This window comes from Pseudomonas sp. NY15374 (genome assembly GCF_048068255.1).
In the GTDB taxonomy this organism is placed as follows: domain Bacteria; phylum Pseudomonadota; class Gammaproteobacteria; order Pseudomonadales; family Pseudomonadaceae; genus Aquipseudomonas; species Aquipseudomonas machongensis.
The window spans coordinates 1-53,880 of record NZ_JBLUPZ010000014.1 but is presented as its reverse complement, the minus strand read 5'-3'; the positions used below and the strand labels follow the sequence as shown (position 1 = coordinate 53,880).

The following is a 53,880-nucleotide window of genomic DNA, read 5'->3' as shown; positions in this document are numbered from 1 at the left end:
CATCGGCAAGCAGCCGGTGATCGTGGTGCGCGACCGCAAAAAGGGCATCAACGTACTGCTCAACCGCTGTCGCCACCGCGGTGCCACGGTGTGCGAGCACAAGAAAGGCAAGACCAACAGTTTCGTCTGCCCGTACCACGGCTGGGGCTACGCCCTCGACGGCTCGCTGCGTGGCATCCCGCACCCGGAAAGCTACGGCGACTGCATCGACAAGGCCGAGCTGCCGCTGGTCAGCTTGCGCACCGAAAGCTATGCGGGCATGGTCTTCGCCACCTTCAAGGACGATATCGAGCCGCTGGAAGACTTTCTTGGCGCAGCCAAGAAGTGGATTGACCTGTTCATGAAGCAAGGCGCCGGCTACGGCATCAAAGTACCCGGTGAGCACCGCTTCCGCTTCCCCGGCAACTGGAAGATCCAGCTGGAAAATACCACCGACGCCTACCACTTCCCGCTGGTACACAAGAGCTTCCTGTCCTCGGTGGATGAGCAGACCCTGGAGCTGTTCGACTTCGTCAAGGGGCCCGGCTATGTCGAGGACCTGGGCAACGGCCACAGTGTGATGGTGATGATTCCGGACCTGGTCGATCTTGAAGCCGATCTCGACAAGCCGATCCCCGAGCGCTTCGAAAGCCTCGCCGCCGAGTTGCGCGACGAAGGTATCGAGGAACAGCAGGTACGTCGTATCGTCCGCGCCGTCGGCGGCTCCGGCTTCAACCTCAACCTGTTCCCCAATATTGCCTGCTCGATGGCGTTCTTCCGCGTGCTGCAGCCGATCTCGGTCACGGAAACGGAAATCCATCATTCGGTGATCACCATGGACGGTGGCCCGGCTGCGGCCAACCGCTACCGCCTGCGTCTGCACGAGCATTTCCAGGGCCCGATGGGCTTTGGCACGCCAGACGATTCCGAGGCCTGGGAGCGCGTGCAGAAAGGCGCCAGTGCCGGCGAGAACCTGTGGATCATGCTCAACCGCGGCCTGCCGGGCGAGAAACCCAGCGAAGATGGCCTGGTGTCCGACGTGAGTGCCGAAACCGGCATGCGTGCAGCGTACCAGCAGTGGAAGAAGATGATGGCGGCGGAGACCAAATGATGAACCTGAATCTGCTCAACGAAGTCACGGCTTTCATCTGGCAGGAAGGTGACATGCTCGACCACGGTGAATATGACACCTGGCTGAAATTGTGGACCGAGAAAGGCACCTACATCATTCCGATCAACTCGCAAGAGACGGACTACGAAAACACCCTCAATTACGCCTACGACGACCACCACATGCGCGGCCTGCGCGTGCAGCGGCTGACCGGTGGTGAGTCGATCTCGACCAGCCCGCAACCGCGCACCGTACGCACGATCTCTCGCTTGCGCGTCCTCGCTGATGACGGTGTCAACGTCACCGTGCGCGCCGCGCAGAACATCCGCGAGTTCCGCAAGGAAAGCCTCAAGCACTACAGCGCCGACCTGACCTACACCCTGGTACGTGCCGAGGGCGGCTTCAGGATCCACCGCAAGGTGATCAAGCTGATCAACAGTGACGACACCCTTGCCGGTATCGGCTACATCCTGTGAGGACACACTGATGAGCGATCAGATGCTGGACGTGGTCGTGCGCAAGCGGGAAGTACAAGGCGGCGATGTGGTGGTGCTCGAGCTGGCCTCCGCTGACGGTCAGGCCTTGCCCGCTTTCACCGCAGGCGCGCACATCGACGTGCATATGCCGGCGGGCCTGGTCAGGCAGTATTCGCTGTGTGGAGACCCTGCCGATGGCGGCATGTATCGCCTGGGTGTGCTCAGGGACGCGAACTCGCGCGGCGGTTCCATCGCGGTGCACGCGCTGCAGCCGGGGGCTGGCATTTGCATCAGCGCGCCACGCAACCTATTTGCCCTGGTGCCTGGGGCGAGCCATTACATTCTGCTGGGCGGTGGCATCGGCATCACCCCGATGATCGCCATGGCGCATGAACTGCATGCCACGGGCTGTTCCTTCGAGCTGCACTACAAAGGACGATCGCAGTCACGCTGTGCATTTGTCGATGAACTCACCTCGGGGCCTTTTTCAAGCCAGGTGTTCACGCACTTCAGTGACCAAGGGCAGCAACTGGACCTGGCGGCAGTGTTCGACTCTGCCCCGCCTGGCAGCCAGGTGTATACCTGTGGCCCGGTCGGCTTCATGGACTGGGTCATCGAGAACGCTCGCGCCCATGGATTTGAAGAGCAGCAGATCCACCGTGAGTACTTCCAGGCAGAAGCGGACACTACCGGCGCCGGTTTCGAAGTGCTTGCCGCGCGCAGCGGCAAGGTGGTGGCGGTTGCCCAAGGCCAGACGATTGTCGATGCGCTCGGCGCCGCGGGTATCAAGGTAGAGGTGTCGTGCGAGCAGGGCGTGTGCGGTACCTGCCTGTGCGACGTGCTCGAAGGTGAACCGGACCACCGTGACGTTTACCTGACCGAGGAAGAAAAACAAACCAATGAACAAATAGTCTTGTGCTGTTCCCGGGCGCGTACATCGCGCCTGGTGCTGGATATCTGAAAAAAACAAAAACAATACGTGACTGCAATTCGAACACCATCCGGTGTTCGCATCTGCGCCTCATTCGACTGCCGATGACCTGCAGCATCACACTTTCAGGAAACCACAATGGAAATTAACTGGCCGTTGCGTGCAACAACGCTTTGCATATTGTTGGGTTCGGTAATCCCGGGAGAGGGCAATGCCGACGTCATGGATGACAGCCACCTTTCCATTAACTTCAGAAACTTGTACCTGAACCGGAATTTTACCAACCATGACGCCCCTGCCGACCAAATAGGTAACTGGTCACAGGGCTTCGACTTACAGTTTGAGTCTGGGTATACGGATACACCGCTGGCTGTCGGGCTGGATGTCAACGGTCAATTCGCCGTGCGTTTGGACGCGGCGGGCAACGATGGCTCGCTGCCCTATAGCCATCAGGATGAAAAAGCGGCTCGGGATTATGGCCGTGCGGGCGCCACGTTGAAACTGAAGTATGCCAATACTTCGGTGAAAGTAGGCGACATCAAACCGAACTATCCGGTCGCCTCCAATGACCCCAGTCGTTTGTTGGACACCGTGTATCAAGGCGCGGTGATCGAGTCACGGGATATTGACCGCCTGACATTGGTAGGCGGCCGGTTCTGGTCCATCGTCACCCGCGAGTCCTCCAACCATGAGCGGCTGTATCGCTATGGCACCGCGGATAGCCTGGATAGCGACGGCCTGGATTTTGCCGGGGCAACGTACTCGCTGACCCCGACGCTGCAGGCCAGCTACTTCCACGGCGTCCTGAACGATATCTACAAGCAGGACTACGGAGGCGTCAAACACCAGTGGGACGCCGGGAACGGTTATGTGCTCAAGACCGACATCGGCTACTTCAACAATCGCGAAGACGGTAGCGCCCGCAGTGGCGCCGTTGATAACCGCGCCTACAGCGCCCTGGTGACACTGGAGAAAAGCGGCCATCTGTTCGGTGCCAGTTATCAACGGATGACGGGCGATACCGTATTTCCGACCCTCAACGGCTATGTACCACAGTTGTATTTACCCAACTGGGCAGGCATGCCGTTCATTCGTCCTGATGAGCGCAGTTGGTCAGTGCGCTATGGCTATAACTTTGCCGCGATCGGGATACCTGGGCTGCGCTTGTTTACCCGATATATCAAAGGGACCGATATCGACCGCGGCGAAGGCTTGAGTCGTGATCAGGAAAGTGAGCGGGATATTGTGGTCAGTTATGCAATTCAAAACGGACCGCTAAAAGGCCTGGGTTTTGAATTGAAGAACTATCGCACCCAGCAGCAATACGGCAACGACTATGACGAATATCGTCTGGTGACTTCCTATACCTGGAATATTTGGTAAGCGCAGCGGAGAAGTACAACAATGACTAATTTCGAAAACCGCATCCCGGCCAACCGCGATGCGCGAACCATGCGCCGCATTGTCATGGCTTCGGTACTGGGCAATGCACTTGAGTGGTATGACTTCTTTCTCTATGGAACGGCAGCGGCGTTGATCTTCGCCCCGTTGTTTTTCCCGGCGGGGACCGATCCCGTCCTCGGCACCATGGCATCGTTCGCCGGTTTCGCCGTCGGCTTCCTGGCTCGCCCGCTGGGCGGGGTGATCTTCGGCCACATTGGTGACAAGTCGGGGCGCAAGAAAGCGTTGATCCTGACCCTTGGCATCATGGGCGCGGCCACGTTCGCGATCGGGCTGCTGCCGACATTCGAGCAGGCGGGTTATCTCGCGCCGGTCTGCCTGGTGCTGCTGAGGATCTTGCAAGGCGTCGCTTCGGGTGGCGAATGGGGTGGCGGGGTACTGCTTATCAGTGAAAACGCGCCGAAAGGCAGGCTGGGCTTTTTCGCTGCCTGGAGCCAGTTGGGCGTGGTGGGTGGCTTCGTGTTGTCGGCCGCAGCGTTTTACCTGATCCAGCTGTTGCCCGCCGAGCAAATGATGAGCTGGGGATGGCGCCTGCCATTCCTGGCCAGCATCGTGATCTTTGGCGTAGGCGTCTACATCCGCCGTCACCTGCCGGAAAGCAACGAATTCGAAGCGCAAGGCCGCAAGAATGAAAACGAGCATGTGCCGGTTCTGGAGTTGTTCCGCAACCACCGCAAAGCGCTGTTGCAAGCGATGGGGTTGCGTATCGCCGAGAATGGCAGCGCCTATCTGTTTCTTGCTTTTACCGTTGCCTACGCCAAGTTCACCGGCCTGGACACTCAACTGGTACTGGCCAGCGTGATGGTGGCAATGATCGTCGAAGCGTTCAGCCTGGTCTTCTGGGGATGGCTGTCGGACCGAATTGGCCGGCGCCTGGTGTACGCATTCGGTTCGGTCAGCCTGATGCTGTTCGCGTTTCCCTTCTTCTGGCTGCTGGACACGCATCAACCGGCGCTGGTTTACCTGGCGACGCTGGTAGGCCTTGCTGTCTGTCACGGCGCAATGATCGGCACGCAGCCGGCCCTGATGGGCGAGCTGTTTCCTGCCAAGGTGCGTTATTCCGGGCTGGCCATGGGGCATGAAATAGCCTCGATCGTTTCCGGCGGCCTGGCGCCGCTCGCAGCCACGGCGTTGTTCAGCCTGTACAAGGATGCCTGGCCAGTGTCGGTGATGCTGGTCGTCATGGGGGCAATCACCACCGTTGCAGTGATTTCGATCCGTCAGCCCAAGGGTGCAGGCCAGGCCCTGGAATAGATCCGTTTCGCCTGGGCTTTCCGTGCGGGAAGGTCCGGGCTTTTTATCCAGTCGCAGCCGTCCTCAGGACGGCGGAGGGCTTATCGGGATGACAGCATTTTCCTATGTAGACGGGCGTGGGCTGGACCCTGCCACTGCGCACAAGCTGATCGTGGGGTGTGTGGTGCCTCGGCCCATAGCCTGGGTGACGACTGTTGACCGAGAGGGCAAGGTCAACGCGGCGCCGTTCAGCGCCTACAGCTACGTGTCGACCAGTCCGACTCTCATTGCGATCAACATCGAGCACCGTGATGGCCAGCCCAAGGATACGGCGAGGAACATTCTTGAGTCGGGCGAGTTCGTGGTCAACGTGGTGACCGAGGCCAACATGGAACTGATGCATCGCTGCGCATGGGCCTATGGGCCAGATGAAAGCGAGGTCGATCTGCTCGGCATCGAGCTGTTGCCCAGCCGCTGCGTCGGTGCACCGCGCATCGCTTGCACCCCTGTGCAGATGGAGTGCCGCCTCGACCAGGCACTCGTCCTGGGCAATGGCAGCAGCACGCTGTTCGTCGCTGAGGTAATGGCCTACCACCTGTCGGAGGAGATCTTCGATGGCAAGCGTATCGATAGCGCCAGGATGCGCCCGCTGGCTCGCCTGGGGGGACCTTTCTACGCCGGCATGGGCGAGATCTTTCACCGGCCCATCCAGCAGTGATGGCTGACGGTGTGTGTTCAGACATTCATGAAAAGGAGTCACTGCAGTGACCATCATCGTTAGTGAGCTGGATTTGGGTACACCCGGTGGACTGCGTGTCGCGGTCAAGGACACCATCGACGTCGAAGGCGTAGCCACCCGCGCTTCTTCGCCAGCGCTGGAAGACTCCGCGGTGCCACAAAGGCATGCCGATGTCGTTGCGAACCTGCTGACGGCGGGCGCGCATTTGACGGCCAAGGTCAGCCTGCACGAACTGGCGTTCGGCACCACCGGCATCAACCGTCACGTGGGTACCGCAGCCAACCCGCGTTTTCCCGGGCGTATTCCGGGGGGATCTTCAAGTGGCTCGGCGGCAGTGGTCGCAGCTGGCCTGGCAGATTTCAGCCTGGGCACCGATACCGGCGGGTCGGTACGTATTCCTGCCTGTTGCTGCGGGGTTTTCGGACTGAAGCCCAGCTTTGGCCGGGTCAGCAGGGCAGGGGTCATGCCCGAGCATACGACCCTGGATTGCGTCGGCCCGTTTGCAAATTCACTGCCCATGCTGGAAATCGCCATGGGCATGATCGACCCCAGCTACCGGCCTTCACCCATTCCTGATCGGCCCACCATAGGAGTGCTGCAGGTGTCGGCCCGGGCAGAAGTCGCAGCGACTGTCGCCCAGGCATTGTTGCGCAGCGGGCTGCCCGTGCAGGACCTGGCGTTCGAGCATTTCACCGCCGCCTACGAGGCAGGCATGGTGATCATCAACCGCGAGACCTATCAGGCCTGTGGTCATCTGCTGCAGTCGCAGAAAGTAGGAGCGGACGTTGCCGCCAGGTTGAGCGCAGCGGCCATGACCGACGAGGCCGCAGTGGCCCGGGCAGAGCATACCCGGCGCCTGTTCAGCGCCGAGGTGGATCAGGCGTTGACCCGCTTCGATGTGATCGCGCTGCCGACCATGCCCGACTTTCCCCTGCGCCTGGAAGAAGCAGGCGACACCAGCGCGGTACTGGGCATGACTGCCCTGGTGCGCCCCTTCAACCTCTCAGGTCACCCTGCATTGAGCCTGCCGCTGGCCAGTGAGTGCGGTTTGCCGGTGGGCCTGCAACTGGTCGGCGCAAAGGGCAAGGATGCGCAACTGCTCGCGGCTGCCCAGCGGGTATTGATGAATATCTACGGCGCCCGGTCCTGAAGTTCGCTGTGGTCCTGGTTGCCCTTGTCGAGGTCGTTACATGTTGGATATCCAAGCAATCGCAGCGCGCCTTGCCGTGCTCGAACATCAACAGGCAATACGTGTTTGTATCAATCGCTACATGGCGCTTTGTGACAGGCTGGACGCCGACACACCTTTGGATGAATTGGCCGGGCTGTTCACCGAAGAGGCGGTGTGGGAGGGCAAAGGAGCCCGGTATGCCGGGCGCTTCGGCGGCTACCGTGGCCGTGAAGCCATCCGTGGCATGTTCTCGACTTATATGCGAACGCCTGCACACTTCGCACTGAACGTGCACTTCCTTACCAGTGAAGTCATCGACGTGCAGGAAAGTATCGCCATGGGTTGCTGGACGATGCTGCAGACCAGCACCTTCAGCGACGGTGCTTCGCACCTCAATGCCGCGCGCCTGAGCGTTCGTTTCGAACTTGATGAGGGTGTATGGCGGATGGCGCACTTCCAGACCGAGAACCTTTTCAGCCGCCCGGTGAGCGGCTGGGACAGTGATGCCTTGTTGCCGGTACCCACCTCGGCTTCCTAACCTTCTACGGTTCTGCATAGCGACCAAACCATGCCGCAAAGTACCAAGAGTATTGTCCTGCTACTGGCGTCACTTACCTCGCTGGTGCCGCTTTCCATCGACATGCTGCTGCCAGCACTCCCGGCGATTGCCGGGGGGCTGGGGGCCAGCCATGCTGCAGCCCAGTCGACAGTCGGCATCTTTCTTCTGGGGCTGTGTATCGGCATGCTGTGCCAAGGCCCGCTGTCGGATCATCTTGGGCGTCGTCGCCTGCTCCTGGGCGGTCTGCTGCTCTATGTAAGTTCGACCGCTTTCTGCATCCTGGCCGCAAACATCGATCAACTCATCGTGGCGCGCTTTTTTCAGGCACTGGGCGGCTCTGCCGCAGCCGTACTGGCGCGCGCGGTCGTGGGTGATGAGTTCGAGCTCAACGAAGCAGCCCGGATGTTGACCTTGATGCACCTGGTCACCATGGTGGCGACTTTGGTTGCGCCGATCCTTGGCAGCGCAGTGCTTGCCCTGGCGGGCTGGCGCGGCATCTTTGGCGCGCTGTTGGGGTTTGCTTTACTGGTTTGGGGTATGACCCATTTCAAACTGGCCGAAAGCCTCCCTCGCGAGCGGCGCAGTCACTCGGTTGCTGCCGCATTCCTGAGCTATCTGGATGTGCTGCGCAACCCGCTTGCATGGGCGTACATGGGCTGCATGGGGCTTTCCCTCGGTGGCATGTTCGCCTTCATAACAGGCTCGCCGTTTATTTACATCGAGCATTTCGGGCTGTCTCCGGAGCGTTACGCAATGCTGATGGCGATCAACATTCTGGGGATTATTGCAGCCACCCTGGTCAATGCTCGTCTGGTCAGCCGATTGGGACCCGGCAAAATGGTAGGGGTGGGCGTGTGGCTGACCTTGATGGCTTGCGCGGGATTGCTACACGTGGCATTGGCGCCCTCGGTGAAGATGCCTGAGTTCGTCTTGCTCGTGGCGCTCTATATCGGCGCAACCGGATTGTTTGGGGCTAACAGCATCGCTTGCCTGATGGCGTTGTTCCCTGGCGGATCCGGCGTGGCGGCAGGGCTGGCCATTTCCATGCAGTTCGCCATCGCCGCGCTATGCAGCACAGTCACCGCGCAGGTGGTAGGGCAAGATCCGGGCACGCTGGGCTTGGTAATGTTCATCACCGGCGTCGTCAGCGCATGCTGCTACGGTTTCGTCGTGATCTGGCAATGCGGTGCGCCTCAAGCCTCCTGAACAACACAGTGCCTTACCTGCGCAAGGTTTCGAAGAAAGATGCCCCGAACACCTGGTTGGCAGCATCAGTGTCCTAGGCGCCCTTGCCACTCGAGGGTGCGCGCGAAGCCCGGCATCCGCTTGAAAACCAGCGCGATGAGTACTTGCTGCGATGACCGTCAGCTTTTCTCGATTTCGCTGAGCAATCGCAAGCAGTGCTGCACGATCGGTCGGTTGTCTCCGTAGCGGCGACTCAGGATGATCGGGCTTACGGCGCCGGGGTCGAGCAGAGTGGCGTACTCGATGTCGGCACGGTGCTGCTGGCGTACCGACTCGGGCACCAGGGTCACGCCAAGTCCGACGGCGACCAGGCCGATGGCGGTCTGCAACTCGTTGGCCCACTGGCTGACCTTCACGCTCATGCCGTGGTGGGCAAACAGTGCCAATACATGGTCGGCGTAGCTCGGGCGTGGGTTGGCTGGATACAGCACGAACGCCTCGCCAGCCAGCTGCGCCAGGCTCAGCGGGCCGGCTGCCAGCGGGTGGCCCTTGGGCAGCACGGCCACCAGGGGGTCTTCGCACAGCACCTGCTGCTCAATCGCCGGGTCGTCGATGCGGATGCGGCCAAACGCGATGTCGATGCGTCCGCTTTTCAGCGCGTCCACCTGCTGCAGGGTGGTCATCTCGCTGAGGCCCAATTCCAGCTCGCTATCCTTGCGCAATTCACGGATCAGTTCCGGCAATAGCGTATACAACGTGGAGGGTGCGAAGCCGATGCCCAGCCACTGGCGCTGCCCCAGGCCGATGCGTCGAGTGTTGTCGCGAATGTTTTCCAGCTGCTGCAGCAAGGTGCAGGTCTGCTCATGGAAGAAGCGCCCGGCCTCGGTCAGGCGTAGCGGCCGCTCGCGCACCACCAGCAAGGTGCCAAGCTCGTCTTCGAGCTGGCTGATTTGTCGGCTCAAGGGGGGCTGGGCCATATGCAACAGCTCGGCGGCGCGGGTGAAGTTCAGGGTTTCGGCCAGCACCTTGAAGTAGCGCAGGTGACGCAGGTCCATCATACCTCCAGGGTATCGTGGGAGATTGAACTGATATTGGACGCTTTCCAAGCGCTGGCGCAATCTCTCCCTAATCGTTGACATGCTCTACCCAGGCGTGCCTATGGCCGCCCGATCTGATAGGAACCGGCAATAATGACAATTGCGCTGATTGAACGTATCGAGGCGGTGATCGTCGACCTGCCGACTATCCGCCCGCACAAGCTGGCGATGCACACGCTGCAGCAGCAGACCCTGGTGGTGCTGCGCCTGCGCTGCAGCGACGGCGTCGAAGGCATCGGCGAGGCCACCACGATCGGCGGCCTGGCCTACGGCTACGAAAGCCCGGAGGGCATCAAGGCCAACATCGACGCGTACCTGGCGCCCGCGCTGATCGGCCTGCCAGCCGACAACATCAACGCCGCCATGCTCAAGCTCGACAAGCTGGCCAAGGGCAACACCTTCGCCAAGTCCGGTATCGAAAGCGCCTTGCTCGACGCCCAGGGCAAGCGCCTCGGCCTGCCGGTCAGCGAACTACTCGGCGGCCGGGTGCGCGACAGCCTGGAAGTGGCCTGGACCCTGGCCAGCGGCGACACCGCCCGCGACATCGCCGAGGCCGAACACATGCTGGAAATCCGCCGCCACCGGGTGTTCAAGCTGAAGATCGGCGCCAACCCGCTGGAGCAGGACTTGCAGCACGTGGTTGCGATCAAGCGCGAGCTGGGCGAGCGCGCCAGCGTGCGGGTCGACGTCAACCAGTACTGGGACGAATCGCAAGCCATCCGCGCCTGCCAGGTGCTCGGCGACAACGGCATCGACCTGATCGAGCAGCCGATCTCGCGCATCAACCGCGGCGGCCAGGTGCGCCTCAACCAGCGCAGCCCGGCGCCGATCATGGCTGACGAATCCATCGAAAGCGTCGAGGATGCCTTCAGCCTGGCCGCCGACGGCGCGGCCAGCATCTTTGCCCTGAAGATCGCCAAGAACGGCGGCCCGCGCGCCGTGCTGCGCACCGCGCAGATCGCCGAAGCGGCCGGTATCGCCCTGTACGGCGGGACCATGCTCGAAGGCTCGATCGGCACCCTGGCCTCGGCCCATGCCTTTCTCACCCTGCGCCAGCTGACCTGGGGCACTGAGCTGTTCGGGCCGCTGCTGCTGACCGAAGAGATCGTCAACGAGCCGCCGCAGTACCACGACTTCCAGCTGCACGTGCCACGTACCCCTGGCCTGGCCCTGACCCTCGACGAACAACGCCTGGCGCGCTTTGCCCGCCGCTGAATCAACAGGAGAATTGAACATGCTGTTCCACGTGAAGATGACCGTGAAACTGCCGGTCGACATGGACCCGGCCAAGGCCGCGCAACTGAAGACCGACGAGAAGGCACTGGCCCAGCGCCTGCAGCGCGAGGGCACTTGGCGCCACCTGTGGCGCATCGCCGGGCACTACGCCAACTACAGCGTGTTCGACGTGCCCAGCGTCGAGGCATTGCACGACACGCTGATGCAGCTGCCGCTGTTTCCTTACATGGACATCGAGGTCGACGGCGTGTGCCGCCACCCGTCGTCGATCCACAGCGACGACCGCTGATTCAGCCTTGAACCACGACTACCTGACAAGAACAATTCGAGGTAAGCAGAAATGACCGTGAAGATCTCCCACACCGCCGATATCCAGGCCTTCTTCGAACAGGTGGCCGGCCTTGGCCAGGCCGAAGGCAACCCGCGCTTCAAGCAGATCATCATGCGTGTATTGCAGGACACCGCACGCCTAATCGAAGACCTGGAGGTCAGCGAGGACGAGTTCTGGCATGCCGTCGCCTACCTCAACCGCCTCGGCGGGCGCAACGAGGCAGGCCTGTTGGCGGCGGGCCTGGGCATCGAGCACTTCCTCGACCTGCTGCAGGACGCCAAGGACGCCGAAGCCGGTTTGACCGGCGGCACCCCGCGCACCATCGAAGGCCCGTTGTACGTGGCCGGTGCACCGTTGTCCGAGGGTGAAGCGCGCATGGACGACGGTACCGACCCTGGCGTGGTGATGTTCCTCCGGGGCCAGGTGTTCGCTGCCGACGGCAAGCCCTTGGCCGGGGCCACTGTCGACCTGTGGCACGCCAACACCCAAGGCACCTACTCGTATTTCGATACCACCCAGTCCGACTACAACCTGCGCCGGCGCATCGTCACCGACGTCGAAGGCCGCTACCGCGCGCGCTCCATCGTGCCGTCCGGTTATGGCTGCGACCCGCAGGGCCCGACCCAGGAATGCCTGAACCTGCTTGGCCGCCACGGCCAGCGCCCGGCGCATGTGCACTTCTTCATCTCGGCTCCCGGCCACCGCCACCTGACCACGCAGATCAACTTCGCCGGTGACAAGTACCTATGGGATGACTTCGCCTACGCCACCCGCGACGGCCTGATTGGTGACCTGCAGTTTGTCGACGATGCAGCAGCGGCCCACGCTCGCGGTGTCCAGGGCGCGCGCTTTGCCGAGCTGGTATTCGACTTCCAGATGCAGACCGCCAGCGACCCGGAAGCCGAAGAGCGCAGTCGCCGACCACGGGCGCTGCAAGATTGTGGAGCGTCAAGGGACTGAAGACGTCAGTCGCCTCTCATCAGTATCTTTTTATTTAAGGGTAGGTTGGAGGCCAGGCTGTGTGAAAACGCTCTAAACACATCCCAAACTCGATCCGCCAGGACCGTTATCACCTTAGCCGATTTCTTCACGTATGACTGCTCAACCTGAGTAGCCGTGCGCACCAAGATCTATCGGGGTAAGAAAATATCTTTGATGGTTCGCGCGGCCTACTGCGGTGATGGCTTAGGGGGATAGCATCAGGTCGATGATGACTGCTTTCGACCCATAGCGGGCAGTTGACGACGGTTTGCCAAAGTCAAACAAGCAGCGACGAGTTTCAGGCATGCTGTCGGCTTGCTGGTAGGGCCTTTTGGGGCTCAGAAATGGTTCCAACGGCGGCCCAAACTTTAACGCCTACCAGTACTAGCCAAAAAGCCCAGTACAAGCTGGGCTTTTGAAAACGCTAGGTCTATACGCATCGGAGCTGCAAAATCATCGATCATTCTTTGAAGAAGATCTGACGGCGTTGGATAGACCTCTTGAATTGTGATCACCTGGAGTAGTTCGTGAGATGGCAGTGGATTTGGCCAAACCGCGAGTGTCTTTGGAGTGAGCGATACCCGAGGTAGTGGTTCCGTGACCATTATCAGTGTTGCGGGAGCTCCCGTAATGGTTGCCGCTTACACCATGATCGCGTGTGGCCTTGCCAGCGTGATCGCTTCCAGCGCTCTTGCCATTTCCGCTGTTCCCTCCCATACCGCCTGAATGCCCACCGCCATGTCCGCCACCGTTGCCAGCTCCACCGCCATGACCACCACCACCTTTGGCATAGGCGGAACCAATAGGTGAGATATCTGCGGGTACGAATGGAATCATCCCGAGTGCCAATGCACACGCAAAGACAGCAAGCACGGGTTTTCTCATTTTTATTCGCCTCCAAAGGCGTGTGGTAGAGCTAAGGGTGCCATTCAGACCGACATTAGATGCTTAAGTTCTTGAATCCCGACGGAATGCTCGCGCCCTGACTGGCATTGCCTCTACCAACAGATTAGCTACTCTGTGGTTGGATAATGTCCCCAGGAATGCTCACTATGAATAGGAAATTGAGTATCGCCGCAGTTTTCTCCCTGGCTCTGGTTGTAAGCCCGATCTTGCTGGCAGATCCCGGGAAAGGGAAAAGCCACGACAAGGGAGGACAACACGGAAGCCAAGGTCATCAGGGCAACAGCAATGACTGGCACGAAGGGCCTTCCGTCGATTCGGGAGGGGTGCGAGTCATCCTCAATGACAACCGCAATTACTGGAATCCAGGCTCTCCCTTACCGCCAGGTATCCAGAAGAATCTGGCGCGCGGCAAGCCTCTCCCGCCCGGGATTGCGAAGAAGCTGGATAGCCGACTGATCGGGCGACTTCCTCATTACAATGGTTATGAGTGGCAGCAAGCTGGAACTGACCTGCTGCTTGTGGCTATTACTTCAGGTGTCATCTATGAGGTACTACACAATGTGCTCGACTAAGTCCCGTAGACCCATGAATTGGATCTCGTGACCAGGAAACGCTTGAGCCACCTGGTCCCGAGGAAATGTAAGGTGTATCAGGTGGCTCTGTGGGGCGCGGCTGAGACAGGCCCCGTGAACGTCAGCTATGGGTCGGATACGGTCGTTCGCTAATGAACAGCCTTGGGGGCCCAACTCGGCCCCAGGTAACGCACCATTTTCGAAAATACCAGCAATCCTGTGAGGCCAGTCCCTACCATCCCTCACTCAAACTTCACCAACACCACCGTAGCGTTATCCCGCCCCCCATACTCCGCCGCCAGCTGAATCAACCGCTGACTACTCCCCGCCAGACTCTCCCGCCCGGCACCTTCCAGCACCCGCGCCATCTCTTGATGCGGCACACACCCATGAACCCCATCACTGCACAGCATCAGCAAGTCCTCCGGCTGCACCGCCTGCACCCACACCTGCGGCTCCACCCGCGGCGCTGGCCCGATCGCCTGCAATAGCACGTTGCGCGCCGGCAGCCGATCGAAATGCCCGGCGTCCAGCGCCTGCTGGTACCAGGTCTGGTCGCGGCTCAACTGCTCCAGCTCACCGTGGCGATAGCGATACAGGCGGCTATCTCCAACATGAAACGCCAACAACGGCCCACCGGCCTGGGGGCGCCAGATGCCGGTGAGGGTGGTGCCCATGCCGCGACCTTCGCTGAGCTGACGGGTGTGGTTGTGCGCGTACAAACGGGTGTTGACCGCTTCGAGCGCCTCGTGCAGCGCGCTCAGGGCCTGCATCGAGGGCACTTGGCAGGTGGCGTCGGGGTCGCTGGAGGTGTGGGTGACCTGCGCCAAGTTGTGCGTCAGGCAGTCGCGCAGCGACTCCAGGGCCAGGGCGCTGGCCAGGGCACCGGCCTGGTGGCCGCCCATGCCGTCGGCGACGGCCAGCAGCTCCAGGCGTGGGTCGATCAGGAAGTGGTCTTCGTTGTGCTGGCGCACTGGGCCGGTGTCGCTGTGACCGAAGGCGATGCCGCCGCGCAGCAGGCAGGGCGCGGTGGCCATGTGGTTTTGTGGCGCGCTCATGGCTGCTCCTCGAGAAAGGCGCTGCGTTGGGCGGGGTCGGGAATGTGTTCGGCCAGGGTCTGCAACAGCGCCTGGCGGGTGCTGGCGCGGGGCAGGGCACGGCGCATGACGATGCGGGCGATCGGGCCGATCAGGTAGGTCAGGCGCGCTTCGCTGGCCTCCAGGAATGCGGGGTCCAACGCTTCTGGCGTGCCGGGTTGGCTGACCAGGGTGTCTTGGGCTGGCAGTGTTTCGGTCGAGGGCAGCAGCGCTTCGGTGGCGGCGACGAATTGCTCGCGGCCACGCTCGGAGGGGATGTGCGGCAGCAGGGCGCTGCGCAGGCTGGCGAAGTCGTCGGCGCTGGCCAGGCTGCGCTTGATCAGCAAGCGCGCCAGTGGGCCGATCTGTTGCGACAGCAGCGATTCGAGCTGCGGGCGGACCTGGCGTTTCCACGGGGTCAGGGTGTCCGCCGCTTCACTGCTGCTGGTTGGCGAACTGCCCAGGCTGGCGTGGCTGAACGAGGCGGGCATCAGCAGCCGGGTGCGGTCGTCGTCCAGTTCCACGCTTTCCAGTGTCTGTGGGCCGGACAGTGCGTCCAGGGCGTCGAGGAAGTCCTGCGCCGAGGCGAAGCGCTCGTCCGGGCGCTTGGCCAGGGCCTGGCGAATCAGCTGGTCGAACTGCGGGTCGAGGGTCGGGTTCAGACTCGAGGGCGGCACCGGGGTCTGGTTGAGGATCTGCTGCATCACCATGGTCGCGGAACCCGAGAACGGGCGCTCGCCGGTGAGCAACTGGTACAGCACGATGCCTGCCGAGAACACGTCGGAGCGACCATCCACCAGCTCGCCGCAGAACTGCTCGGGCGACATGTAGCTGGGCGTGCCGATCATCGAGCCGGTCTGGGTCAGCACCGAGGTGTCGATGCGGGCGATGCCGAAGTCGGTGACCTTGACCTGGTTGTCGGCGGTGATCAGCAGGTTGGCGGGCTTCACGTCGCGGTGCACCACGCCCTTGGCGTGGGCGTAGTGCAGGGCGCCGAGCAGTTGGCGCATCCAGCCCAGCACCTGGGCCAGCTGGCGCGGCTCCTGGTTCTGCAGGCGGGTGTTGAGGGCGATGCCGTCGACGAACTCCATGGCGATGTAGGCTGCGCCGTCGTCTTCGCCGTAGTCGTACACTGCGACGATATTCGGGTGGCTCAGGCGCCCGGCGGCCTGGGCCTCGTTCTGGAAGCGGCTGAGCAACTGGTGCTGCTGGGCGTCGCCGAGCAGCTCGCGGCGGATGGTCTTGAGCGCCACCACCCGGGCGATGTGCGGGTCGAAGGCTTTGTACACGGTGCCCATGGCACCTTTGCCGAGCACGCTGTCGATGCGGTACTTGCCCAGTTGTTCGAGCATGGTGGGCTCCCGGTTACTCTTCGAGCATCTTCATGGCGCTGACCAGGCTGGTGCGCATGCGCACGAACGATTGGCCCATGCGTGCCAGTTCGTCGTGGCCGCTGACGTCCATCTCCGGCACGTCGTCTTCGCCGAGGCTGACCCGGTCGGCCAGTGCCGACATCGCCCGCAGACGGCGGATGACGAACAGGTGGACCATCACGTTCAGCGCGCAGAACAGGAACACGAACACCCCCAGCAGCGACAGCATGAAGGTGTGCAGCAACTCGCTGGCCCGCTGCAGCGGCACGGCCAGCGGCACCGAGACCAGGCGTGCGCCGATGATCTCGTTGAGCTTCCAGCCGAAGCCGTTGTGCGTGCCGTAGCGGTCGACCACGGTTTTCGGTGCGGTTTCCGGGGAGGTATGGCAGGCCAGACAGGCGGGGTCGGTGATCTGGATCGGCTGGGCGACGAACAGCGCCGGGCCCTTGCCATCGCTGCGCTCGCCGATCAATTCCTGGGTGTCGGGCTTGCCGCGCAACTGTTCGACCACCTCGGTTTCCCAGCCGGTGGCCTTGTTGCGCGGGTTGGTCGGGTTGAGGGTGGCTTCCTTGTAGAGGAAGTCGGGGTAGGTCTTGAGCAGTTGCTGGAGCTGTTCGGTGGCGGCGAACGAGGGGATCGACTGTGGCAGGAATTCGAACTTCAGGCGGTTCTCCAGCAGCGGCACGATCTGTTCGGCGGTGTAGGTGCTGCTGGCGCTGGCGGCGCTCATGAGCATGCGTGCCTTGTCCAATGATTCTTCACGTGCGCTTTTTTGCAGCAGGTAGTTGGCAAATAGGCTGCTGGCGATGAAGCCAACGATGAAGACGGCCAGGAACACCAGGTTGAAGCGTACGGCCAGGGTCAGTTTCATGGGGGCTCCGGGGTGTCAGCGTGTGGCGTTCTTCCGTTCGAATCGGTACAGCGCGGTTTCCCAGTCCAGCGTGCCGCCGAAGCGCTGCACGATGGCCTGGCGGAAGGCCGGATCGGCCAGGCGCGGTGTGAACCGCGTGGCCAGGGATGCGCCGTTGAGCTTGAGGGGGCCGAGCAGCAGCGGGCTGGCGTCGGCGAAGCTGGCTTCACGCAGCTTGTTCAGCGGGTCGGCTGTGAGCTTGCGGGCGGCGACGCTGGGCAGCGGGTCGAAGAAGGCGGGCGGCATCGCGCCGATGAACTCGCCACTGGGGCGACCCGGCGCGCTCACGGGGCCCTGGCCCTTGGCCTGGGCAAATTCTTCGCGGCGCAGCACCTGCCTGGCAGGGTCGCGCGGCTTCTGCCCCGGATCACGGACGCTGACCATGCCGTCTTCGACGAACACTTCGGTGCCGCTGGCGTCGGCATGGATGACGCTGGCGGCCTTGCTCGCATCGAGCGCCAGGTTGGCGGTGCTGACCCGTAGATTGCCTTGGGGTACGCCGCTCAACGGTTGCAGCTTGAGCCAGCCCTGCAGCAGGTTGAGATGGGTGGTGTTGCCAGTGTGTTCCAGATACAGGCGGGTGTGCGGGCCAAGGGCAATGCGTGTGCCGGCCAGTTGGTCGATGAGCACGCCTGTGCTGCCGGCTTCGAGGTAGTCGGCACTCTGTAGGCGGGCGCCGGCGCTGGCTTGGTAGACGCTTGTGGCACGCAGCAGTTGCACGGGCTTTTCCGCCGCGCTGATCACCCCGATATCTGCCGGGGCTGCGAGCAGTGGCGAGAGGTGGAGCAGGCCAGCCATGAGGGGGAGAAGCGCGGTTCTGTTCACGGTTCGGTCATCGTGTGTACGGAAGGGGTAACCCCGGGATGAGCGCAGGCTACCGATTCACGGGGTGCGATGAACGTCAATTTTTTCTATGTATTTCAAGGGGATGTATTGAATGAAATCATGGAATAAAAGGGCGGTGGCGGGTGTTCTCGTTATGGGCGCGCGGGTTATTCGTTGGCATTGCTGGCCCTATCGCGGGACCAGCCCGCTCCCACAGGCACCCCACCGCTTTCAATAACGATGATGAACCTGTGGGAGCGGCGGTTCGCCGTTGCGACTGGTCCCGCGATAGGGCCGGTAGATACAGCGGGAATAAACGGGTGGGCTGGCTTGTTGTGTAGAGGTCCCCATTGATCACAGGCAAAACACCATGCACCCGACCTCATGCACCACCCCGCAACGCCGCCGCGCCTTCCTCGGCGTCTGCGCCCTGGCCGTGCCACTGCTCGCTGGCGCGGCGCCGGCCAGCTTCACCGTCGCGCCGGGCAAGGCCGAGATCTTCGCTGTGCAAGCAGTGGGGGTGCAGGTCTATGACTGCCGGGCCGATGAAACCGGGCAGTTGAAATGGGCATTTCGCGAACCGCTGGCCACCCTCACCCGAGGCGGCAAGACCGTCGGCCACCATTTTGTCGGGCCGTCCTGGGAGATGGACGACGGCAGCCGGGTGACCGGCAAGGTCGTGGCCCAGGCGCCGGGCGCGGGCGAGCAGGATATCGCGCTGTTGCAATTGGAGGTTGCCAGCCACCAGGGGCAGGGCGTGTTGAGTGGAGTGGACGAGGTGCAGCGGCTCGATACCCAGGGTGGCAAGTTCGCCGGAAGCTGCACACAGGAAGGCGCGCTGCACGTTGAACCGTACAGCGCGCGGTATGTGTTTCTGGGGCGGTGATGGAGTGTTCAGGGGTTGATGGATTTCAGTGCCGGCCTCATCGCGGGGCAAGCCCGCTCCTGCAAGGGCCAGTGGCGACCTGTGGGAGCGGGCTTGCCCGCGATAGGGCCGGCACTGACGTCGCGGTCAGAGAATCGACAGCGGGTAGTCGACGATCACCCGGAACTCGTTGACATCTCCTTCGGCCTGGTCGGCATTGCCCCGATGGATCGCCTCGCGAAGGCGCACCGACAGGTCCTTGGCGGGGCCGGACTGCACCACGTACTTGGCTTCGAGGTTGGTCTCATGATGCTTGCCATCCTCGCCATAGCCATAGCCCAGGTACTTGCTGTCCGCGGCCATCTTGCTGCCGTCGATGCCATGGCCGTTGACGTAGCGGGCCATGAAGCTCAACCCCGGCACGCCGAAGGTGTTCATGTCCAGGTCGTAGCGCACCTGCCATGATTTTTCCTCTGGCCCGTTGAAGTCCGAGTACTGGATGGAGTTGGCCAGGAAGATCCCGTCACCGGTGTCTCCCGGGCCGTTGATGCCGAAGGCGACATAGTCGAACGGGGTGTCACCGTGCACTTTCTGGTAGGCCAGGGTGATGGTGTGCGCCGAGAGGAAACTGTACGCGGTGGAGAACGACCAGGTGGTATTGTTGATCGCGCCGGCGTCGGCGCGACCGTCGTCATTGGTGCGGTAGAGGTTGAAGTCGAAGTTCAGCGACTGGTCGTCGGCCAGCGCCAGTATGTAGTTGGCGTTGCCGTAGTACTGGCGCCAGATGTCCTGCAGCTTGGAGCCGTACAGCGACACCGACAGGGCGTCGTTGACTGCGTATTTGCCGCCGATGTAGTCGATGCTGTCAGCCTGGATATTGGCGTAGGAGGCCCACAGGCCATGGTCCCCATTGGTGGTGACCGGGCCGTTGCCGCCGGTGAAGTGGCCCGCTTCCAGATCCAGTCCCTTGATCTCGCTGCTGAGCAAGTTGAAGCCAGTGGCGGTTTGCGGCAGCAGGCGGGTACCGCCGGCGGCGAATACTGGCGCCGTGGGTTGCAAGTCGCCCCAGCGCAGTTCGGTCTTGGAGATGCGCACTTTCAACGCACCACCGGCGCGGCCGTAGTCGTCTTCGGGTGAGCCGTTGTCCCTGACGGGCAGGTTGCCGGTGCCGGAGGTACCCTTGCCGCCGTCGAGCTTGACTGCCAGGTGGCCGAACGCTTCGACGCCGAAGCCCACGGTACCCTGGGTGAAGCCGGAGCTGTAGTTGAGGATGAAACCTTGGGTCCAGTCGCGGCGATCCGGGCCTTGCGACTTGCCATCACGGTTGAAGTAGTAGTTGCGCAGGCGTGCATTCAACTCGCTGCCCTCGATGAATCCCTTGGCTTCGGACTGGCTCGAAACGGCTTCGGCGAATGCGGCTTGCAACGGCGCGCACAGCAACGCCGCGCTCAGCATGGAGAGGCGGAATGGCGACATGTCGTACCCCTTGGTTGGAATTGTTGAGGCAGGTGTCTGGGTAAAGGAATGTAATTGTTGTAAGGGTGTAGCCGGTATTGATGCCGGGCTACTAGTAACAAATGCCGCGCCGCGCATGCCATTGTGTTTCGTTGATAATCGAAATCACGGTTTTTGATTGCAGTATCGAATGACTATGGGGTTAAAGTCGGCCCCGATAAAGTATTCGTGCACTCAGGACATCCCCCCGTGCTAGAGCACCTCCTGGGTGGGCTCCACTTTATCGCCCTTTGGTTGTTTGCCGCCTGGTTTCAGGCGGCTTTTTTATGCCTGGTATTTAATGATGGGTGGCGAAGAGCCATTTTTTTGCGCACTGATTTCAGCGCGCCTGGAAGGGCAGTGGGCAACTTTCCTGCAGCAGAAACAACAAGGCCGGTGACAAAGAATGTCACCGGCCTTGTTGTTTGTCGCGGGCGTTATATCAGCCGATCACACCACCGCTTCGCGGCGGCTGCTGGCAACCTGAGTGTGGCGCAGTGTCGGCAGCAGGAAGGCGATCGACAGCAGGCAGGCACCGACCAGCAGCACGAAGCCGCCGTCCCAACCGAAGTGGTCGACGGTGTAGCCCATCGCGGCACTGGCTGCGACCGAGCCGCCCAGGTAGCCGAACAGGCCCGTGAACCCGGCGGCGGTGCCGGCGGCTTTCTTCGGCGCCAGCTCCAGCGCCTGCAGGCCGATCAGCATCACCGGGCCGTAGATCAGGAAGCCGATGGAGAACAGCGCGATCATGTCGACGGTGGGGTTGCCCGGTGGGTTGAGCCAGTACACCAGGGTGGCGACGGTGACCAGGGCCATGAACACGATGCCGGTCAGGCCGCGATTGCCACGGAAGATCTTGTCCGACATCCAGCCGCACAGCAGGGTGCCGGGGATGCCTGCCCACTCGTAGAAGAAGTAGGCCCAGGAGGTCTTGTCGACGGTGAAGTGCTTGGCCTCCTTGAGGTAGGTCGGCGCCCAGTCGAGCACGCCGTAGCGCAGCAGGTAGACGAACACGTTGGCCAGGGCGATGTACCAGAGCATCTTGTTGCGCAGCACGTACTTGACGAAGATCTGCTTGGCGCTGAATTCCTGTTCGTGGCTGGCGTCGTAGCCTTCGGGGTAGTCGTTCTTGTACTCCTCGATCGGCGGCAGGCCCACCGATTGCGGGGTGTCGCGCATGGTGACGAAGGCGAACACGGCCACCAGCACCGCCACGGCGGCCGGTACATAGAAGGCAGCATGCCAGTCGTTGGTCCAGCCCAGCCCAAGGATGAACAGCGGGCCAATCAGGCCGCCACCCACGTTATGTGCCACGTTCCACACCGACACCACGCCGCCGCGCTCCTTCTGCGACCACCAGTGCACCATGGTCCGTCCGCTCGGCGGCCAGCCCATGCCCTGGGCCCAGCCGTTGATGAACAGCAGGATGAACATGATGGTGACGCTGGAGGTGGCCCAGTGCGCGAATCCGAACACGAACATCACCGCAGCCGACACCAGCAGGCCGAAGGGCAGGAAGTAACGGGGGTTGGAGCGGTCGGACACCAGGCCCATGAGGAACTTGGACAGGCCGTAGGCAATGGCGATGGCCGAGATTGCCAGGCCGAGCTGGCCGCGGGTGTAGCCTTCCTCGTCGATCAGGTAAGGCATGGCCAGGGAGAAGTTCTTGCGCAGCAGGTAATAGCCTGCATAACCGAAGAAGATGCCGGCGAAGATCTGCCAGCGCAGGCGGCGATAGGTACTGTCGACCTGTTCAGCGGGCAGCGGCGCCCGGTGCACGGCGGGGCGGAAGAAGGCAAACATCGGGGTACTCCAACGTTGTTGTTTTATCTGCGAAAGCGAATATTACATTTTCGTTACAGAAAAAAATATCGCTTTCACAGGCTGGAGTGTTGCTTTGCGAACGCTCCGTCAGATCGTGATCAGGGACGGGGTCTGGCTGTTGGGGGTGGCGATGTCGCTGCGTTTGCTGGAGGCATCGGTGGTGGTGCTGGGCGGGTAGGCTTGGCGGTTTAGGCGCGGCAGGGATGAGCTGGCGCCAGATTTGAAGGCCATGGCGGGTGTGGTTCAAAACCTCAAGGCCAGCCATCACCCTGTGGGGGCGGGCTGGCCTTGATTTAGCGCATCACTGATTACGCGTCACCCGCCACACAGTATTGGCCAGGTCGTCGGCGATGATCAGCGCGCCTTTCGGGTCCACTGTCACCCCCACCGGGCGGCCGCGGGTCTTGCCATCCTCACCCCGGAAACCGGTAGCGAAGTCGATTGGCTCACCCGCTGGCTTGCCGTTGCTGAACGGCACGAAGATCACCTTGTAGCCGACAGGATTGGGCCGGTTCCAGCTGCCGTGCTCGCCTACGAATACACCGTTGGCGAACTGTTCGCCCATCGCCGGCAGGGAGAAATCCACGCCCAGTGCGGCGACGTGCGAACCCAGGCTGTAGTCCGGCTTGATCGCGGCAGCGACTTTCTCCGGGTTCTGCGGTTGCGCGCGGGTATCGACGTTCTGCCCCCAGTAGCTCCAGGGCCAACCGTAGAAGGCCCCTTCGCGCACCGACGTCAGGTAGTCCGGCACCAGGTCCGGCCCCAGCTCGTCGCGTTCGTTGACCACCGCCCACAGTTGCCCCGAATCAGGCTGGATGGTCAGCGCCGTCGGGTTGCGCAGGCCGGTCGCGTAGGGTTTGTGGGCGCCGGTCTGGGCGTCGATCTGCCAGACCATCGCGCGGTCGATCTCCACTTCCATGCCGCGCTCGGTGATGTTGCTGTTCGAGCCGATGCCCACATACAGGTAGCGACCGTCCGGGCTGATGGTCAGCGCCTTGGTCCAGTGGTGGTTGATCGCCGAGGGCAGCTCGGTGAGCGTGGTCGGCGGGCCGTCGGCCTTGGTCTGGCCGTCCTGGTAATCGAAGCGCACCAGCGCATCCTGATTGGCCACGTACAGCTTGCCATCGGCAAACGCCAGGCCGTAGGGGGCGTTGAGGTTGTCGGCGAACACCGTCTGCACTTCGTAGCGGCCGTCGCCATCGGCATCGCGCAGCAGGGTGAGGCGATTGCCGCTTTTGACCTGGGTGTTGCCCTTGGCCTTGATCTGGCTGGCGATCACGTCCTTGGGCTTGAGCTTGGCGGCACTGCCGCCACGGCCTTCTGCCACGATGATGTCGCCGTTGGGCAGGATCAGCGTCTGGCGCGGGATCTTCAGGTCGGTGGCGATGGCGGTGATGCTGTAGCCGTCCGGCACCTTGGGTTTCTGCTCGCCCCACTGCGCCGGTTCGGCGATCTTCATGCTCGGTAACAAGCCACGTTCGGGGGCCGGAAGTTTCGGGTCGGGGCCGCGGGCCTGGGTGGCATCGCCTTCACCACCGCAGGCGGCCAGCAGCAGGCTCATGCTCAGGATCGACAGCGCAAGGGGCGTCTTCATGCAGCACCTCCCGAGCGCAGGTTGGTCAGGCCAATCCAGGTGGCGATGCAGGCCAGCACGCTGACGATCACCGACAGCACCAGCCCCGAGGGCATGACCGCCCAGGCATCCTTGGCGTGCTCGAAGGCGTTGACCAGCCCCAGCAGCCAGGTCACCACCAACAGCAGCACGTACAGCACCGGGCGACCGGCCTTGCGCTCGGCGCGCACCAGGTTGGCCAACGCGAACAGCACGGCCAGGCCGCAGAACAGCAGCCCTCCGGCGATGAGCCAGGCGGCGAAGTTGCTCCACTGGATCTGGAAGGTCTGGTAGTAGGCGATGTCGCTGATCAGTGCCCCGAGAAACAGCGGCACGGTGCCCGCCAGCAGGGTCGCATGCAGCGGCCCGGGCGTGCACCGGTAGGGGTCGTGGACGGTCGTGGTCATGGCGGCTCCTTGTCGTTGGCGATGAAAGCCAGCGATTTTTACGCTGGCTGCGCCTAGGGAAGGATCGCGCGGCTGGTCGGTTGGTTCAGTGCAATTTCGCGTTCAAGTATTTTGCTCGCGTACCAGTTGCCCGTTTCGGTCCAGGTGATAACGCTGAAGATCGCGCGCCAGTATCAAGCAACCGTCGTAGTGGGTCTGGGCTTCGGCGTGGATGTCGTCGATGCACGGGCTGCGCCGTGGATCGCCCTGGTAGCGCGCGCTGAAGTGCGTGAGCACGAGATTCCTCACCCCGGCGGCCTGGGCGAAGCGCGCGACCGCCTCGGCGCTGCTGTGTCCGAAGCTGACACCGGTGCGTTCGATCAGTGGCTGGGTGAAGGTCGCTTCGTGCACCAGTACATCCGCGTCCCTGGCAACCTCTGCCAACAGCTCGGGGCGATCGTTGTCGCCGCAGACGATGACCCGTCGCGCCGGCCGGGAGGCGCGCAGGTAGTGCTGTGGATCGAGCGTGCGGCCCTCGTGAACCACGGCAGTGCCCTTGGCCAGTTCGCCCCACAACGGGCCGCGCGGGATGCCGTCGGCCTCCAGGCGCTGGATGTCCAGGCGGGGCTCGGGGTTGTTCTCGGTGAACACATAGCCACGGCTCGGCACCCGATGGGACAGCTCGACCGCATTGACCTGCAGGCTGGTGTTGCTCCAGATGCCGAAGGTTTCGGCCGCGTGCAGGCGCAGCTCGAAGGGCAGGTAGGTGTCGCTGACCGACAGGCTCAGGCGCACCCAGTCGTGCAGGGCAGTTGGCAGGATCAACTCGAGTGGCTCGCTGCGCCCGGACATGCCGGCGCTGGCCAGCAGGCCGGGCAGGCCGAAGCAGTGATCGCCATGTACGTGGGTGATGAAGATCGCGCGCAGGTCGCGGACCGATAACGGTGTGTGCAGGAGCTGGTGCTGGGTGGCCTCGCCGCAGTCGACCAGATACCAGCCGCTGCCGCTCGTGTCGATGACGGCCGTTGCGCTGACATTGCGCGCCTTGGTGGGCGCTCCGGCGCTGGTGCCCAGGAACAGCAGGTCCATATGAAATGCTTCCAGAGAGTGTCGGCCTATTCTAAGGCGCGACACACCGGTGGGCACAACCCGGGTTAGGCGCTGTGTCAGGCAAAGCTGCCGGTCTGCACCGCGCCACTGCGCCGGTAATGGGCGAGCAGTACCCCGCGTGGCGTGCTCAGGGACTCGACCAGGCTCAGCGCTGCCGGTTGCGCGTTGTCTGCGAACAGCCGCTTGCCGTGCCCGAGCATCACCGGGTTGATCAACAGGCGCAGCTCGTCCACCAACCCGGCAGTTAACAGTTGCTGCACCAGTTCGGCGCTGCCTTGGGTGAGCAGCGCCGGGCCGTCCTGCTGCTTGAGCGCGCCGACGGCCTGGATCACATCAGCGCCCAGGGCGCGGCTGTTTTGCCAGTCGAGGGTGTCAGGGTGGTGGGTGGCGACGTGCTTGGGCACCTTGTTGAACAGCTCGGCCATGGGCGCGTTGTCCGAGTCGGCGTCTACCTTGGGCCAGTAGCCGGCAAAGATGTCGTAGGTACGCCGCCCCAGCAGCAGTTCGAAGGGCTGGCTGAACAGCGTCTGCATGGCCCGGCCAAAGGTCTCGTCGGCATAGGGCACGAGCCAGCCGCCAAAACCGAAGCCCTGGCTGGTGTCTTCCTGCGGGCCGCCAGGGGCCTGCATGACGCCGTCCAGGCTGACGAACGCGGCAACGATGAGTGTGCGCATGGGGATGTCCTCGCGAGGGGTGTTCGGGGCAGTGGAAGAATAGGTCACTGCGGTTCCTGAACATTGGTCGAACGGGCAAGGCGTGAATCGACAGCCCATTTGTTACCCGCGGCGATCAGTCCCGCCTTTGGCATAAGCACGGCCTTGCAGGTGCGTTATAGTCCGGCGCGTGAACCCTTTCCCCACAGGAGTGCCGCCCGTGACCGAGTACACTGCGTTCAAGGTCGAACTGACCGACAACATCGCCCATGTACAGATCAATCGCCCGGAAAAAATCAACGCGATGAACGCGGCCTTCTGGGAGGAAATCGTCGAGATCTTCCAGTGGATCGACGACACCGAGGCGGTGCGGGCGGTGGTTGTCAGCGGCGCGGGCAAGCATTTTTCCTCGGGGATCGACCTGATGATGCTGGCCTCGCTGGCCGGCCAGATGGGCAAGGACGCCGGCCGCAATGCGCGCCTGCTGCGCCGCACCATCCTGCGCCTGCAAAGCTCGTTCACGGCTGTCGACAAGTGCCGCAAGCCGGTGCTGGCGGCGATTCAGGGCTATTGCATCGGCGGGGCCATCGACCTGGTGTCGGCGTGCGACATGCGCTATTGCAGCGTTGATGCGCAGTTCTCGATCAAGGAAATCGACATGGGCATGGCCGCCGATGTCGGCACCCTGCAACGTTTGCCACGTATCATCGGCGACGGCATGATGCGTGAGCTGGCCTACACCGGGCGTATGATCGACGCCACCGAGGCATTGCGCATCGGCCTGGTCAACCGGGTCTATGACGACCAGGCTGCATTGCTCGACGGGGTCTTTGCCATCGCCCGGGAAATTGCAGGAAAATCGCCCATCGCCGTGGCCGGCACCAAGGAAATGATCAGCTACATGCGCGACCATCGTATCGACGATGGCCTGCAGTACATCGCCACCTGGAACGCCGCCATGCTGCAGTCAGAAGACCTGCGGGTCGCGGTGGCGGCCCACATGAACAAACAGAAACCGACGTTCGCCGACTGACTTCCCGACGGCGCACGCGCCTGAAGGGATCCGAACATGTCAGCACGCTGGACTACCGCAGTACTCGACCCGCAGAACGCTGGCGGCCTGGCCGTCGCCCGCAGCCCTGCGGGGTTCCTGGTGGACGACAACGGTGCGTTGTTCCCGCGGGACTGGCTCAAGCGCCAGGAGCTGGACGTGCTCTGCGAGCACGGTATCGGTCATTTCGACGGCGAACCGGTGTTCCTCCTGGAGCTGCGCACTGCCAGCGAACTGCCGGGCATGAGCTGGCGCGGCCTGCGCCAGTTCATGCTCGAAGGCGACTTCGACACCTACAAGCTGCTGGGTTACGCCGCACAGATCGGCACCTGGGCGCGCGAGCATCGTTTCTGCGGCAGCTGCGGCCAGCCGATGACGCAGATTCGCTGGGAGCGGGCGATGCATTGCCAGCCCTGCGACCTGCGCAGCTACCCGCGCATCTCGCCCAGCATGATCGTGCTGGTGACCCGTGGCGACGAAATCCTGCTGGCGCGCTCGCCGCGCTTCGTCACCGGGGTCTACAGCACCCTGGCCGGCTTTGCCGAACCAGGCGAGTCGGCGGAAAATTGCCTGGTGCGCGAAGTGCGCGAGGAAGTGGCGGTGCAGGTCAAGAATATCCAGTACGTGGGCAGCCAGTGCTGGCCGTTCCCACATTCGATGATGCTGGGCTTCCACGCCGAGTACGCCGGCGGCGAGATCGTCATGCAGCCTGACGAGATCGAGGATGCCCAGTGGTTCAGCGTGCACGACCTGCCGCCATTGCCCGCTGGGCGCTCCATCGCCCGTTACCTGATCGACCTGTACGTGGCGCGGCGTCTGGGGCTGGCAGAGCCGGTGCTGCCGACCTGATCAGGGTTGTTCCGCGTGCAACCGCGACGGGGTTGTCATCGGGGTAAGTCCAGATGAGGGCTGGGCCGGTGCTCAGGCCTGGCCGAACCAGTGCTGCCAGGCCAGGCGCACGGTCAGCGCCAGCACCACGGTGATGAACACCGGACGAATGAACTTGCTACCGCCGCTGATCGCGGTGCGGGCGCCGAAGAACGCACCAATCATCACCGACACGCCCATGGCCAGGCCGACGATGTAGTCCACTTGCCCGGAAATCACGAACACCGTCAGCGCCGCGATGTTGCTGACGAAGTTCATGCTGCGCGCCACACCACTGGCACGTACCAGGTCGATGGGGTAGAGCAGCAATGTGCTTACCGTCCAGAACGCACCCGTGCCGGGGCCTGCTACGCCGTCGTAGAAACCAAGGCTGAAACCCTGGGGGAACTGCCATTTTTTCCTGATCGGTGCATCGGCATCCAGCGGCGCCTTGGGGGTGCCGCCGAACAGCAGGTACACGCCACAGGCGAAGACGATCACCGGCAGCATCTTGTTCAGCCATTCGGCGGGCATGTAGTGCGCGATCACCGCGCCGATCAGCGCGCCACTCAGGGTGCCGACGATCGCCAGGCGCCACTGCGCCGGGTGGAACAGCTTGCGCCGGTAGTAGGTGAACCCGGCGGTGGCCGAGCCGAAGGTCGAGCTGAGCTTGTTGGTGCCCAGCACCAAGTGCGGCGGCATGCCGGCGGTGAGCAGGGCGGGGGTGGTGAGCAGGCCGCCGCCACCGGCAATGGCATCGATGAAACCGGCGACGAAGGCCACTGCGGCGAGGATCAGCAGGGTAAGCGGTTCTACGGTGAGTTCGAAGGGCATGGGACGGCTTTCAGGCTACAGGCGAGGGCGCGGCAAAAGGTCACGCCAGAGGCTGCACATGGTAGTCCTCGGGGCGCGCCCTTGCCAGAGTCGCTAGCTGGAGCTTGGGGATCCGTCGTGCCTAGCCTTGCGCAAACAACTCGCTGATCACCCGGCGCAACCACACACTGCGTGGCGCCTGCTGGAAGCGTGCGTGCCAGAACTGCTTGAGGTCGTAGCACGGGATCTCCACCGGCGGCTCGACGATCTGCACGTTCACGGTATCCAGGTACAGATTGGCCACGGTGCGTGGCAGCACCACCACCAGGTCGGATTGCTCGATGATCGAGGGCACGCTCATGTAGTGCGAGGTCTCGAGCACGATGTTGCGCTTGATCCCCGCTTCGTTCAGGTGCGCCTCGAACATTTCCTGGCGGCGGCTGCCGTCGCGCACCTGCAGGTGCTCCATGCGGGCGAAATCTTCGAGCGCCAGGCGCTCGCGGGCCAGTGGGTGGCCGCGGCGCAGCATGCAGGTGAGGTCGTGGGAGAACAGCCGTTGCTGATAGATGTTGGGGGCCGTGAGGTCGGGGAAGTAACCCAGCACGGCATCGACCTTGCCATCATGCAGGCTGTCGGTGAGCGCATCGGGTGCCAGGCTGAGCGTGCGCAGGCGAATGCGTGGCGCGAGCTGGCGCAGCTTCTGGAACAACGGCGGCAGGAACACCACCTCGCCGATCTCGCTCAGGCAGAACACGAACTCGTCTTCGGCGGTGGCAGGGTCGAAGGTTGGGCTGCTGAGGATGTCGCGGTCGATGATTTCGATGACTTCGCGGGTGCGCTCGATGATGCCCTGGGCCCGTGGCGTGGCCTCCATGCCGGCACCGGAGCGGATGAACAGCGGATCCTGCAGCGAATGGCGCAGGCGGGCGAGGGCGGCGCTGGCGGCGGGCTGGCTGATACCCAGCTGTTTCGCCGCAGCGGTGACGTTGCCGGTTTCGTAGACGGCCAGCAGGACGCGAAGCAGATTGAGATCGGTGCGCATCTCTATAACCAAATCAAATAGTGCGAATAAAGAGAATTAGCTTCTGCGATTAAGCGCCGGTTGCGAGGATGAGTCCAGACAAAAATAAAACCAAGGGACTCCACCCATGATCAACCTGCACGATATCCGCTACGTGCGCCTGGGTACCGCCAACCTGGATGATGCACGCCGCTACGCGACGCAGATCCTCGGTCTGCAGGTGGCCCGCGAGGCCAACGGTGCGGTGTATTTTCGCTCCGACAGCCGCGATCACACCCTGTGCTACTACGAGGGCGACCCGCGCGAAACCACAACCGCCTTTGAGGTCACCAGCAGCGACGAGCTGGAGCACGCCGCCGTGCTGCTCGAACGCAATGCCTTCAGCGTGGTGCACGGCTCGCGCGAAGACGCCGAGGTGCGCCACGTCAACGAGCTGATCCGTTTCAAGGACCCCAGCGGCAACAACATCGAACTGGTGTTGCGCCCCCACGCCAGCGGCAGCCGCTACTTCCCCAGCCGCGACGCTGGTATCACCGGCTTCAGCCATATCGGACTGCGCACCACCGACGCCCGCCGCGACGAGGATTTCTGGACCCGCCTGGCCAACGCACGGGTCAGCGACCGCATCGGCGAGGCGCCGCTGCTGCGTATCGACGAGGTGCACCACAAGATCGCGCTGTTCCCCTCCAGCCACGCCGGGGTGCAGCACATCAATCACCAGGTCGAGAGCATCGACGACCTGATGCGCGCCTACTACTTCCTGCGTGAGCGCAACATCAAGATCCTCTTCGGCCCGGGTCGGCATCCGACCTCGGGTGCGGTGTTCCTGTACTTCGAAGGGCCGGACGGCATGACCTACGAGTATTCCACCGGGGTCAGCCACATCCGCGCCGAAGACGACTCCAGCCATCAGCCACGGCAGTTCCCCGGCGTATCGTCGTCGTACTGCGCCTGGGGTTCTAAACCCGATATCCCGGAGTTCAAGGCATGAGCGGCCAGCCGATTGCCAGCCAGGCGCAGCAACGCCAGGTGCGCATGGCGGCCCGCGCGCTGGGCCGCGCCGGCCTGGCGCATGCCTACGGGCATTGCAGCCTGCGCCTGGACGCCGAGTACTTCCTGGTCTGTGCAGCGCGCCCGATGGGCCTGATCGGCGTGGGCGAGCCGGGCACCGTGGTGCCGGTCCATGGGCCGCTGCCAGACGGCGTGCTGGGCGAGGTGCGTATCCACCAACAGCTCTACCGCCGCCGCGCCGACCTGGGCGCAGTGATCCGCAGCATGCCGGCGCAGGTGATGGCGCTGTCCTGCGCCGGTCTCACGCCACTGCCGCGGCACGGCATGGGCAGTTACTTCCAACCGTCGTTACCGCTGTGGGACGACGTCCAGTTGCTGCGTGACGACGCCCAGGCCAGCGCGCTGGCTGAGCTGTTCGGCCAAGGCAAGGCCCTGGCCATGCGCGGTAACGGTGCCATCGTCGCCGGCGATTCGCTGGTCGAGGCCCTGACCCTGACTTGGTACCTGGAGGACGCCGCGCGCATCGAGCTGCAACTGCAGGCCGCAGGCCTGGCCGAGCGCGGCCCGTTGCTCGATGCCCAGGCCTGCGCGCAACGCGCCACCCGTGGCGGGCGGATCTACGAGCGGATGTGGGAATACCTCACTGCCGGCGATCCGGAAGCCAGCGATACCGTATTCGAATAAAAAACAGAGGACTACCGATCATGCCTGCGCAAGCGTTTCGTCATTTCATCAATGGCGAGTGGGTCAGCAGTGCCCGCACCTTCGAAAACCGCAACCCTGCCGACAACAGTGTCATCGGCCTCGTCCACGAAGCGGGGCAGGCCGAAGTCGATGCCGCCGTGGCCGCTGCCCGTGCCGCCCTCAAAGGCCCTTGGGGGACGATGACGGTCGCCCAGCGTACTGCGCTGCTGCACAAGGTCGCCGAGGGCATCGAGCGTCGCCACGCCGAGTTCGTCGCGGCCGAAGTGGCCGATACCGGCAAGCCTGCACACCTGGCCGGGCACCTCGACATCCCGCGCGGTGCGGCCAACTTCAAGGTGTTCGCCGACCTGATCCGCAACGTACCAACCGAAAGCTTCGTGATGGACACCCCGGACGGCGGCAAGGCGGTCAACTACGCCGTGCGAGCACCGCGCGGTGTGATCGGCGTGGTCTGCCCCTGGAACCTGCCGCTGCTGCTGATGACCTGGAAGGTCGGCCCGGCCCTGGCCTGCGGCAACACCGTGGTGGTCAAGCCATCCGAAGAAACCCCGGCCACTGCCACGCTGCTGGGCGAGGTGATGAACGAGGCCGGTGTGCCGCCGGGCGTGTACAACGTGGTGCATGGCTTTGGCGCCGATTCGGCGGGGGCTTTCCTGACCTCGCACCCGGATGTCGATGGCGTGACCTTCACCGGCGAGACCGGGACTGGCGAGGTCATCATGAAGGCTGCGGCCAAGGGCATTCGCCCGGTCTCGCTGGAGCTGGGCGGCAAGAATGCCGGCATCGTCTTTGCCGACGCCGACCTTGAGAAAGCGGTCAAGGGGCTGGGGCGTGCAGTGTTCGAGAACAGTGGGCAGGTGTGCCTGGGGACTGAACGCATCTACGTGCAGCGGCCATTGTTCGAGCGCTTCGTCGAGGCCTTCAAGGCGCACGCCGCGAGCATCGTGGTGGGCGATCCGAACGCCCATGGCACCACCATGGGGCCGCTGATTTCCCTCGGCCATCGCGAGAAGGTGCTGTCCTACGCCCGCCAGGCTGTGGACGATGGCGCCACCGTGGTGTGCGGCGGCGGCATTCCCCAGGTGCCGGCGCACCTGGCCGAAGGCGCCTGGTTCGAACCGACCATCTGGACCGGCTTGCCGGAAACCTCGGCGGTGATCCGCGAAGAGATCTTCGGCCCCTGCTGCCACATCGCGCCGTTCGACACCGAGGAAGAGGCCGTGGCCCTGGCCAACGATACCCCTTACGGGCTGGCTGCCAGTGTCTGGACCCGCGACCTGCAGGTCGCCCACCGCTTGGGCAGCGCGCTGGATGTTGGCATCTGCTGGATCAACGCGTGGTTCCTGCGCGATCTGCGCACCGCTTTCGGCGGCGCCAAGCAGTCGGGCATCGGCCGTGAGGGGGGTGTGCACTCGCTGGAGTTCTACACCGAATTGCGCAACGTCTGCGTCCGCCTGTGAGGAGCACTCCATGAACCTTGACGACATCCAGCGCGCCGGCCAGCAACTGCACCAGGCCCTGGCGTGTGGCCAGGCCCTGGCGCCGCTGACCGAAACCCACCCCGACATCACCCTGGAGCAGGCCTACCAGGTGCAGCTGGCGATGATCCAGCCGCGCCTGGACGCGGGCGAGCGGGTGCTGGGCAAGAAGATTGGCGTCACCAGCCAGGTGGTGATGAACATGCTCGGCGTCGACCAGCCTGACTTCGGCCACCTGCTCAGCGACATGCTCCACGCCGATGGCGCGGCCATCGCTATCGACGGCCTCATCGCGCCCAAGGCCGAGGGCGAGATCGCCTTCGTGCTCATGGAGTCTCTGCAGGGCCCGGGCGTCACCGTGGCCGATGTGCTGCGCGCCACGGCCTATGTGATGCCGTGCTTCGAGATCGTCGACTCGCGCATTCGCGACTGGAAGATCCGCATCCAGGACACCGTCGCCGACAACGCCTCCGCCGCTGCCTTCGTGCTGGGGGACCGCAGTGTCGATCCGCGTGATGTGGACCTGGCCTGTGTCGGCATGACCCTGGAAAAGAACGGCGAGATCGTCGCCACCGGCGCCGGTGCCGCCGCGCTTGGCCATCCGGCCAATGCCGTGGCCTGGTTGGCCAACACCCTCGGCCGCCTCGGCATCGCGCTGAACAAGGGCGAGGTGATTCTCTCCGGTTCGCTGGCGGCCATGGTGCCGGTGCAGGCCGGTGACCAACTGCGTATCAGCCTCGGCGGCATCGGCTCGGCCGCTGTTCGCTTCGTTTGAAGGAAAACCCCTATGAACCTGTCCCAAGCCACCATCGCCCAACTGGCCGAACACCTGGAAAACGCCGAACTCAAGCGTGAGGCGGTGGCCAAGATCACCGACGCCCACCCCGACATGGACTGGGACGACGCCTACGCCATCCAGGACGCCATCCGCGCCCGCAAACAGGCGCGTGGCGTGCGTATCGCCGGCCTGAAGATGGGCCTGACCTCGTTCGCCAAGATGAAGCAGATGGGCGTCACCGACCCGATCCACGGCTTTCTCACCGACTACGGCTCGAGCCTCGACGGCGCGGCCATCGATGTCGACAGCCTGATCCACCCCAAGGTCGAGGCCGAGATCGCCTTCGTCCTCAAGCACCCGCTGAAGGGGCCGGGTGTGCATGTTGGCGACGTGCTGGCGGCCACCGACTTCATCGTGCCGGCGGTCGAAGTGATCGATTCGCGCTACGAGAACTTCCGTTTCGACCTCAAGAGCGTGATTGCCGACAACACCTCTTCGGCACGTTTCGTCACGGGCGGGCGCATGTCCGGGGTCGAGGGCATCGACCTCAAGTGCCTGGGCGTGGTGCTGGAAAAGAACGGCGAGGTGGTCGCCACCGGAGCCGGTGCCGCGGTGCTCGGGCACCCGGCGCAGAGCGTGGCGATGCTCGCCAACATGCTCGGCGCCAAGGGCCGCGAGCTGCCGGCGGGCACCTTCATCATGACCGGCGGCATCACCGAGGCCATTGCAGTGGAGGCGGGCGACAACGTTACCGTGCGCTACCAGCACCTGGGCAGCGTGTCGATGCGCTTCACCTCGTCCGGCCAACGCTGACAGGAGTACCTGACATGCCTATTGCCATCATCCATATCGCCGAAGGCCGCACGCCCGAGAAGAAGCGCGCGCTGCTGGACAAGGTCACCCTGGCGATTGCCGACAGCCTCGAAGTACCGGTCGAGAGCGTGCGCGTCCTGTTGCAGGAAATCCCCGAGACCCAGTGGGCCGCCGGTGGCCAGACCCTCGCCGAACGCCGTGCCAAAGCCTGAACACAGGACCACGACAATGAACGACAAGATCAGCGTTGCCATCATCGGTTCGGGCAATATCGGCACCGACCTGATGATCAAGATCCTGCGCAACGGCCAGCACCTGAAGATGGGCGCCATGGTCGGCATCGATCCGGCCTCCGATGGCCTGGCGCGGGCCGAGCGCCTGGGCGTGGCGACCACCGCCAAGGGTGTCGAGGGCCTGCTGGCGCTGCCGGGTTTCAAGGATATCCGTATCGTCTTCGACGCCACCAGCGCCGGTGCCCACGGTCGCCACAACGCGCTGTTGCAGGAGCACGGGGTCAAGGTCATCGACCTGACGCCCGCCGCCATTGGCCCGTTCACCATTCCGGCGATCAACCTGGATGCTGAACTGGCCGCGCCTAACATCAACATGGTCACCTGCGGCGGCCAGGCCACCATACCGATCGTCGCTGCGGTGTCGCACGTGGCCAAGGTGCATTACGGTGAAATCGTCGCCTCGATCAGCAGCAAGTCGGCAGGCCCCGGCACCCGGGCCAATATCGACGAATTCACCGAGACCACTTCCCATGCCATCGAGAAACTCGGCGGGGCACAGAAGGGCAAGGCGATCATCGTCCTCAATCCCGCCGAGCCGCCGCTGATGATGCGCGACACTGTGTTCGTGTTGTCGGAGCCGGCAGATCAGGCGGCGGTCGAGCGCTCGATCCTGGCGATGGTCGAGGCCGTGCAGGCCTACGTGCCCGGCTATCGCCTCAAGCAGCAGGTGCAGTTCGAGGTGATCCCGGCAGACCAGCCGGTGAATGTTCCGGGGCTGGGGCTGCGCAGCGGCCTGAAGACTTCGGTGTTTCTCGAGGTCGAGGGCGCCGCGCACTACCTGCCGGCCTACGCCGGCAACCTGGACATCATGACCTCGGCGGCCGTGGCCTGCGCCGAGCGCATCGCCGCTACCCAGTTCGTGGAGGGCTGAACACATGAACGCCGGCAAGAAACTCTATATTTCCGATGTCACCCTGCGCGACGGCAGCCATGCCATCCGCCATCAGTACACCTTGCAGCAGGCCCGCGACATCGCCCGCGCGCTGGACCAGGCCAAGGTCGATTCGATCGAGGTCGCCCACGGTGACGGCCTGCAGGGCTCGAGCTTCAACTATGGCTTTGGCCGGCACTCGGACCTCGAGTACATCGAAGCGGTGGCCGAGGTCATCAGCCACGCGAAGATCACCACGCTGCTGCTGCCCGGCATCGGCACTGTGCATGACCTCAAGGATGCCTACAACGCTGGTGCCCGGGTGGTGCGCATCGCCACCCATTGCACCGAAGCCGATGTCTCGCGCCAGCACATCGAGTACGCCCGCGAGCTGGGCATGGACACCGTGGGTTTTCTGATGATGAGCCATATGCTGGCGCCCGAGCCGTTGGCCCAGCAGGCGAAGCTGATGGAAAGCTACGGCGCCACCTGCGTGTACATGGCCGATTCGGGCGGTGCGATGAACATGCAGGATGTACGCGAGCGCTTCCAGGCGTTCAAGGCGGTGCTCGACCCATCCACCGAGACCGGCATGCACGCCCACCACAACCTCAGCCTGGGCGTGGCCAACTCGATCACCGCGGTGGAGGCGGGCTGCGATCGTATCGACGCCAGCCTTGCCGGCATGGGGGCTGGTGCCGGCAACGCGCCGCTGGAGGTGTTCATCGCGGCCGCCGAACGCCTGGGCTGGAATCACGGTACCGACCTGTATCGGCTGATGGATGCGGCCGACGATATCGTTCGGCCCTTGCAGGATCGCCCGGTGCGGGTCGACCGCGAAACCCTGGCGCTCGGCTATGCCGGGGTGTATTCCAGCTTCCTGCGCCACGCTGAGGTCGCTGCTCGCCGCTACGGCCTGAACACCGTGGACATCCTCGTCGAGCTCGGCCGTCGCAAGATGGTGGGCGGTCAGGAAGACATGATCGTCGACGTTGCCCTGGACCTGCTGCGACCCTGAAACCACAACGCCTTGCCAATGCTTTGCCCCAACCACAAGCCTAATAAAAAGGGGAAATACCATGAGCCAGCACACTGCCCGAATCGGCGAGATCATCGATAACGCACGAATCTCGCCTTACCAGATCATCGTTCTTACCCTGTGTTTCCTGATCGTTCTGGTCGACGGCTTCGACACCGCCGCGATCGGCTACATCGCCCCGGCCCTGCGTGAGGAATGGGGCCTGCTACCGGCACAATTGTCGCCGGCCTTCGGTGCCGGTCTGTTCGGCCTGTTGGTCGGCAGCCTGGTGTTCGGGCCCATCGCCGATGCCATCGGGCGCAAGCGCGTACTGCTGGTGTCGGTGCTGGTGTTCGGCGTCGGCACCCTAGCCTCGGCCTATGCCCACTCGATCGAGTCGCTGACCGCACTGCGTTTCGTCACCGGTATTGGCTTGGGCGGGGCGATGCCCACCTGCATCACCCTGAGCTCGGAGTATTCCCCGGCGCGGCGGCGGATGATCATGGTCACCCTGAGCTGGAGCGGCTTCACCGCGGGCCTTGCGCTGGGCGGCATGCTTGCGGCGCAGATCATCCCGCTGTTCGGCTGGCGTGGCGTGCTGATGATCGGCGGTATCGTGCCGCTGGCCATGCTGCCGTTGCTGGCCTGGCTGATGCCTGAATCGGTGCGCTTCATGGCTTCGAGCCCCAAGCATGGCGATGCCTTGCGCAAGGTGGTCGAGCGCATCACCGGCAGTAGCTACGCCGGGGTGACCATCCTCGACGACGAGCGCCCGGCACAGGTGCGTTCGCCGATCTCGCACCTGTTCATCGAGGGCCGCGCGGTGCGCACGCTGCTGTTGTGGCTGGCGTTCTTCTGCTCGCTGTTCGTCTTCTACCTCCTGACCAGCTGGCTGCCGAGCCTGCTCAAGGACGCCGGTTACGACATCGCCCATGCCGCGCGTGTCGGTGCGATGGTGCCGCTGGGCGGCACGGTCGGCGCGATCCTGCTGGCGCTGCTGATGGACCGTGTCGGGCCTTATCGTGTGCTGGCCTGCTCCTACCTGGGGGCGGCGGTGGTGATCGCGGTCACCGGCTACCTGATGGGCGATATCTATGGCCTGGCGGCGGCGGTGTTCCTGATCGGTTTCGGCGTGGCCGGTGCGCAGAACGGCCTTAACCTGGTGTCGGCGACCCTCTACCCGACCACGGCCCGCGTCACAGGGGTCAGCTGGGCCATGGCCTGCGGGCGTTCCGGCTCCATCGTCGGCTCGACCCTGGGGGCCTGGCTGATCGCCGCGGCCGGTACGCCGGTGGTGTTCTTCCACTGGCTGGCCATCCCCGTGGTGGCAGGTGCGGCGGCGATCTTCGTGCTGTACCGGCTGAGCATCCGGCCATCTGCGGCCTGGCCGGCTGAAGCACCTCCCGCGCACTCCTGATCCCTGAACGAGTACCAGCGCCCGCTTCCTGATAGAAGCGGCGTCGGGCGCGGCTTGCCTGCGCCTGGCGTTCGGCGCTGCACATAACAACAAGAAACGAGGAGCACACAGCATGTCTTGCAAACGATCTTCTTTCGCTCCCGGGCTGATCGCCCTGGCGCTGGCCCCCCTGACCAGCCAGGCCGCTGGCCTGATCGAGGATTCCCATGCGCGCCTGGAAATGCGCAACATCTACTTCAACCAGGACAACCGCAGCGGCAGCGCCAACCCGTCCAAGCAGGAGGAGTGGGGCCAGGGCTTTCTGTTCGACTTCACTTCCGGCTACACCGAGGGTGCCGTCGGTGTCGGTGTCGATGCCCTGGGCATGCTTGGCATCCGTCTGGATTCGGGCAAGGGCACCCACTACAACCCGCAGAGCACCAACCGCGGCGGCCTGGTGTTTCCCACCGACAGCGATGGCCGTGCGGTGGACGAGTTCAGCACTTTGGGCGTGACTGGCAAGCTGCGCGTTGCCAAGACCGAGGCGCGGCTCGGCACCTTGCGTCCGAAGATGCCGGTGCTGACCCTCAACGACGGTCGCCTGTTGCCGGAAACCTTCGAAGGCCTGCAGATCACCTCGCGCGACCTGGACAACTTCACGTTCACCGGCGGGCAGATCCAGCGGGTCAAGAGCCGCAACTCGTCGAACAACGAAGGCATGGCGATTGCCGGAGCGGGTGGGCCGTTCGGCAAGCGCAGCAATGCGTTCAACTTCTTCGGCGTCGATTACGCCGTGAGCCGCGACCTGACCTTGCAGTACTACTACGGTGAGCTGGAGGACTTCTATCGCCAGCACTTCGTCGGCCTGGTGCACCAGTTGGCCTTGCCGGTGGGCAGCCTCAAGACTGACCTGCGCTATTTCGACAGTGGTCCGTCGGGGCGCAACGGCAGTGTGGCTGGGCGTGCCGAGGGGTACCGCAGTGCCGGTTTCGGCAACAACGGCAAGGTCGATAACCAGGCGTTTGCCGGGCTGTTCACCTACAGCCTCGGCGGCCACGGTTTCAGCCTGGGCTACCAGCAGCTTGAAGGCGACAGTGACTTTCCCTTCGTCAACCAGGGCGATGGCTCGGCCACCTACCTGATCACCGACCGCCAGACCGGTGCACGTTTCCAGAAGGCCGGCGAGCGGACCTGGGTGGCGCAGCACACCTACAACTTCGCCGCTGTCGGCATTCCGGGCCTGACCACGCTGCTGGCCTACCAGCGCGGCGACAACATCAAGTCGGCGCAGGGTGACCAGCATGAGTGGGAGCGTGATTTCTGGGTGACCTACGCAGTGCAGGGCGAGATGTTCAAGGGGCTGTCGTTCTCCTGGCGCAACGCCAGCTTGCGCAGCACCTACGCCAACCAGCGTGACCTGGACGAGAACCGTCTCTACATCACCTACAGCCTGCCGTTGTTCTAAGGCATAGCCCGCGCCACTCTCGTGGGCGCGGGCTTGCTCGTGAACGGGCGCTGGAGTGAGCGATTGGCAGATGGGCACCATGCCGATGTCGTTCGTCTAACCGCCGACTGGGTGACGGCGCTGATGGCAGAGGATCCGGTGTGGGCACCGGTCAGGTAGCGCCGGGTTGAATGCCGCTGCGCAGCACGAGCATTCACGCGCGATCACCGCCAGTGCTACAGTCGCTTCTTTTTTGCCCCGAGGATGGAACATGCGAGCACTACTGCCGATGACTGCAGCCCTGATGTTGATTGGCTGCGCTTCGTCGACCATGGAGGCTGCGCGCAACGGCCAGCCCAGCGCGCGCCTCGACTCGCAGAAAGCGCCGGAGCTGGTGGCCCAGTGCATCCAGTTCAGTTGGCAGGAAGAATCGCGCTTCGGCGTTGACGCCAGTGGTTACCTGGAAACGCGCAAGGGCGGTGGCTTGACGGTGTACACCCGCGAGGCGGAATCCTTCGTTGACGTCTACCCGCAGGCTGGCGGGACTCGGGTCGATTATTACGCCCAGAAGAACGACATGGTTGCGCTGCAGCGCAAGGCTGCGGCGGCAACCTGCCTGTGAGTCAGCGAGGCATGTAGCGCAATTGCCAACGCCGTGGAATCTTCCACGAGACCACGGCGAGCAGCAGGGCGGTCAGCGCACTGGCCAGCAGTGCCGCTCGCTCGAAGCGTTGCTCCAGCAACACACCCAGCACTGCGCCGATGAACATGCCGCTCCAGGGCACCAGTTGTACGCGCCACCCCAGCCGTTGTTGGCCCAACAGGGTGCGGCCCAGCCCGCGGCCGAACCGCGACAGCGCGCCGGTGACGTAGGTCAGGCCGATCGGCAGGCCGTTCACTTCCTCGACCACCGCATTGATCATGCCCATCGCGGTCACCGCCGCCAGTAGCGCGAGCAGTTGCATGGGCTCTGGCAGCATGCCGGCGACCGCCAGCAGCAGGGCGATCACACCCAGCAACGGCCAGTGGCGCCGGCCGCTTCTGGCGGCAACGATCACCCCCAGTGCGTTGCCCAGCACGAACGCCGCGATCACCAGCGCCAGGCGCAGCACCGGCCCCAGCTCGGCGCTGCCCAGCGAGACCGCCAGGCGCGTGGTATTGCCGCTCATGAACGAAACGAAATCGCCCGTGGCCATGAAGCCGATGGCATCGGTCATGCCGGCGAGTACCGACAAGGCGGCAACGAAGTACAACCCCACCGTGCCGCGGCGCTGTACCCGCTGTTGACGCTGGCTGTCGAGTGACGCACTTCCCGGTAGCATCGCAGCTCTCCCCCTGAATCAGCCCAGCCGTGCCTCGAGCCTGGCGATATGTGCTTGCAGCCGTTCATGTTCTTCGCGTTCGGCGGTGATGTTCGCGAATACGCTGATCAGGTGCTCGGGTTGGCCGTCGGCTTGGCGTTGCAACGAAGTACGCGCGCGGACCCACAGGTAGTGGCCGTTTTTGTGGCGTACGCGTTTTTCCACTTCGTAGCGGTCGATCTCGCCGTCAAGCAGGCGCTGCAGCAAGTGCAGGTTGTGCGCCAGGTCGTCGGGATGGGTCAATTGCTGGAAGGTGGTGCCGTAGAGCTCGTCTTCGCGGTAGCCCAGCAGTTCGCAGAAGCTGCCGTTGACCCGCTGCCAGCTGCCGTCGGGATCGATGTAGGCCAGCGCGCCCCAGGCGAACTCGAAGATGGTGCGAAAGCGCGCCTCGCTCTGGCGCAATTCTTCTTCGGCGACTTTGCGTTCGGTGGTGTCCATGCTGATGCCGACCATCTTCACCGCGCGCCCGGCGCTGTCGGCCAGCACGGTGGCGCGCGAGGCGATCCAGCATTGGCTGGCGTCGGGGCGGGTGATGCGAAAATCGCATTCGCAACCGGTGCCGTCGGCGACGGCCTGGGCGTACATGGCCTGCATCGGCGGAATGTCGTCCGGGTGGATATGCGCCCAGAACTCTTCGTTGCGCTGCACTGGCCAGCCATACACCGCCTCGACGTTGGGCGAGTAGGTGACTTCATCGGTGACCAGGTTCCACTCCCAGGTGACGATGCGTGCGCCTTCCTGGGCCAGTTTCATGCGGGTTTCACTTTCCATGATCTCGGCGGTGTAGCGGCGCCGCACGTCGGTCATCGGCAGCTCTACCACCTCGGCCTGCTGCACGCTCTGCAAGGCTTCTTCACCGTAGCGCAGCCAGATCCAGTTGACCTTGAGAAATGCGGCGAGCTTGCGCAGGTTGTCGTAGTCGATTTCGCCACCGCGAGTCCACTTGTGCACCGCGGTGCGTGAAATGCCCAGGGCGGTGCCCACGGCTTGCAGGGTCAGCTTGTGGTGTTCGAGCAATTCCTTGAGGCGAAAGGCAAAGCTGTTTTCAACCATGGGGCGGTTCCTGGAAGCGGGCCGGAAACGCAAGTATACCCGAGCCGTAAACCTCAGGTTGACGAACAAATGCGGTTTTTTCTCATCCGGGTATTCCTCGCATCGTTCATAAATTGTTATGTTATTACATGAAATTTAGGAGCGTCGTTGATGAAAGTTTCCCCCGCCCGGTTCTGCCTGGGTTTTTCCCTGTCTGTGTTCGGCCTGCCCGGCAGTGCTGCCGAACCTGTAATACTCGAGGCCCTGACCGTCAGCGACAGTCATCTGCTGGAGCGCGCCGACGGCCCTGTGCAGGGCTATCGCGCCACCCGCTCTAGCACCGCGACGCGCACCGATACCGATGTGCGCGACACGCCGCAGAGCATCGCCGTGGTGCCCAGCCAGGTGCTTGAAGACCTCAACAGCACGCGCATCGACCGTGCCCTGGACTTTGCCGGTGGCGTCACCCGGCAGAACAATTTCGGTGGCTTGACCTTCCTCAACTACAGCGTGCGCGGTTTTACCACCGGCGAGCTGTACAAGAACGGCTTTGCCATCAACCGCGGCAGCTACAGTGCACCGGACACCTCCACCATCGAGCGCATCGAGGTGCTCAAGGGCCCGGCCGCCAGCCTGTACGGGCGCGGCGATCCGGGTGGCCTGGTCAATATCGTCAGCAAGCGTCCGCAGGAGGAGGCGTTCACGCGCCTGAAGGCGAGCGCCGGCACGTGGGATCGCTACCGCGGCAGCCTCGACGTCAACACGCCGCTGGACGAGGAGGGGCGCCTGCTGTCGCGCGTCAATCTGGCAGTGGAAGATAACGGCAGCTTCCGCGATCACGTCGACAGCCGCCGACAGATCGTCAGCCCGTCGCTGAGCTGGCAACTCGACCCTGACACGCGGCTGTTGCTGGATGCCGAATTCTCACGCACCGAATCGGTGTTCGACCGGGGTATTCCGGCGGTCAACAATCAGTTGGGATCCGTTAAGCGCTCGACCTTTCTCGGCGAGCCCAACGACGGCCACATTCGCAACGACAACCAGACCCTGGACCTGGCCCTGGAACGCTACCTGAACGACAACTGGAAACTGCGCCTGGCCAACCACTACACCCAGGGCCACCTGCGCGGCAACAGTTCGGAGCCGTCGCGGGTAGTCGGCCAGGCGATCAGCCGTTTCTACCGCGAACGCAATTTCGAGTGGAACGACAACATCACCCAGGCCGAACTGCATGGGCAGTTCGATTTTCTCGGCTGGCAGCACCAAAGCCTGATCGGCCTGGAGTACGAGAACTACCGCAACAGCCAGAAATACCCGCAGAGCGCTACGTCGCTCGGCTATGGGCTGGATATCTACCAGCCGGTCTACGGGCAGCCCAAGCCGCCGCTGATCAACCCCAATGACTTCTTCGAACGCACCGAAAGCCAGGCGCTCAACCTGCAAGACCAGATCATCTTCGACGAGCGCTGGCGTGGCCTGCTCGGCGTGCGCCTGGAACGGGTCGAGCAGACGGCGCTGAACCGTGCCACCGGGGTAAGCAACAGCCAGGTCAAGGAAGTCGCTACGCCGCGTGTGGGGCTGTTGTATCAATGGACGCCGGAAGTGGGGGTGTTCGCCAATGCTTCCACCTCGTTCAAGCCCAACGCCATCGGCACCCAAGGCCAGGTGTACAAGCCGGAGAAGGGGCTGGGCTACGAGACGGGTCTGAAGCTCGACCTGTTCGACAGCCGGCTCGGTGCGACTGTGGCGTTGTTCAGCATCGACAAGGAAAACGTCGTCACCACCGATGCCTTTGGTGAAAGCATCGCCGCGGGCAAGGCGCACAGCCAGGGGCTGGACGTGCAGTTCAGCGGTCAGCTCACCGAGGCCGTGCGGGTAATCGGTGCCTATGCCTATATCGATGCCGAGGTCACCAAGGGCGATGCCGCACTGCCCAAGGGCAGCGACCTGCTGGGCATTCCTCGGCACAGCGGCAGCCTGATGGTGGTGCACGAGTTCCAGAACGGCTGGCTGCGTGGCTCGGATGTCGGCGCCTCGGCCAACTACGTGGGCGAGCGTTCCGGGCAGGCGGGCGGTGACCTGCGCCTGCCGGCGTACAGCACGCTGGACTTGCTGGCGCACTACAAGGCCAGCGAGCAGTTGAGTTTCGGGGTGAACCTGAACAACGTCTTCGACCGCAAGTACTACGAACGCGGTTACAACGCGGCGTGGAACATGCCGGGCGAGCCGCGCAACCTGAGTGTGAGCATGAGTCTGTCGTTGTAACCTCGGGCCGCACGGCGGTCCTGGAAAGCCCCATCAACCCCGCTGCATCCACCCTGGGCAGCGGTCCTCGAACGAGTGCCCGGTCGGTACCAGGCGCTCGTCCTCGATCTCATCGAAACACCCCAGCAGCAACGCCACCGTCGGTGCATCGTCGATCGCGCCTACCGAACTGCCGCAGCATCGGCAAAATGCCCGGCTGGAATAATCCGAAGAGCGCCAGGTGTCAGGCGCACCGCCGGCACCGACCCAGCGCACTTGCGCACGATCGAACTCCACCCAGCTCGCCACCAGTGCTCCGGTGTGCTGCTGGCACCAGCGGCACGAGCAGTGGTGGGGATTGCCCGCTGGTCCATCGGCCTCGAAGCGGATTGCACCGCACAGGCAGCCGCCCTTGTAGGTCTTCATGCTGGCGTTCTCTCCTTGAATGGCCGGTTGTCGGCCTGCCTCCTGGCCGGTTAACGTGGCGGTTTTCCGCACAGGGAAGTGTCCATGAATCCGTCACTGGAACTCAACCGCGCCAATTGGGACGAGCGGGCGCCGTTGCACGCCGCCTCGCCGGGCTATGAAGTCGAATGCTTCGTGCAGTCTGCCACGCATCTTTCCGAAGTCGTGCGCTTCGACCTGCCGCGCCTGGGCAATATACAAGGCCTCAAGACCCTGCACCTGCAATGCCACATCGGCACCGACACCTTGTCGCTGGCGCGTCTGGGCGCGCAGGTCAGCGGGCTGGACTTTTCGCCCGCATCGCTGGCGCAGGCGCGGTTGCTGGCCGAGCGCTGTGGCACCGATATCGACTATGTCGAGGCGGATGTCTACCGTGCCAGCGAGGTGCTGCCCAAGGCGAGCTATGACTTGATCTACACCGGGATCGGCGCACTGTGCTGGCTGCCGGACATCCAGCGCTGGGCGCAGAATGTCGCGGCATTGCTCAAGCCGGGCGGGCGGCTGTTCCTGCGTGAGGGGCACCCGATGTTATGGACGCTCGACGAAACCCACGCCGATCGCCTGCAGGTCGACTTCCCGTACTTCGAGCATGAGGCGCCGCTCATCTTCCACAGCGACCAGACCTACGTCGAAAGCGAACATCGCCTGGCACAAACCGAGACCCATTCCTGGAACCGCGGCCTTGGCGAAATCATCACGGCGCTGCTTGAACAAGGCATGCAACTGACCGCCCTGGTCGAGCACCCGAGCATCCCGTGGGAGGCGTTGCCCGGGCAGATGCTCAAGGGCGCCGACGGCGAGTGGCGCCTGGCGGAGCGGCCCGAGCGCCTGCCGTTGAGCTACACGCTGCAGGCGCGCAAGGGCTGATCAGGAAAGGAAGCCGCCGTCGACGTTGAGCGCCGTGCCGGTGGTGTAGCTCGACGCGTCGCTGGCCAGGTACAGCACCGCGCCGGCCATCTCGCTCGGGTCCGCTACGCGCTTGAGCGGAATCTGCTGCAGGGCGGCGTTGAGGATGGCGTCGTTCTTCACCAGTGCCGAGGCGAACTTGGTGTCGGTCAGGCCCGGCAGCAGGGCGTTGCAGCGGATGCCGAACTGTGCGCACTCCTTGGCGAAGACCTTGGTCATGTTGATCACCGCAGCCTTGGTCACCGAGTAGATGCCCTGGAACAAGCCCGGCGTTACGCCGTTGATCGACGCTACGTTGATGATGCTGCCACCGCCGTGCTCGCGCATCAGCTTGCCGGCTTCCACCGACATGAAGAAGTAACCGCGGATGTTCACGTCGACGGTCTTCTGGAAGGCGCTGACGTCGGTGTCGAGTACGTTGCAGAACTGCGGGTTGGTGGCGGCATTGTTGACCAGGATATCCAGGCGTCCGAACTGCTCGCGGATGCCGGCGAACACTTGCTGGATCTGGTCCAGCTCACCGATATGGCAGGCCACCGGTGTAGCCTTGCCGCCGGCTGCGATGATTGCGTCGGCGACCTGCTGGCAGCCGTCGAGCTTGCGGCTGGAGACGATCACATGGGCCCCTTGTTGAGCCAGCAAATGGGCGATGGCTTCGCCGATGCCGCGGCTGGCGCCGGAAACGAAGGCGATCTTGCCGTCAAGGTCGAACAGTTGGGTCTTGGACATGCTGGTTTTCCTTGTTGTCGCCGGTTACAGGGTGGATTTGCCGATCAGTTGCAGGCTCATCTGCTCCAGCAGCCGGTTCATGTGGATGAACTGGGCGAAGCGTTTGTCCTGGGTCTGGCCGTGGAAGAAGCGGTAGTAGATCTGCTGGACGATCCCGGCCAGGCGGAACAGGCCGTAGCAGTAATAGAAGTCGAAGTTGTCGATGCTAATGCCGGCGCGCTCGGCGTAATAGTCGACGAACTGGCGGCGGGTCAGCATGCCGGGGGCGTTGCTCGGCTGGCGGCGCATCAGTTGCACCGGTGCCGGGTCGTTGGCCTCGATCCAGTAGGCCAGGCTGTTGCCCAGGTCCATCAGCGGGTCACCGATGGTCGCCATCTCCCAGTCCAGTACGCCGATGATGCGCATGGGGTTGTTGGCATCGAGGATGACGTTGTCGAAGCGGTAGTCGTTGTGCACGATGCCAGGGCGCGCGTGGTCGGCGGGCATCTTCTCGCGCAGCCAGGCGATCACCTCTTCCCAGCGCGGCGCATCCGGGGTCAGGGCTTTTTCGTAGCGGCTCGACCAACCTTCGATCTGACGCTGCACATAGCCTTCGGGCTTGCCCAGGTCGGCCAGGCCGCAGGCGTTGTAGTCGACCTGGTGCAGTTCCACCAGACGGTCGATGAAGCTCTTGCACAGCGCCTCGGTGCGGCTAGCGTCGAGGTTCAGTTCAGGGGGCAGGTCCGAGCGCAGGATGACACCCTCGACCCGCTCCATCACGTAGAACTCGCCGCCGATCAGCGATTCGTCGGTGCAGTGCACATAGGCCTTGGGGCAGAACGGGAAGCCGTCGTTGAGCTGGTTGAGGATGCGAAACTCGCGGCCCATGTCATGGGCCGACTTGGCCTTGTGTCCGAAGGGCGGACGACGCAGCACGAACTCGCGCTCGGGGTAGGCGACCAGGTACGTGAGGTTGGAGGCGCCGCCGGGGAACTGGCTGATGCTCGGGGTGCCTGCGAGGCCCGGGATATGCGCCTTGAGGTAAGGATCGATGATGGCTGCATCGAGTTCTTCGCCGGGGCGGACCTGGGTGGACTGGTCGGTGAGCGTCATGCGTATTCCTTATTCTCGGTCGCAAGGATCATTGGCTAATCTAATGGCCAACCTGGGTTGGGACAAGCGTGCCAAACGTCATATCGACGCGGGTGTTGCCGGTCGATCACTGCCCCTGATGAGTGATGCATGCAGGCTGCGGGCAAAAAAAAACCGAAGCCGGTCAGGCCTCGGTTTTCTTCATGCGCGTGTTCGCATCACTCAGGACGGGAACAGCTCGCTCAGCTTCATCGACAGCATCATGTCGCCTTCGACGCGCAGCTTGCCGCCCATGAAGGCCTGCATGCCATCGGTCTCGCCACTGACGATGCCTTTGAGGGTTTCGCTGTCCAGAACCAGGGTGCAGTTGGCGTCAGGGTTCTCGCCTTCCTGGATCTCGCAGGTGCCGTCCTTGACGAGCAGGGCGTAGTGCTTGTCTTCGTCGGTGATGTTGAAGCCGAACACCAGGTCCAGGCCGGCGGCGGCGGCAGGGTTGAACTTGGCTTTCATCGCTTCGACTGCTTTAGCTACGTCGCTCATGGTGTATTCCTTGTTGGGTGAAAGTCGCGTGCACGGGGCACAACAGGCCGGGCTCATCGATAGGTGAGAAGCTCCGGCATCCGCAACAGCTGCACGTGGGCCTGGCTGTTGAAGGAGGTCAATGCCACATCGCGGCCACGGAACTTCAGGTGGCTGAGCGACGTGTTGATGATCTGCCAGTTCAGCGCGAACGCCTGGGCTGGGGTGATTCCGGTGACCAGGTGGAGCAGGGCGGCGATGCTGCCACCGGAGGTGAAGATGGCAATGTTGTCACGGCTTGAGGCTTGTGCCAGGACGCGTTGCAGGCCGGCACCAACGCGCGCTGTGAACGCGGCCCAGGTCTCCAGGCCATCGTGAGCCTCGTGCTCGCCGTCATGCCAGCGCTGCACCATCAGCGCGAACAGACGCTGGAACTCACTGCGATTCTGCGCAGCATTGCGCAGCACGTGCAGCGCCTCGGGCTCGTCTGGCAGCAGGGCAGGGAGCAGGGCGCGGATCACGCCGTCGGCATCGAACTCATTGAAGGCTGCGTCGGTCTCTATGGCCGGGATTGCGCAGCCGGTAGCGGCCATTGCGTCGAGCGTCAGCCGTGCGGTGTCCTGCTGGCGCCGCAGGTCGCCGGCCACGCAGCGATCCAGGTGCAGGTCCAGTTGAGCCAGGTGCTCACCCAACGCCTGACTCTGGCGCACACCCAGCGGCGACAGGACATCGTAGTCGTCGGCGCCGAAGGAGGCTTGGCCATGTCGGATCAGGTAGATGTTGCCCACTGGAATGTCCGGCCGGGATGGAGGTTGCTGCGAGGTTAGGATGCGCCAGAGAGGCTGTCAATGAAAAAACATACAAGCGTTTGAAAAGGTTGTTTGAACTGTGTTGCCAGCATTTTCCCATGCTGGCGGCAGCCCAGGCGCACCGGTATGCTTGCATCAGTTTCGCGCCGTGCAGGCGCAGGTTTATTAAGGAGTCAATGTGGAGTTTCTTGCCGAATACGCAAGCTTTCTCGCCAAAACCGCCACTGTGGTGATCGCCATCCTGGTCATCCTTTCGGGTATCGCCAACCTGCGTGGCAAGGGTCGACGCAAGCCCGGCGGGCAATTGCAGGTCACCCGCCTCAACACCTTCTACAAGGAGCTGCGCGAGCGCCTGGAAGCTGGCCTGCTCGACAAGGCCGAGCTCAAGGCCCTGCGCAAGCAGCAGGCCAAGACGGAAAAACAGAAGAAGAAAGGCAAGGCCAAACCCGAGGAAAAGGGCCGGGTCTTCGTGCTGGATTTCGACGGCGACATCAAGGCCTCCGCCACCGAGAGCCTGCGCAACGAAATCACCGCGCTGCTCACCCTCGCCACACCACGTGACGAAGTGGTGCTGCGCCTCGAGAGCGGTGGCGGGCTGGTGCACAGCTACGGCCTGGCTGCCTCGCAGCTGGCGCGTATCCGCCAGGCCGGCATTCCGCTGACTGTGTGCATCGACAAAGTCGCGGCCAGCGGCGGCTACATGATGGCCTGTATCGGCGAGAAGATCGTCAGTGCGCCGTTCGCCGTACTTGGCTCGATCGGCGTCGTCGCGCAGTTGCCCAACGTCAATCGCCTGCTGAAAAAGCACGATGTCGACTTCGAGGTCTTCACGGCCGGCGAATACAAGCGCACCGTCACCGTGTTTGGCGAGAACACCGAGAAGGGCCGGGAGAAATTCCAGGAAGACCTGGATATCACTCACCAACTGTTCAAGGACTTCGTCGCCCGCTACCGCCCGCAGCTGCACATTGATGAGGTCGCCACCGGCGAAGTGTGGCTGGGTGTTGCCGCACTCAACCGCAAGCTGGTCGACGAGCTGCGCACCAGCGACGAATACCTCAGCGACCGCGCCCACGACGCCAACCTGTTCCACGTCCGCTACGCCGAGCGTAAATCCCTGCAGGAGCGCATCGGCGTGGCCGCCAGCGGTGCCGTGGAGAACACCTTGGTAGGGCTTTGGAGCAGGCTTGGCCGCTTGCGCTAACACCTTGAACCCCTTGAAGATTTTTTTCTTCAGGGGGGTTGCAAGGTGAGGGGAATGCCGACATAATGGCGTCCATCGAAACGCAGCTCACTTGAAAAAGCTGAGCGGTTTCAAGGAGATAGCGAAAGCTGACTCCGAACTTTGAGGCCGAGTAGCAAAGTGGTTATGCTCCGGATTGCAAATCCGTCTACGCCGGTTCGATTCCGACCTCGGCCTCCACTCTTCGAAAACCCCGCAGATTAACGTCTGCGGGGTTTTTCTTTGTGCGCAGAAAACCCGGATCGTTTCCGCATTCTTAGGCATCGTTTCCGCATCAGCCCTCTACTTGGTCGGGCTGACCACCTCGCCGACGCGGCGATAAACGCGCTTGGTGATTTCCTCCTTGGAGTGCCCAAGCAGCCGACTGGCGTGGCTGATGTCTTCAATCTCCGACGCCGCCTTCGGTCGGATATCGCGGAACTGGAACTGCCGAACTTTGATGGCCAGGTCTGTGTTTCCGTCGGCAGTGAGCTTGCGCGCAGCCCTGTCCCGGGCTTCGCTGAAGCGGTTCCTCAGCATTTCCCAGCTCATGCGCAGGCCTGAGTCGTTGGTGATGAGGCGTGAGTTGCGCACACCCTGCAGCTTTCGCCGCTCCAGAAGCGCCTCGATGAACAGGCCAAGGCCGGTGAGCTCACCGTTGACGTGCCGCCGGATGCGCAGCTTCTTGTCGGTCTTGTTCTGATCGACCCACAGGTAGTCCTCGTCCAGATCGACGATGCTGAACTTCAGGGTGTCTGCTGGGCGCTGCCCGGCCAGGTAGGCCAGATCCATGGCATCTTTGAGGCCCTGGTCGCCTTCGGCATACACCGCATCCCAGATTTCGTCGGCCGCGTAGAAGTCGCGCACCTTCTCCTTGTTGCGGCGAACCGCCAGGCATGGGTTGCGCTCTGCAAATCCCCATTCCATAGCCATGGTGAAGACGTGGGATAGAAGGGCGATCTCCCGGTTTGCCCGGGTCTTCGCGCTGCGGGCGTCCCGGTACTGGGCAATGACAGGCGGGTTGATCACCTCAATGGGGGCGTCAGCGAACGCCTTGCGCAGGCGCTCCAGCTCGTACTTGTTGTCCTTTTGCGTGCGTGGGGACTTGCCCGGGATGATGTCCCGCTCGTAACGGTCAAACAGCTCACCCATCGTCGCCATCACTTTCGGCTTCGCCCTGTGCTCCAGGCGGGCCCATTCCAACTTGGCCTCAGCGAGGTCAGTCCCCAGCGGCACTTCCTGCCGCTTCCCTTCAGCATCCCTCCCGTCGTAGTAGTAGCCAACCCACAGCTTGCCGCTTTTTAGCTTGCGGACCCGCCGCAGCATTCTGGGCGGCAGGTCCTTGTTCGATGCCTTCCTGTTGCGCATCCTTTACCCCACGCGCGATAAGTCCAATGTCCAGGTTTCAGTTGTTGCATTCGTCGCGTTTGGCTTCACACCGGCCATCTTGAGCCTGGCGTATACCCGGCCAACAATGGGCCGCCTGGCCCGGGTGAGCGTGTACTGCCAGCCGTTGTTGGCCAGCCAGGCGATTTGTTTGCTCGGGATCTGGTAGCCGGTGATGCGGATCACCTCTTCCTCGTCGAGAAACTCGCTTGCATGTTCCATGGGATGGTCTCCACGCCGCCGGTGGCGGCAGTTTGGTGGTCAGGCCGTGGCCAGGGCGATGGTCTGCTCGAAGCGTGATGCGAGTTCGGCGTTGACTTCGGCCTTGGCCACGCTGTCGGTGGTGCCTTTAGCGCGGTGCAGGGCCTCATAGCGACGGAGAGTGGCGGCAGCCTCGACCAGGTCGTCCAGGAGGTTCGGCGCCGTGGCGATCAGTTGGGCGTTTGCCATCTGGGTTCTGGGCGCTTCGCCGGTGAGCGTCTCGAAAATGCTGACGCCATTAAAGACATCGGCAATACCCATCCTGCCTGCGCAGACCGATATCGATCCGGTGTTTTGGACGAATCCTTCAACGAGCCATGGGCCTGGTGTGTGCTTGTATTTCTTCATGGCAGTAGCTCTCCATGCCCGCGCGGGGCGGGCTTGAGTTGTTGGGGGGTTATGCTTCGGTGATCGGCGCGGGGATGGCCTGGGCCTTCCACTCTGGGTCGATCTTCCAGGCGATGCAGGGCGGCTCGGTTTTGCTTTTGTAGCCGCCAAGCCAGTAGTAGCCGCTGTGCTTGGATGTTCCGCAGACGCTGCAGGTGTGCCAGCTACCGAAGCCCCGAGCAGAGAATGGCTGGTACTGGTGGCTGTTCACCGAGGCCCCTTCCAGATCAGGTAGGCCAAGTAGGCGAGGGCGATCATAGAAGGTGTCCTCCGGATTCGAGCAGGCCATCACGGTCTTTGCGCAGCGCTTCGTTCTCTGCAGCAAGCTTGCCGAGCAGGCCGTAGCACTCGGCCAGGAGGTTGTTTGCCGCCTCGATCGCCGGACCTTTGCCGTTCACGCCGCGTTGGCAGGCCTGCATAAGGCTCTGTACTTTGGCTGTTTGAGTGGTCATGGCATCAACTCCTTGGGCACCTGGACGAACTCGCCCAGCTTGTAGCGCACGAATCCTCTGCAGAACGCGACGAGGGCGGTGGGGCCGTAGCACCAGATACCCGCACCCTCCGGGCCGCCGCTGTAGCCTGCATCCCCGACCATGCCTGGATAGCTATGGACGCTGCCGCGGTGCTCGTCGATCAGCGGGCCGCCGTCCTTCCAGTCGATGGATGGCTTCCAGTGGCGACGGGCCTTGTCGTGGAAGTCTGCATGTCCTTCGCGCTTGATGACGAACGGTTCGCACCAGACCACGCAGGTGCGGCTGCGGAACGCTGATGGCAGTTCTAGGTCTCGCCCATCAGCGATGCCAACAGCCCAGTCCAATGCCAAGCCGCTCAGGTTGGATACCCTCACTTCAATCAGGTCGGTCATTGCTCAACTCCAGGAGCCTCAGGCAGGGGCTGCCAATGGGTGACCTCATCACCGGAGCCTGGCGAAACAAGAGGCTCCCAGTACTGCTCGAAGTCGGCGTGGGTTTCGAGCGAATGCCAGCCACTAAATGGCGTGCCGTCCTCGGGATCGTCCGGTTCGGGGTCTTCCCTGTGGAGCAGCTTTTCGTTCAGCCACTCGGCAGCGAAGACGTAGGTCTTGCCGTTGTGCGCTCGCTTGACCGCGACAATGAAGGTCGTGTCGGTGTCTGCATCCGTCTCGGGCAGCCTGTCGCTGCATTTGATCCATTCGCTCACAGCTGATACCTCTCATCAATCCAGCGCCCAGACGCCAGTGCGGGTGTAGGTTCGGGTTGGGTTTCGTGCGGGGAGAGCTGGCGCTCGTTGTTTGTATGGAATGCTTGAGACATAGCTTCGCCTCGCCGCCATTCGGCGGATTAGTTAATATCGGAGGAAATAAGTGAGACCAGGGGAGGTCCACCGGGCAGAAGTCTTGGAAGGCTCAAATCCTAGCTATGCAAAATGGATAAAAGACCATGCCGGATATAGAAAAAAGATATCGTGCTTACAAATTGCTACGGGAGCTTGATTCGCTCACATCAACCACCATGAATCAGGTAGCCTACGGGCGCTTGGGAGGGCCGGAATGGCAAGCTGCATGCGACGCGCAGCGTGCTGCGTTCAACGCTTGGATCGAATTTGCTGATTCGCTTACAGCCGAAACGATAGTGCAGAAGCGCTCTTCTTAGCACCAATAAATTTATACAAAAGAGATACATTTGTATAACTTTATGCCGGCTGTCGATTCGTAAGAGATTGCTGATTTAAGTCACTTGTAGCTTTTTTTTGTGCGATCTATTTTGACCCTCTAATGGATGAAAGCTAAAAAGTTAAGGAGGGTCACATGCGTGTTCGTGGAAATGTGTTCTGGGATTGGGCAGATCCAGCGCT

General features: G+C 63.1%; 58 protein-coding genes and 1 tRNA gene (1 of these 59 only partly in view). 31 read left to right on the top strand and 28 right to left on the bottom strand.

What is annotated here, in order from left to right; genetic code table 11:
• From ACNFHO_RS24085 to ACNFHO_RS24045, 9 genes are all read left to right on the top strand, one after another.
• A protein-coding gene (locus tag ACNFHO_RS24085) for an aromatic ring-hydroxylating oxygenase subunit alpha (protein WP_416767576.1) crosses the window boundary here: on the top strand, positions 1 to 1,090 show its 3' portion. Its footprint begins 194 nt before the window's first position; only the last 1,090 of its 1,284 coding nucleotides appear in the window; its start codon lies beyond the left edge, outside the window; its stop codon occupies positions 1,088 to 1,090.
• Entirely contained in the window at positions 1,090 to 1,566 is a 477-nt protein-coding gene (locus tag ACNFHO_RS24080) for an aromatic-ring-hydroxylating dioxygenase subunit beta (RefSeq protein ID WP_416767659.1), read from the top strand. Before ACNFHO_RS24085 ends, ACNFHO_RS24080 begins: the two co-directional genes overlap by 1 nt.
• Before the next feature lie 10 nt (positions 1,567 to 1,576).
• Positions 1,577 to 2,527, top strand: a complete 951-nt coding sequence (locus ACNFHO_RS24075) for a PDR/VanB family oxidoreductase (RefSeq protein WP_416767575.1) — start codon at positions 1,577 to 1,579, stop codon at positions 2,525 to 2,527.
• Positions 2,528 to 2,635: 108 nt separating this feature from the next.
• Positions 2,636 to 3,880 carry an OprD family outer membrane porin gene (locus tag ACNFHO_RS24070; protein ID WP_416767574.1) on the top strand — a complete coding sequence of 415 codons (1,245 nt, stop codon included), beginning with the start codon at positions 2,636 to 2,638 and terminating at the stop codon, positions 3,878 to 3,880.
• A gap of 21 nt (positions 3,881 to 3,901) precedes the next feature.
• A complete protein-coding gene (locus ACNFHO_RS24065) occupies positions 3,902 to 5,212 on the top strand; it encodes an MFS transporter (RefSeq protein WP_416767573.1) in 1,311 nt (436 codons plus the stop codon).
• Between the two features lie 88 nt (positions 5,213 to 5,300).
• Entirely contained in the window at positions 5,301 to 5,909 is a 609-nt protein-coding gene (locus tag ACNFHO_RS24060; RefSeq protein ID WP_416767572.1) for a flavin reductase family protein, read from the top strand.
• A 46-nt stretch (positions 5,910 to 5,955) separates the two neighbouring features.
• Positions 5,956 to 7,080 (top strand): amidase, encoded by a 1,125-nt coding sequence (locus ACNFHO_RS24055; RefSeq protein ID WP_416767571.1) that lies wholly within the window; start codon positions 5,956 to 5,958, stop codon positions 7,078 to 7,080.
• 40 nt (positions 7,081 to 7,120) lie between these two features.
• On the top strand, positions 7,121 to 7,639 hold the full coding sequence (locus ACNFHO_RS24050) for a nuclear transport factor 2 family protein (protein WP_416767569.1): 519 nt from the start codon (positions 7,121 to 7,123) through the stop codon (positions 7,637 to 7,639).
• Between the two features lie 30 nt (positions 7,640 to 7,669).
• The gene (locus ACNFHO_RS24045) at positions 7,670 to 8,866 is read left to right on the top strand and encodes a multidrug effflux MFS transporter (protein ID WP_416767567.1); all 1,197 of its coding nucleotides are present in this window, start codon (positions 7,670 to 7,672) and stop codon (positions 8,864 to 8,866) included.
• Positions 8,867 to 9,024: 158 nt separating this feature from the next.
• Here the strand turns inward: ACNFHO_RS24045 and ACNFHO_RS24040 are convergent, their stop codons facing one another.
• Positions 9,025 to 9,900 (bottom strand): LysR family transcriptional regulator, encoded by an 876-nt coding sequence (locus ACNFHO_RS24040; protein ID WP_416767565.1) that lies wholly within the window; start codon positions 9,898 to 9,900, stop codon positions 9,025 to 9,027.
• 135 nt (positions 9,901 to 10,035) lie between these two features.
• Between ACNFHO_RS24040 and ACNFHO_RS24035 the strand changes: the two genes are divergently transcribed.
• The 3 genes from ACNFHO_RS24035 to catA are packed head-to-tail and all read left to right on the top strand — an operon-like array spanning position 10,036 to position 12,469.
• On the top strand, positions 10,036 to 11,157 hold the full coding sequence (locus tag ACNFHO_RS24035) for a muconate cycloisomerase family protein (protein ID WP_416767563.1): 1,122 nt from the start codon (positions 10,036 to 10,038) through the stop codon (positions 11,155 to 11,157).
• Positions 11,158 to 11,176: 19 nt separating this feature from the next.
• Entirely contained in the window at positions 11,177 to 11,467 is a 291-nt protein-coding gene (catC, locus tag ACNFHO_RS24030) for a muconolactone Delta-isomerase (RefSeq protein ID WP_416767562.1), read from the top strand.
• A gap of 51 nt (positions 11,468 to 11,518) precedes the next feature.
• A complete protein-coding gene (gene catA, locus ACNFHO_RS24025) occupies positions 11,519 to 12,469 on the top strand; it encodes a catechol 1,2-dioxygenase (RefSeq protein WP_416767560.1) in 951 nt (316 codons plus the stop codon).
• Between the two features lie 474 nt (positions 12,470 to 12,943).
• Here the strand turns inward: catA and ACNFHO_RS24020 are convergent, their stop codons facing one another.
• Entirely contained in the window at positions 12,944 to 13,375 is a 432-nt protein-coding gene (locus ACNFHO_RS24020) for a hypothetical protein (RefSeq protein ID WP_414155772.1), read from the bottom strand.
• Positions 13,376 to 13,533: 158 nt separating this feature from the next.
• Between ACNFHO_RS24020 and ACNFHO_RS24015 the strand changes: the two genes are divergently transcribed.
• On the top strand, positions 13,534 to 13,968 hold the full coding sequence (locus ACNFHO_RS24015) for an anti-virulence regulator CigR family protein (RefSeq protein WP_414155771.1): 435 nt from the start codon (positions 13,534 to 13,536) through the stop codon (positions 13,966 to 13,968).
• A gap of 242 nt (positions 13,969 to 14,210) precedes the next feature.
• On the opposite strand, the gene ACNFHO_RS24010 is transcribed toward ACNFHO_RS24015, so the two are convergent.
• From ACNFHO_RS24010 to ACNFHO_RS23995, 4 genes are read right to left on the bottom strand one after another with little or no spacing between them, the layout of a single operon-like run.
• Entirely contained in the window at positions 14,211 to 15,026 is an 816-nt protein-coding gene (locus ACNFHO_RS24010; protein ID WP_416767558.1) for a PP2C family protein-serine/threonine phosphatase, read from the bottom strand.
• Positions 15,023 to 16,396, bottom strand: a complete 1,374-nt coding sequence (locus ACNFHO_RS24005; RefSeq protein WP_416767556.1) for a serine/threonine-protein kinase — start codon at positions 16,394 to 16,396, stop codon at positions 15,023 to 15,025. Before ACNFHO_RS24005 ends, ACNFHO_RS24010 begins: the two co-directional genes overlap by 4 nt.
• A 13-nt stretch (positions 16,397 to 16,409) precedes the next feature.
• On the bottom strand, positions 16,410 to 17,288 hold the full coding sequence (locus ACNFHO_RS24000) for a c-type heme family protein (RefSeq protein WP_081255285.1): 879 nt from the start codon (positions 17,286 to 17,288) through the stop codon (positions 16,410 to 16,412).
• A 15-nt stretch (positions 17,289 to 17,303) separates the two neighbouring features.
• On the bottom strand, positions 17,304 to 18,125 hold the full coding sequence (locus ACNFHO_RS23995; protein WP_416767555.1) for a hypothetical protein: 822 nt from the start codon (positions 18,123 to 18,125) through the stop codon (positions 17,304 to 17,306).
• A gap of 397 nt (positions 18,126 to 18,522) precedes the next feature.
• On the opposite strand from ACNFHO_RS23995, the gene ACNFHO_RS23990 reads away from it, so the two are divergent.
• Positions 18,523 to 19,038 (top strand): DUF3455 domain-containing protein, encoded by a 516-nt coding sequence (locus tag ACNFHO_RS23990; RefSeq protein ID WP_416767553.1) that lies wholly within the window; start codon positions 18,523 to 18,525, stop codon positions 19,036 to 19,038.
• Positions 19,039 to 19,164: 126 nt separating this feature from the next.
• Here the strand turns inward: ACNFHO_RS23990 and ACNFHO_RS23985 are convergent, their stop codons facing one another.
• The 6 genes from ACNFHO_RS23985 to ACNFHO_RS23960 all read right to left on the bottom strand — a co-directional run bounded on the left by ACNFHO_RS23985 (position 19,165) and on the right by ACNFHO_RS23960 (position 26,117).
• On the bottom strand, positions 19,165 to 20,493 hold the full coding sequence (locus tag ACNFHO_RS23985) for an OprD family porin (protein ID WP_416767552.1): 1,329 nt from the start codon (positions 20,491 to 20,493) through the stop codon (positions 19,165 to 19,167).
• A gap of 468 nt (positions 20,494 to 20,961) precedes the next feature.
• Positions 20,962 to 22,314, bottom strand: a complete 1,353-nt coding sequence (glpT, locus tag ACNFHO_RS23980) for a glycerol-3-phosphate transporter (RefSeq protein WP_063545483.1) — start codon at positions 22,312 to 22,314, stop codon at positions 20,962 to 20,964.
• Between the two features lie 322 nt (positions 22,315 to 22,636).
• Entirely contained in the window at positions 22,637 to 23,929 is a 1,293-nt protein-coding gene (locus ACNFHO_RS23975) for a PQQ-dependent sugar dehydrogenase (RefSeq protein ID WP_416767551.1), read from the bottom strand.
• Complete coding sequence (locus tag ACNFHO_RS23970; protein ID WP_054892136.1) at positions 23,926 to 24,354, bottom strand: DUF2231 domain-containing protein; 429 nt, start codon at positions 24,352 to 24,354, stop codon at positions 23,926 to 23,928. The genes ACNFHO_RS23975 and ACNFHO_RS23970 overlap by 4 nt, the downstream gene beginning before the upstream one ends.
• Before the next feature lie 102 nt (positions 24,355 to 24,456).
• Entirely contained in the window at positions 24,457 to 25,422 is a 966-nt protein-coding gene (locus tag ACNFHO_RS23965; protein WP_416767550.1) for a ribonuclease Z, read from the bottom strand.
• Between the two features lie 77 nt (positions 25,423 to 25,499).
• A complete protein-coding gene (locus tag ACNFHO_RS23960; protein ID WP_416767549.1) occupies positions 25,500 to 26,117 on the bottom strand; it encodes a dihydrofolate reductase family protein in 618 nt (205 codons plus the stop codon).
• Positions 26,118 to 26,316: 199 nt separating this feature from the next.
• On the opposite strand from ACNFHO_RS23960, the gene ACNFHO_RS23955 reads away from it, so the two are divergent.
• Entirely contained in the window at positions 26,317 to 27,129 is an 813-nt protein-coding gene (locus tag ACNFHO_RS23955; protein ID WP_416767548.1) for a crotonase/enoyl-CoA hydratase family protein, read from the top strand.
• A gap of 36 nt (positions 27,130 to 27,165) precedes the next feature.
• Positions 27,166 to 27,996 (top strand): NAD(+) diphosphatase, encoded by an 831-nt coding sequence (gene nudC, locus ACNFHO_RS23950; protein WP_416767547.1) that lies wholly within the window; start codon positions 27,166 to 27,168, stop codon positions 27,994 to 27,996.
• 72 nt (positions 27,997 to 28,068) lie between these two features.
• Here nudC and ACNFHO_RS23945 read toward each other — a convergent pair whose 3' ends face one another.
• Together ACNFHO_RS23945 and ACNFHO_RS23940 are read right to left on the bottom strand one after the other, a co-directional pair.
• A complete protein-coding gene (locus tag ACNFHO_RS23945; protein WP_112898686.1) occupies positions 28,069 to 28,848 on the bottom strand; it encodes a TSUP family transporter in 780 nt (259 codons plus the stop codon).
• 121 nt (positions 28,849 to 28,969) lie between these two features.
• A complete protein-coding gene (locus tag ACNFHO_RS23940) occupies positions 28,970 to 29,869 on the bottom strand; it encodes a LysR family transcriptional regulator (RefSeq protein WP_063545475.1) in 900 nt (299 codons plus the stop codon).
• 106 nt (positions 29,870 to 29,975) lie between these two features.
• On the opposite strand from ACNFHO_RS23940, the gene ACNFHO_RS23935 reads away from it, so the two are divergent.
• From ACNFHO_RS23935 to ACNFHO_RS23885, 11 genes are all read left to right on the top strand, one after another.
• Positions 29,976 to 30,839, top strand: coding sequence for a VOC family protein (locus tag ACNFHO_RS23935; RefSeq protein ID WP_112898684.1), 864 nt, complete (start codon positions 29,976 to 29,978; stop codon positions 30,837 to 30,839).
• Complete coding sequence (locus tag ACNFHO_RS23930; protein ID WP_416767544.1) at positions 30,836 to 31,543, top strand: class II aldolase/adducin family protein; 708 nt, start codon at positions 30,836 to 30,838, stop codon at positions 31,541 to 31,543. Before ACNFHO_RS23935 ends, ACNFHO_RS23930 begins: the two co-directional genes overlap by 4 nt.
• A 20-nt stretch (positions 31,544 to 31,563) precedes the next feature.
• Entirely contained in the window at positions 31,564 to 33,024 is a 1,461-nt protein-coding gene (locus tag ACNFHO_RS23925; RefSeq protein ID WP_416767543.1) for a 2-hydroxymuconic semialdehyde dehydrogenase, read from the top strand.
• A 10-nt stretch (positions 33,025 to 33,034) separates the two neighbouring features.
• Positions 33,035 to 33,817, top strand: coding sequence for a 2-oxopent-4-enoate hydratase (gene dmpE / locus ACNFHO_RS23920; RefSeq protein ID WP_416767542.1), 783 nt, complete (start codon positions 33,035 to 33,037; stop codon positions 33,815 to 33,817).
• A gap of 12 nt (positions 33,818 to 33,829) precedes the next feature.
• Positions 33,830 to 34,633 (top strand): 2-oxo-3-hexenedioate decarboxylase, encoded by an 804-nt coding sequence (gene dmpH, locus ACNFHO_RS23915; RefSeq protein WP_416767541.1) that lies wholly within the window; start codon positions 33,830 to 33,832, stop codon positions 34,631 to 34,633.
• A 14-nt stretch (positions 34,634 to 34,647) separates the two neighbouring features.
• Positions 34,648 to 34,845 carry a tautomerase family protein gene (locus ACNFHO_RS23910; RefSeq protein WP_054892124.1) on the top strand — a complete coding sequence of 66 codons (198 nt, stop codon included), beginning with the start codon at positions 34,648 to 34,650 and terminating at the stop codon, positions 34,843 to 34,845.
• 16 nt (positions 34,846 to 34,861) lie between these two features.
• Positions 34,862 to 35,797 (top strand): acetaldehyde dehydrogenase (acetylating), encoded by a 936-nt coding sequence (locus ACNFHO_RS23905; RefSeq protein WP_063545468.1) that lies wholly within the window; start codon positions 34,862 to 34,864, stop codon positions 35,795 to 35,797.
• Positions 35,798 to 35,801: 4 nt separating this feature from the next.
• Positions 35,802 to 36,815, top strand: coding sequence for a 4-hydroxy-2-oxovalerate aldolase (gene dmpG, locus ACNFHO_RS23900; RefSeq protein WP_125929488.1), 1,014 nt, complete (start codon positions 35,802 to 35,804; stop codon positions 36,813 to 36,815).
• 61 nt (positions 36,816 to 36,876) lie between these two features.
• On the top strand, positions 36,877 to 38,232 hold the full coding sequence (locus ACNFHO_RS23895) for an MFS transporter (protein WP_054892121.1): 1,356 nt from the start codon (positions 36,877 to 36,879) through the stop codon (positions 38,230 to 38,232).
• A 112-nt stretch (positions 38,233 to 38,344) separates the two neighbouring features.
• Positions 38,345 to 39,676: an OprD family porin gene (locus ACNFHO_RS23890; protein ID WP_054892120.1), complete on the top strand. Its 1,332-nt coding sequence runs from the start codon at positions 38,345 to 38,347 to the stop codon at positions 39,674 to 39,676.
• A 250-nt stretch (positions 39,677 to 39,926) separates the two neighbouring features.
• Positions 39,927 to 40,277, top strand: a complete 351-nt coding sequence (locus tag ACNFHO_RS23885; RefSeq protein ID WP_112898676.1) for a hypothetical protein — start codon at positions 39,927 to 39,929, stop codon at positions 40,275 to 40,277.
• A gap of 1 nt (position 40,278) precedes the next feature.
• Here ACNFHO_RS23885 and ACNFHO_RS23880 read toward each other — a convergent pair whose 3' ends face one another.
• Together ACNFHO_RS23880 and ACNFHO_RS23875 are read right to left on the bottom strand one after the other, a co-directional pair.
• Complete coding sequence (locus tag ACNFHO_RS23880; protein WP_153774869.1) at positions 40,279 to 40,977, bottom strand: YoaK family protein; 699 nt, start codon at positions 40,975 to 40,977, stop codon at positions 40,279 to 40,281.
• An 18-nt stretch (positions 40,978 to 40,995) separates the two neighbouring features.
• Positions 40,996 to 42,069, bottom strand: coding sequence for a helix-turn-helix domain-containing protein (locus tag ACNFHO_RS23875; RefSeq protein ID WP_112898674.1), 1,074 nt, complete (start codon positions 42,067 to 42,069; stop codon positions 40,996 to 40,998).
• A 150-nt stretch (positions 42,070 to 42,219) separates the two neighbouring features.
• Here ACNFHO_RS23875 and ACNFHO_RS23870 point away from each other — a divergent pair, with 150 nt between their 5' ends.
• Positions 42,220 to 44,313 (top strand): TonB-dependent siderophore receptor, encoded by a 2,094-nt coding sequence (locus ACNFHO_RS23870; RefSeq protein WP_414155758.1) that lies wholly within the window; start codon positions 42,220 to 42,222, stop codon positions 44,311 to 44,313.
• A 33-nt stretch (positions 44,314 to 44,346) separates the two neighbouring features.
• On the opposite strand, the gene ACNFHO_RS23865 is transcribed toward ACNFHO_RS23870, so the two are convergent.
• Complete coding sequence (locus ACNFHO_RS23865; protein ID WP_054892110.1) at positions 44,347 to 44,718, bottom strand: GFA family protein; 372 nt, start codon at positions 44,716 to 44,718, stop codon at positions 44,347 to 44,349.
• Positions 44,719 to 44,802: 84 nt separating this feature from the next.
• On the opposite strand from ACNFHO_RS23865, the gene ACNFHO_RS23860 reads away from it, so the two are divergent.
• Positions 44,803 to 45,624, top strand: coding sequence for a class I SAM-dependent methyltransferase (locus ACNFHO_RS23860; protein WP_063545459.1), 822 nt, complete (start codon positions 44,803 to 44,805; stop codon positions 45,622 to 45,624).
• On the opposite strand, the gene ACNFHO_RS23855 is transcribed toward ACNFHO_RS23860, so the two are convergent.
• The 4 genes from ACNFHO_RS23855 to ACNFHO_RS23840 all read right to left on the bottom strand — a co-directional run bounded on the left by ACNFHO_RS23855 (position 45,625) and on the right by ACNFHO_RS23840 (position 48,770).
• Positions 45,625 to 46,392 carry an SDR family oxidoreductase gene (locus ACNFHO_RS23855; RefSeq protein WP_063545458.1) on the bottom strand — a complete coding sequence of 256 codons (768 nt, stop codon included), beginning with the start codon at positions 46,390 to 46,392 and terminating at the stop codon, positions 45,625 to 45,627.
• A 24-nt stretch (positions 46,393 to 46,416) separates the two neighbouring features.
• Complete coding sequence (locus ACNFHO_RS23850) at positions 46,417 to 47,484, bottom strand: phosphotransferase family protein (protein WP_416767539.1); 1,068 nt, start codon at positions 47,482 to 47,484, stop codon at positions 46,417 to 46,419.
• A gap of 201 nt (positions 47,485 to 47,685) precedes the next feature.
• Positions 47,686 to 48,003 (bottom strand): SCP2 sterol-binding domain-containing protein, encoded by a 318-nt coding sequence (locus ACNFHO_RS23845; RefSeq protein WP_027920549.1) that lies wholly within the window; start codon positions 48,001 to 48,003, stop codon positions 47,686 to 47,688.
• A gap of 53 nt (positions 48,004 to 48,056) precedes the next feature.
• The gene (locus ACNFHO_RS23840; protein ID WP_112898670.1) at positions 48,057 to 48,770 is read right to left on the bottom strand and encodes a histidine phosphatase family protein; all 714 of its coding nucleotides are present in this window, start codon (positions 48,768 to 48,770) and stop codon (positions 48,057 to 48,059) included.
• A gap of 199 nt (positions 48,771 to 48,969) precedes the next feature.
• Here ACNFHO_RS23840 and sohB point away from each other — a divergent pair, with 199 nt between their 5' ends.
• Positions 48,970 to 49,995: a protease SohB gene (sohB, locus tag ACNFHO_RS23835; RefSeq protein WP_151926198.1), complete on the top strand. Its 1,026-nt coding sequence runs from the start codon at positions 48,970 to 48,972 to the stop codon at positions 49,993 to 49,995.
• Between the two features lie 145 nt (positions 49,996 to 50,140).
• Positions 50,141 to 50,214, top strand: a tRNA-Cys gene (locus ACNFHO_RS23830).
• A 102-nt stretch (positions 50,215 to 50,316) separates the two neighbouring features.
• Here ACNFHO_RS23830 and ACNFHO_RS23825 read toward each other — a convergent pair.
• From ACNFHO_RS23825 to ACNFHO_RS23795, 7 genes are read right to left on the bottom strand one after another with little or no spacing between them, the layout of a single operon-like run.
• Positions 50,317 to 51,381, bottom strand: a complete 1,065-nt coding sequence (locus tag ACNFHO_RS23825) for an integrase (protein ID WP_416767537.1) — start codon at positions 51,379 to 51,381, stop codon at positions 50,317 to 50,319.
• A gap of 3 nt (positions 51,382 to 51,384) precedes the next feature.
• Positions 51,385 to 51,621, bottom strand: coding sequence for a DUF4224 domain-containing protein (locus ACNFHO_RS23820; protein WP_065863443.1), 237 nt, complete (start codon positions 51,619 to 51,621; stop codon positions 51,385 to 51,387).
• A gap of 39 nt (positions 51,622 to 51,660) precedes the next feature.
• The gene (locus ACNFHO_RS23815; RefSeq protein WP_416767536.1) at positions 51,661 to 52,008 is read right to left on the bottom strand and encodes a hypothetical protein; all 348 of its coding nucleotides are present in this window, start codon (positions 52,006 to 52,008) and stop codon (positions 51,661 to 51,663) included.
• A gap of 49 nt (positions 52,009 to 52,057) precedes the next feature.
• Positions 52,058 to 52,258, bottom strand: a complete 201-nt coding sequence (locus tag ACNFHO_RS23810; RefSeq protein WP_063545408.1) for a hypothetical protein — start codon at positions 52,256 to 52,258, stop codon at positions 52,058 to 52,060.
• A 43-nt stretch (positions 52,259 to 52,301) separates the two neighbouring features.
• Complete coding sequence (locus ACNFHO_RS23805) at positions 52,302 to 52,499, bottom strand: hypothetical protein (RefSeq protein WP_416767535.1); 198 nt, start codon at positions 52,497 to 52,499, stop codon at positions 52,302 to 52,304.
• Entirely contained in the window at positions 52,496 to 52,912 is a 417-nt protein-coding gene (locus ACNFHO_RS23800) for a phage protein NinX family protein (RefSeq protein WP_416767534.1), read from the bottom strand. Before ACNFHO_RS23800 ends, ACNFHO_RS23805 begins: the two co-directional genes overlap by 4 nt.
• Complete coding sequence (locus ACNFHO_RS23795) at positions 52,909 to 53,226, bottom strand: DUF551 domain-containing protein (protein WP_416767533.1); 318 nt, start codon at positions 53,224 to 53,226, stop codon at positions 52,909 to 52,911. Before ACNFHO_RS23795 ends, ACNFHO_RS23800 begins: the two co-directional genes overlap by 4 nt.
• Positions 53,227 to 53,880: the final 654 nt, after the last annotated feature.

What these genes read in the sequence shown, in the direction of transcription:
- ACNFHO_RS23880 (WP_153774869.1), bottom strand. Translation starts at nt 40,977, where the DNA reads ATGCTACCGGGAAGTGCGTCACTCGACAGCCAGCGTCAACAGCGGGTA.
- nudC (WP_416767547.1), top strand. Translation starts at nt 27,166, where the DNA reads ATGTCAGCACGCTGGACTACCGCAGTACTCGACCCGCAGAACGCTGGC.
- ACNFHO_RS23960 (WP_416767549.1), bottom strand. Translation starts at nt 26,117, where the DNA reads ATGCGCACACTCATCGTTGCCGCGTTCGTCAGCCTGGACGGCGTCATG.
- ACNFHO_RS23995 (WP_416767555.1), bottom strand. Translation starts at nt 18,125, where the DNA reads ATGGCTGGCCTGCTCCACCTCTCGCCACTGCTCGCAGCCCCGGCAGAT.
- catC (WP_416767562.1), top strand. Translation starts at nt 11,177, where the DNA reads ATGCTGTTCCACGTGAAGATGACCGTGAAACTGCCGGTCGACATGGAC.
- ACNFHO_RS23800 (WP_416767534.1), bottom strand. Translation starts at nt 52,912, where the DNA reads ATGACCGACCTGATTGAAGTGAGGGTATCCAACCTGAGCGGCTTGGCA.
- ACNFHO_RS24000 (WP_081255285.1), bottom strand. Translation starts at nt 17,288, where the DNA reads ATGAAACTGACCCTGGCCGTACGCTTCAACCTGGTGTTCCTGGCCGTC.
- ACNFHO_RS23975 (WP_416767551.1), bottom strand. Translation starts at nt 23,929, where the DNA reads ATGAAGACGCCCCTTGCGCTGTCGATCCTGAGCATGAGCCTGCTGCTG.
- dmpE (WP_416767542.1), top strand. Translation starts at nt 33,035, where the DNA reads ATGAACCTTGACGACATCCAGCGCGCCGGCCAGCAACTGCACCAGGCC.
- ACNFHO_RS24070 (WP_416767574.1), top strand. Translation starts at nt 2,636, where the DNA reads ATGGAAATTAACTGGCCGTTGCGTGCAACAACGCTTTGCATATTGTTG.
- ACNFHO_RS23870 (WP_414155758.1), top strand. Translation starts at nt 42,220, where the DNA reads ATGAAAGTTTCCCCCGCCCGGTTCTGCCTGGGTTTTTCCCTGTCTGTG.
- ACNFHO_RS23825 (WP_416767537.1), bottom strand. Translation starts at nt 51,381, where the DNA reads ATGCGCAACAGGAAGGCATCGAACAAGGACCTGCCGCCCAGAATGCTG.
- glpT (WP_063545483.1), bottom strand. Translation starts at nt 22,314, where the DNA reads ATGTTTGCCTTCTTCCGCCCCGCCGTGCACCGGGCGCCGCTGCCCGCT.
- ACNFHO_RS23940 (WP_063545475.1), bottom strand. Translation starts at nt 29,869, where the DNA reads ATGCGCACCGATCTCAATCTGCTTCGCGTCCTGCTGGCCGTCTACGAA.
- ACNFHO_RS23850 (WP_416767539.1), bottom strand. Translation starts at nt 47,484, where the DNA reads ATGACGCTCACCGACCAGTCCACCCAGGTCCGCCCCGGCGAAGAACTC.
- ACNFHO_RS24020 (WP_414155772.1), bottom strand. Translation starts at nt 13,375, where the DNA reads ATGAGAAAACCCGTGCTTGCTGTCTTTGCGTGTGCATTGGCACTCGGG.
- ACNFHO_RS23805 (WP_416767535.1), bottom strand. Translation starts at nt 52,499, where the DNA reads ATGACCACTCAAACAGCCAAAGTACAGAGCCTTATGCAGGCCTGCCAA.
- ACNFHO_RS23970 (WP_054892136.1), bottom strand. Translation starts at nt 24,354, where the DNA reads ATGACCACGACCGTCCACGACCCCTACCGGTGCACGCCCGGGCCGCTG.
- ACNFHO_RS23910 (WP_054892124.1), top strand. Translation starts at nt 34,648, where the DNA reads ATGCCTATTGCCATCATCCATATCGCCGAAGGCCGCACGCCCGAGAAG.
- ACNFHO_RS24065 (WP_416767573.1), top strand. Translation starts at nt 3,902, where the DNA reads ATGACTAATTTCGAAAACCGCATCCCGGCCAACCGCGATGCGCGAACC.
- ACNFHO_RS23905 (WP_063545468.1), top strand. Translation starts at nt 34,862, where the DNA reads ATGAACGACAAGATCAGCGTTGCCATCATCGGTTCGGGCAATATCGGC.
- ACNFHO_RS23925 (WP_416767543.1), top strand. Translation starts at nt 31,564, where the DNA reads ATGCCTGCGCAAGCGTTTCGTCATTTCATCAATGGCGAGTGGGTCAGC.
- ACNFHO_RS23990 (WP_416767553.1), top strand. Translation starts at nt 18,523, where the DNA reads ATGCACCCGACCTCATGCACCACCCCGCAACGCCGCCGCGCCTTCCTC.
- ACNFHO_RS24045 (WP_416767567.1), top strand. Translation starts at nt 7,670, where the DNA reads ATGCCGCAAAGTACCAAGAGTATTGTCCTGCTACTGGCGTCACTTACC.
- ACNFHO_RS23930 (WP_416767544.1), top strand. Translation starts at nt 30,836, where the DNA reads ATGAGCGGCCAGCCGATTGCCAGCCAGGCGCAGCAACGCCAGGTGCGC.
- ACNFHO_RS24005 (WP_416767556.1), bottom strand. Translation starts at nt 16,396, where the DNA reads ATGCTCGAACAACTGGGCAAGTACCGCATCGACAGCGTGCTCGGCAAA.
- ACNFHO_RS23965 (WP_416767550.1), bottom strand. Translation starts at nt 25,422, where the DNA reads ATGGACCTGCTGTTCCTGGGCACCAGCGCCGGAGCGCCCACCAAGGCG.
- ACNFHO_RS24050 (WP_416767569.1), top strand. Translation starts at nt 7,121, where the DNA reads ATGTTGGATATCCAAGCAATCGCAGCGCGCCTTGCCGTGCTCGAACAT.
- ACNFHO_RS23895 (WP_054892121.1), top strand. Translation starts at nt 36,877, where the DNA reads ATGAGCCAGCACACTGCCCGAATCGGCGAGATCATCGATAACGCACGA.
- ACNFHO_RS24035 (WP_416767563.1), top strand. Translation starts at nt 10,036, where the DNA reads ATGACAATTGCGCTGATTGAACGTATCGAGGCGGTGATCGTCGACCTG.
- ACNFHO_RS23935 (WP_112898684.1), top strand. Translation starts at nt 29,976, where the DNA reads ATGATCAACCTGCACGATATCCGCTACGTGCGCCTGGGTACCGCCAAC.
- ACNFHO_RS23875 (WP_112898674.1), bottom strand. Translation starts at nt 42,069, where the DNA reads ATGGTTGAAAACAGCTTTGCCTTTCGCCTCAAGGAATTGCTCGAACAC.
- ACNFHO_RS24080 (WP_416767659.1), top strand. Translation starts at nt 1,090, where the DNA reads ATGAACCTGAATCTGCTCAACGAAGTCACGGCTTTCATCTGGCAGGAA.
- ACNFHO_RS24010 (WP_416767558.1), bottom strand. Translation starts at nt 15,026, where the DNA reads ATGAGCGCGCCACAAAACCACATGGCCACCGCGCCCTGCCTGCTGCGC.
- dmpG (WP_125929488.1), top strand. Translation starts at nt 35,802, where the DNA reads ATGAACGCCGGCAAGAAACTCTATATTTCCGATGTCACCCTGCGCGAC.
- ACNFHO_RS24075 (WP_416767575.1), top strand. Translation starts at nt 1,577, where the DNA reads ATGAGCGATCAGATGCTGGACGTGGTCGTGCGCAAGCGGGAAGTACAA.
- ACNFHO_RS23820 (WP_065863443.1), bottom strand. Translation starts at nt 51,621, where the DNA reads ATGGAACATGCAAGCGAGTTTCTCGACGAGGAAGAGGTGATCCGCATC.
- ACNFHO_RS23985 (WP_416767552.1), bottom strand. Translation starts at nt 20,493, where the DNA reads ATGTCGCCATTCCGCCTCTCCATGCTGAGCGCGGCGTTGCTGTGCGCG.
- ACNFHO_RS23855 (WP_063545458.1), bottom strand. Translation starts at nt 46,392, where the DNA reads ATGTCCAAGACCCAACTGTTCGACCTTGACGGCAAGATCGCCTTCGTT.
- ACNFHO_RS23865 (WP_054892110.1), bottom strand. Translation starts at nt 44,718, where the DNA reads ATGAAGACCTACAAGGGCGGCTGCCTGTGCGGTGCAATCCGCTTCGAG.
- ACNFHO_RS24015 (WP_414155771.1), top strand. Translation starts at nt 13,534, where the DNA reads ATGCTCACTATGAATAGGAAATTGAGTATCGCCGCAGTTTTCTCCCTG.
- ACNFHO_RS24060 (WP_416767572.1), top strand. Translation starts at nt 5,301, where the DNA reads ATGACAGCATTTTCCTATGTAGACGGGCGTGGGCTGGACCCTGCCACT.
- ACNFHO_RS23885 (WP_112898676.1), top strand. Translation starts at nt 39,927, where the DNA reads ATGCGAGCACTACTGCCGATGACTGCAGCCCTGATGTTGATTGGCTGC.
- ACNFHO_RS23890 (WP_054892120.1), top strand. Translation starts at nt 38,345, where the DNA reads ATGTCTTGCAAACGATCTTCTTTCGCTCCCGGGCTGATCGCCCTGGCG.
- dmpH (WP_416767541.1), top strand. Translation starts at nt 33,830, where the DNA reads ATGAACCTGTCCCAAGCCACCATCGCCCAACTGGCCGAACACCTGGAA.
- catA (WP_416767560.1), top strand. Translation starts at nt 11,519, where the DNA reads ATGACCGTGAAGATCTCCCACACCGCCGATATCCAGGCCTTCTTCGAA.
- ACNFHO_RS23815 (WP_416767536.1), bottom strand. Translation starts at nt 52,008, where the DNA reads ATGAAGAAATACAAGCACACACCAGGCCCATGGCTCGTTGAAGGATTC.
- ACNFHO_RS23860 (WP_063545459.1), top strand. Translation starts at nt 44,803, where the DNA reads ATGAATCCGTCACTGGAACTCAACCGCGCCAATTGGGACGAGCGGGCG.
- ACNFHO_RS24040 (WP_416767565.1), bottom strand. Translation starts at nt 9,900, where the DNA reads ATGGACCTGCGTCACCTGCGCTACTTCAAGGTGCTGGCCGAAACCCTG.
- ACNFHO_RS23945 (WP_112898686.1), bottom strand. Translation starts at nt 28,848, where the DNA reads ATGCCCTTCGAACTCACCGTAGAACCGCTTACCCTGCTGATCCTCGCC.
- ACNFHO_RS23845 (WP_027920549.1), bottom strand. Translation starts at nt 48,003, where the DNA reads ATGAGCGACGTAGCTAAAGCAGTCGAAGCGATGAAAGCCAAGTTCAAC.